This is a genomic window from Dorea sp. D27 (assembly GCF_001185345.1).
Taxonomy (GTDB): domain Bacteria; phylum Bacillota; class Clostridia; order Lachnospirales; family Lachnospiraceae; genus Extibacter.
Window position 1 is genome coordinate 80,646 of record NZ_KQ236743.1, and the last position, 55,478, is coordinate 136,123.

The 55,478-nt window shown below is 45.9% G+C and carries 58 protein-coding genes and 2 tRNA genes; 44 read left to right on the plus strand and 16 right to left on the minus strand.

All coding sequences use genetic code 11. The annotated features are described in order from the left end of the window. Positions 1–563 precede the first annotated feature (563 nt). The 3 genes from HMPREF0980_RS00360 (at position 564) to HMPREF0980_RS00370 (ending at position 4,362) form a co-directional block, all read left to right on the plus strand. Positions 564–1,835, plus strand: coding sequence for a [Fe-Fe] hydrogenase large subunit C-terminal domain-containing protein (locus tag HMPREF0980_RS00360; RefSeq protein WP_049727191.1), 1,272 nt, complete (start codon positions 564–566; stop codon positions 1,833–1,835). A 253-nt stretch (positions 1,836–2,088) separates the two neighbouring features. After that, positions 2,089–3,669, plus strand: a complete 1,581-nt coding sequence (locus tag HMPREF0980_RS00365) for a DEAD/DEAH box helicase (protein WP_049727192.1) — start codon at positions 2,089–2,091, stop codon at positions 3,667–3,669. Positions 3,670–3,762: 93 nt separating this feature from the next. After that, positions 3,763–4,362 carry a nucleotidyl transferase family protein gene (locus HMPREF0980_RS00370; protein ID WP_049727193.1) on the plus strand — a complete coding sequence of 200 codons (600 nt, stop codon included), beginning with the start codon at positions 3,763–3,765 and terminating at the stop codon, positions 4,360–4,362. 81 nt (positions 4,363–4,443) lie between these two features. Here HMPREF0980_RS00370 and HMPREF0980_RS00375 read toward each other — a convergent pair whose 3' ends face one another. Next, entirely contained in the window at positions 4,444–4,758 is a 315-nt protein-coding gene (locus HMPREF0980_RS00375; RefSeq protein WP_049727194.1) for a YbjQ family protein, read from the minus strand. Positions 4,759–4,851: 93 nt separating this feature from the next. Further along, complete coding sequence (gene dapB, locus HMPREF0980_RS00380) at positions 4,852–5,649, minus strand: 4-hydroxy-tetrahydrodipicolinate reductase (RefSeq protein ID WP_049727195.1); 798 nt, start codon at positions 5,647–5,649, stop codon at positions 4,852–4,854. A gap of 208 nt (positions 5,650–5,857) precedes the next feature. On the opposite strand from dapB, the gene HMPREF0980_RS00385 reads away from it, so the two are divergent. Next, positions 5,858–5,932: transfer RNA gene (locus HMPREF0980_RS00385), tRNA-Pro, on the plus strand. Positions 5,933–6,231: 299 nt separating this feature from the next. Next, a complete protein-coding gene (locus HMPREF0980_RS00390) occupies positions 6,232–6,594 on the plus strand; it encodes a nucleotidyltransferase domain-containing protein (RefSeq protein ID WP_049727196.1) in 363 nt (120 codons plus the stop codon). A 174-nt stretch (positions 6,595–6,768) separates the two neighbouring features. Here the strand turns inward: HMPREF0980_RS00390 and HMPREF0980_RS00395 are convergent, their stop codons facing one another. Further along, positions 6,769–7,008, minus strand: a complete 240-nt coding sequence (locus tag HMPREF0980_RS00395; protein ID WP_049727197.1) for a helix-turn-helix domain-containing protein — start codon at positions 7,006–7,008, stop codon at positions 6,769–6,771. 365 nt (positions 7,009–7,373) lie between these two features. On the opposite strand from HMPREF0980_RS00395, the gene HMPREF0980_RS19560 reads away from it, so the two are divergent. The 6 genes from HMPREF0980_RS19560 to HMPREF0980_RS18825 all read left to right on the plus strand — a co-directional run bounded on the left by HMPREF0980_RS19560 (position 7,374) and on the right by HMPREF0980_RS18825 (position 11,522). Continuing rightward, entirely contained in the window at positions 7,374–7,496 is a 123-nt protein-coding gene (locus HMPREF0980_RS19560) for a hypothetical protein (protein ID WP_255351341.1), read from the plus strand. A 53-nt stretch (positions 7,497–7,549) separates the two neighbouring features. Then, a complete protein-coding gene (locus tag HMPREF0980_RS00405; protein WP_049727199.1) occupies positions 7,550–8,113 on the plus strand; it encodes a hypothetical protein in 564 nt (187 codons plus the stop codon). A gap of 312 nt (positions 8,114–8,425) precedes the next feature. Beyond that, positions 8,426–9,439: an NAD-dependent epimerase/dehydratase family protein gene (locus tag HMPREF0980_RS00410; protein ID WP_049727200.1), complete on the plus strand. Its 1,014-nt coding sequence runs from the start codon at positions 8,426–8,428 to the stop codon at positions 9,437–9,439. 300 nt (positions 9,440–9,739) lie between these two features. Beyond that, on the plus strand, positions 9,740–10,219 hold the full coding sequence (locus HMPREF0980_RS00415; RefSeq protein ID WP_049727201.1) for a GNAT family N-acetyltransferase: 480 nt from the start codon (positions 9,740–9,742) through the stop codon (positions 10,217–10,219). Between the two features lie 100 nt (positions 10,220–10,319). Then, entirely contained in the window at positions 10,320–11,243 is a 924-nt protein-coding gene (locus HMPREF0980_RS19680) for a phage baseplate protein (protein WP_049727202.1), read from the plus strand. 120 nt (positions 11,244–11,363) lie between these two features. Continuing rightward, entirely contained in the window at positions 11,364–11,522 is a 159-nt protein-coding gene (locus HMPREF0980_RS18825; RefSeq protein ID WP_198146136.1) for a hypothetical protein, read from the plus strand. Positions 11,523–11,584: 62 nt separating this feature from the next. Here the strand turns inward: HMPREF0980_RS18825 and HMPREF0980_RS19855 are convergent, their stop codons facing one another. Next, positions 11,585–12,052, minus strand: coding sequence for a TspO/MBR family protein (locus HMPREF0980_RS19855; protein WP_049727203.1), 468 nt, complete (start codon positions 12,050–12,052; stop codon positions 11,585–11,587). Positions 12,053–12,194: 142 nt separating this feature from the next. Beyond that, complete coding sequence (locus HMPREF0980_RS00430; RefSeq protein WP_049727204.1) at positions 12,195–12,524, minus strand: sporulation initiation factor Spo0A C-terminal domain-containing protein; 330 nt, start codon at positions 12,522–12,524, stop codon at positions 12,195–12,197. A 621-nt stretch (positions 12,525–13,145) separates the two neighbouring features. Between HMPREF0980_RS00430 and HMPREF0980_RS00435 the strand changes: the two genes are divergently transcribed. The 3 genes from HMPREF0980_RS00435 to HMPREF0980_RS00445 all read left to right on the plus strand — a co-directional run bounded on the left by HMPREF0980_RS00435 (position 13,146) and on the right by HMPREF0980_RS00445 (position 16,741). Next, complete coding sequence (locus HMPREF0980_RS00435) at positions 13,146–14,054, plus strand: lactate/malate family dehydrogenase (RefSeq protein WP_049727205.1); 909 nt, start codon at positions 13,146–13,148, stop codon at positions 14,052–14,054. Positions 14,055–14,351: 297 nt separating this feature from the next. Next, a complete protein-coding gene (locus HMPREF0980_RS00440) occupies positions 14,352–15,401 on the plus strand; it encodes a BtrH N-terminal domain-containing protein (RefSeq protein WP_049727206.1) in 1,050 nt (349 codons plus the stop codon). Positions 15,402–15,433: 32 nt separating this feature from the next. Then, positions 15,434–16,741 carry a S41 family peptidase gene (locus HMPREF0980_RS00445; protein WP_049727207.1) on the plus strand — a complete coding sequence of 436 codons (1,308 nt, stop codon included), beginning with the start codon at positions 15,434–15,436 and terminating at the stop codon, positions 16,739–16,741. 116 nt (positions 16,742–16,857) lie between these two features. Here the strand turns inward: HMPREF0980_RS00445 and HMPREF0980_RS00450 are convergent, their stop codons facing one another. The 5 genes from HMPREF0980_RS00450 to HMPREF0980_RS00470 form a co-directional block, all read right to left on the minus strand. After that, positions 16,858–17,205 carry a sporulation initiation factor Spo0A C-terminal domain-containing protein gene (locus HMPREF0980_RS00450; RefSeq protein ID WP_049727208.1) on the minus strand — a complete coding sequence of 116 codons (348 nt, stop codon included), beginning with the start codon at positions 17,203–17,205 and terminating at the stop codon, positions 16,858–16,860. A gap of 138 nt (positions 17,206–17,343) precedes the next feature. Next, entirely contained in the window at positions 17,344–17,499 is a 156-nt protein-coding gene (locus HMPREF0980_RS19055) for a hypothetical protein (RefSeq protein ID WP_006442578.1), read from the minus strand. Positions 17,500–17,636: 137 nt separating this feature from the next. Beyond that, positions 17,637–17,707: transfer RNA gene (locus tag HMPREF0980_RS00460), tRNA-Gly, on the minus strand. Positions 17,708–17,774: 67 nt separating this feature from the next. Then, entirely contained in the window at positions 17,775–18,728 is a 954-nt protein-coding gene (locus tag HMPREF0980_RS00465; protein ID WP_049727209.1) for a hypothetical protein, read from the minus strand. 39 nt (positions 18,729–18,767) lie between these two features. Next, entirely contained in the window at positions 18,768–19,142 is a 375-nt protein-coding gene (locus tag HMPREF0980_RS00470; RefSeq protein ID WP_049727210.1) for a PH domain-containing protein, read from the minus strand. Positions 19,143–19,342: 200 nt separating this feature from the next. Here HMPREF0980_RS00470 and arcC point away from each other — a divergent pair, with 200 nt between their 5' ends. The 10 genes from arcC to HMPREF0980_RS00520 all read left to right on the plus strand — a co-directional run bounded on the left by arcC (position 19,343) and on the right by HMPREF0980_RS00520 (position 26,027). Beyond that, positions 19,343–20,272: a carbamate kinase gene (gene arcC / locus HMPREF0980_RS00475; protein ID WP_049727211.1), complete on the plus strand. Its 930-nt coding sequence runs from the start codon at positions 19,343–19,345 to the stop codon at positions 20,270–20,272. A gap of 61 nt (positions 20,273–20,333) precedes the next feature. Further along, positions 20,334–20,519, plus strand: coding sequence for a ferredoxin (locus HMPREF0980_RS00480; protein WP_049727212.1), 186 nt, complete (start codon positions 20,334–20,336; stop codon positions 20,517–20,519). A 159-nt stretch (positions 20,520–20,678) separates the two neighbouring features. After that, a complete protein-coding gene (locus HMPREF0980_RS00485; protein ID WP_049727213.1) occupies positions 20,679–20,885 on the plus strand; it encodes a helix-turn-helix transcriptional regulator in 207 nt (68 codons plus the stop codon). Positions 20,886–20,887: 2 nt separating this feature from the next. Continuing rightward, positions 20,888–21,337 (plus strand): hypothetical protein, encoded by a 450-nt coding sequence (locus HMPREF0980_RS00490; RefSeq protein WP_049727214.1) that lies wholly within the window; start codon positions 20,888–20,890, stop codon positions 21,335–21,337. 76 nt (positions 21,338–21,413) lie between these two features. Continuing rightward, positions 21,414–22,187 (plus strand): ABC transporter ATP-binding protein, encoded by a 774-nt coding sequence (locus tag HMPREF0980_RS00495; RefSeq protein WP_049727215.1) that lies wholly within the window; start codon positions 21,414–21,416, stop codon positions 22,185–22,187. A gap of 1 nt (position 22,188) precedes the next feature. Continuing rightward, on the plus strand, positions 22,189–23,403 hold the full coding sequence (locus HMPREF0980_RS00500; protein WP_049727216.1) for an ABC transporter permease: 1,215 nt from the start codon (positions 22,189–22,191) through the stop codon (positions 23,401–23,403). Positions 23,404–23,526: 123 nt separating this feature from the next. After that, positions 23,527–23,769, plus strand: coding sequence for a YlmC/YmxH family sporulation protein (locus tag HMPREF0980_RS00505; protein WP_049727217.1), 243 nt, complete (start codon positions 23,527–23,529; stop codon positions 23,767–23,769). 84 nt (positions 23,770–23,853) lie between these two features. Then, positions 23,854–24,306 (plus strand): transcriptional regulator NrdR, encoded by a 453-nt coding sequence (gene nrdR, locus HMPREF0980_RS00510; RefSeq protein ID WP_049728268.1) that lies wholly within the window; start codon positions 23,854–23,856, stop codon positions 24,304–24,306. A 195-nt stretch (positions 24,307–24,501) separates the two neighbouring features. Continuing rightward, a complete protein-coding gene (gene truA, locus HMPREF0980_RS00515) occupies positions 24,502–25,236 on the plus strand; it encodes a tRNA pseudouridine(38-40) synthase TruA (protein ID WP_049727218.1) in 735 nt (244 codons plus the stop codon). Between the two features lie 38 nt (positions 25,237–25,274). Continuing rightward, the gene (locus tag HMPREF0980_RS00520) at positions 25,275–26,027 is read left to right on the plus strand and encodes an exodeoxyribonuclease III (protein WP_049727219.1); all 753 of its coding nucleotides are present in this window, start codon (positions 25,275–25,277) and stop codon (positions 26,025–26,027) included. On the opposite strand, the gene fabG is transcribed toward HMPREF0980_RS00520, so the two are convergent. Then, positions 26,024–26,749 (minus strand): 3-oxoacyl-ACP reductase FabG, encoded by a 726-nt coding sequence (fabG, locus tag HMPREF0980_RS00525; protein WP_049727220.1) that lies wholly within the window; start codon positions 26,747–26,749, stop codon positions 26,024–26,026. The two genes, HMPREF0980_RS00520 and fabG, sit on opposite strands and share 4 nt — an antisense overlap. Positions 26,750–26,958: 209 nt before the next feature. Between fabG and HMPREF0980_RS00530 the strand changes: the two genes are divergently transcribed. Beyond that, positions 26,959–30,801 carry an efflux RND transporter permease subunit gene (locus HMPREF0980_RS00530; RefSeq protein ID WP_049727221.1) on the plus strand — a complete coding sequence of 1,281 codons (3,843 nt, stop codon included), beginning with the start codon at positions 26,959–26,961 and terminating at the stop codon, positions 30,799–30,801. A 21-nt stretch (positions 30,802–30,822) separates the two neighbouring features. Next, on the plus strand, positions 30,823–31,359 hold the full coding sequence (locus HMPREF0980_RS00535; RefSeq protein ID WP_049727222.1) for an HD domain-containing protein: 537 nt from the start codon (positions 30,823–30,825) through the stop codon (positions 31,357–31,359). 98 nt (positions 31,360–31,457) lie between these two features. Here HMPREF0980_RS00535 and HMPREF0980_RS00540 read toward each other — a convergent pair whose 3' ends face one another. Together HMPREF0980_RS00540 and HMPREF0980_RS00545 are read right to left on the minus strand one after the other, a co-directional pair. Continuing rightward, positions 31,458–31,847, minus strand: a complete 390-nt coding sequence (locus tag HMPREF0980_RS00540) for a DUF1284 domain-containing protein (RefSeq protein ID WP_049727223.1) — start codon at positions 31,845–31,847, stop codon at positions 31,458–31,460. Then, complete coding sequence (locus HMPREF0980_RS00545; protein ID WP_049727224.1) at positions 31,838–32,386, minus strand: biotin transporter BioY; 549 nt, start codon at positions 32,384–32,386, stop codon at positions 31,838–31,840. The genes HMPREF0980_RS00540 and HMPREF0980_RS00545 overlap by 10 nt, the downstream gene beginning before the upstream one ends. A 146-nt stretch (positions 32,387–32,532) precedes the next feature. Here HMPREF0980_RS00545 and HMPREF0980_RS00550 point away from each other — a divergent pair, with 146 nt between their 5' ends. The 9 genes from HMPREF0980_RS00550 (at position 32,533) to trxB (ending at position 42,990) form a co-directional block, all read left to right on the plus strand. After that, the gene (locus HMPREF0980_RS00550; RefSeq protein ID WP_049727225.1) at positions 32,533–33,156 is read left to right on the plus strand and encodes a MerR family transcriptional regulator; all 624 of its coding nucleotides are present in this window, start codon (positions 32,533–32,535) and stop codon (positions 33,154–33,156) included. Positions 33,157–33,248: 92 nt separating this feature from the next. Next, positions 33,249–34,205 (plus strand): DUF1848 domain-containing protein, encoded by a 957-nt coding sequence (locus HMPREF0980_RS00555; RefSeq protein ID WP_049727226.1) that lies wholly within the window; start codon positions 33,249–33,251, stop codon positions 34,203–34,205. Between the two features lie 156 nt (positions 34,206–34,361). Then, the gene (locus HMPREF0980_RS00560) at positions 34,362–35,270 is read left to right on the plus strand and encodes a trans-4-hydroxy-L-proline dehydratase activase (protein ID WP_049727227.1); all 909 of its coding nucleotides are present in this window, start codon (positions 34,362–34,364) and stop codon (positions 35,268–35,270) included. A 5-nt stretch (positions 35,271–35,275) separates the two neighbouring features. After that, positions 35,276–37,651 (plus strand): trans-4-hydroxy-L-proline dehydratase, encoded by a 2,376-nt coding sequence (gene hypD, locus HMPREF0980_RS00565; RefSeq protein ID WP_049728269.1) that lies wholly within the window; start codon positions 35,276–35,278, stop codon positions 37,649–37,651. A gap of 149 nt (positions 37,652–37,800) precedes the next feature. After that, complete coding sequence (locus HMPREF0980_RS00570; protein ID WP_049728270.1) at positions 37,801–38,070, plus strand: acylphosphatase; 270 nt, start codon at positions 37,801–37,803, stop codon at positions 38,068–38,070. Between the two features lie 108 nt (positions 38,071–38,178). Beyond that, the gene (locus HMPREF0980_RS00575) at positions 38,179–38,766 is read left to right on the plus strand and encodes a TetR/AcrR family transcriptional regulator (RefSeq protein ID WP_049727228.1); all 588 of its coding nucleotides are present in this window, start codon (positions 38,179–38,181) and stop codon (positions 38,764–38,766) included. A 47-nt stretch (positions 38,767–38,813) separates the two neighbouring features. Continuing rightward, the gene (locus HMPREF0980_RS00580; protein WP_049727229.1) at positions 38,814–39,506 is read left to right on the plus strand and encodes an anaerobic ribonucleoside-triphosphate reductase activating protein; all 693 of its coding nucleotides are present in this window, start codon (positions 38,814–38,816) and stop codon (positions 39,504–39,506) included. A 172-nt stretch (positions 39,507–39,678) separates the two neighbouring features. Then, positions 39,679–42,045 (plus strand): ribonucleoside triphosphate reductase, encoded by a 2,367-nt coding sequence (locus tag HMPREF0980_RS00585; RefSeq protein WP_049727230.1) that lies wholly within the window; start codon positions 39,679–39,681, stop codon positions 42,043–42,045. 30 nt (positions 42,046–42,075) lie between these two features. Then, a complete protein-coding gene (gene trxB / locus HMPREF0980_RS00590; RefSeq protein WP_049727231.1) occupies positions 42,076–42,990 on the plus strand; it encodes a thioredoxin-disulfide reductase in 915 nt (304 codons plus the stop codon). Positions 42,991–43,053: 63 nt separating this feature from the next. Here the strand turns inward: trxB and HMPREF0980_RS00595 are convergent, their stop codons facing one another. Next, positions 43,054–43,701: a GntR family transcriptional regulator gene (locus tag HMPREF0980_RS00595; RefSeq protein WP_049727232.1), complete on the minus strand. Its 648-nt coding sequence runs from the start codon at positions 43,699–43,701 to the stop codon at positions 43,054–43,056. Between the two features lie 228 nt (positions 43,702–43,929). Here HMPREF0980_RS00595 and proC point away from each other — a divergent pair, with 228 nt between their 5' ends. From proC to HMPREF0980_RS00635, 8 genes are all read left to right on the plus strand, one after another. Then, a complete protein-coding gene (gene proC, locus HMPREF0980_RS00600) occupies positions 43,930–44,724 on the plus strand; it encodes a pyrroline-5-carboxylate reductase (protein ID WP_049727233.1) in 795 nt (264 codons plus the stop codon). Positions 44,725–44,891: 167 nt separating this feature from the next. Continuing rightward, positions 44,892–45,560, plus strand: a complete 669-nt coding sequence (locus HMPREF0980_RS00605) for a TetR/AcrR family transcriptional regulator (RefSeq protein ID WP_049727234.1) — start codon at positions 44,892–44,894, stop codon at positions 45,558–45,560. A gap of 77 nt (positions 45,561–45,637) precedes the next feature. After that, positions 45,638–46,552 (plus strand): DUF4097 family beta strand repeat-containing protein, encoded by a 915-nt coding sequence (locus HMPREF0980_RS00610; protein WP_049727235.1) that lies wholly within the window; start codon positions 45,638–45,640, stop codon positions 46,550–46,552. 673 nt (positions 46,553–47,225) lie between these two features. Further along, positions 47,226–48,221, plus strand: a complete 996-nt coding sequence (locus HMPREF0980_RS00615) for a helix-turn-helix transcriptional regulator (protein ID WP_049727236.1) — start codon at positions 47,226–47,228, stop codon at positions 48,219–48,221. 49 nt (positions 48,222–48,270) lie between these two features. Then, a complete protein-coding gene (locus tag HMPREF0980_RS00620; RefSeq protein ID WP_049727237.1) occupies positions 48,271–48,996 on the plus strand; it encodes a hypothetical protein in 726 nt (241 codons plus the stop codon). Between the two features lie 59 nt (positions 48,997–49,055). Then, positions 49,056–49,244, plus strand: a complete 189-nt coding sequence (locus HMPREF0980_RS00625) for a hypothetical protein (protein WP_049727238.1) — start codon at positions 49,056–49,058, stop codon at positions 49,242–49,244. A gap of 82 nt (positions 49,245–49,326) precedes the next feature. Continuing rightward, positions 49,327–50,151 carry a PHP domain-containing protein gene (locus HMPREF0980_RS00630; RefSeq protein WP_049727239.1) on the plus strand — a complete coding sequence of 275 codons (825 nt, stop codon included), beginning with the start codon at positions 49,327–49,329 and terminating at the stop codon, positions 50,149–50,151. A gap of 105 nt (positions 50,152–50,256) precedes the next feature. Beyond that, a complete protein-coding gene (locus tag HMPREF0980_RS00635) occupies positions 50,257–51,624 on the plus strand; it encodes an aldehyde dehydrogenase (protein WP_049727240.1) in 1,368 nt (455 codons plus the stop codon). 52 nt (positions 51,625–51,676) lie between these two features. Here the strand turns inward: HMPREF0980_RS00635 and feoB are convergent, their stop codons facing one another. Then, positions 51,677–53,719: a ferrous iron transport protein B gene (gene feoB, locus HMPREF0980_RS00640; RefSeq protein WP_049727241.1), complete on the minus strand. Its 2,043-nt coding sequence runs from the start codon at positions 53,717–53,719 to the stop codon at positions 51,677–51,679. Next, the gene (locus HMPREF0980_RS00645) at positions 53,716–53,946 is read right to left on the minus strand and encodes a FeoA family protein (protein WP_049727242.1); all 231 of its coding nucleotides are present in this window, start codon (positions 53,944–53,946) and stop codon (positions 53,716–53,718) included. The genes feoB and HMPREF0980_RS00645 overlap by 4 nt, the downstream gene beginning before the upstream one ends. Before the next feature lie 132 nt (positions 53,947–54,078). On the opposite strand from HMPREF0980_RS00645, the gene HMPREF0980_RS00650 reads away from it, so the two are divergent. Beyond that, positions 54,079–54,888, plus strand: a complete 810-nt coding sequence (locus HMPREF0980_RS00650; RefSeq protein ID WP_049727243.1) for a putative ABC transporter permease — start codon at positions 54,079–54,081, stop codon at positions 54,886–54,888. Positions 54,889–55,478: the final 590 nt, after the last annotated feature.

Genomic DNA, 55,478 nt, shown 5'->3' on the forward strand with positions numbered 1-55,478 from the left:
ATCCCTTGCCTGACTCCGGCTCTTCTTCCAGCAACGGCGTGCACGCCTCGCTGCAAACGTTTAACTGCGATAATATACACCGTACTAATTTGTATGTGTTGTATACACTAAGCTTGCTACCATTTTCCATCTAGCTGACGCAGCCAGCGTTCATCCGCTGGCCAGTAACGTCACACGGCCGCTCACGCCCTTGTTAGTAAAGTAGATAGCGGACGGGGAGCCGGGTGGGAGATGCGCAGGTGTAAGCGGGAGAGGCGGAGAATCCTTTCCGTAGCCCTTATCCTGCGTGATGCAAGCCGCTATCGGCGCGCATTCCGGAGGGTTAGGGATACGTGAAATAGTCGGAGCCTCGTACGCATCGAAGCATCTGCCACCCGGCTCCCCGCCCGCCGCCTAATTTACTTAAACTTACATTTTGTCTTTAATGCACTGAATGGTAAGGCTATGCCGAAAATACCGGGAATGTTAGAAGCCTCTGATGGATGAAACGCCAGTTTTTCGTCAATAATGTCTGTAAAGGCAGTCTTGACAGCTGCCACAACGGATAAGGAAGAGGATAAGATATGAAAACATTTGAGGAACTTTACCAGGCGGTTCTTGAACGTAAGATAACACTTGAGGAACCTTTGCCGGCAGAATATGATCCACAGCATCTGGATTGTCTGCTCCATCCTGAGAAGTACGCACCTGTAATCCAAGATGTGGAGTGCAGAGAATGTGCTTATGACCGGGCATGCCTTCAGAGCTGTATATTTGACGCGATTGAGATTGGGGAAGATGGAAAGGCCAGAATCAATCCTTCCCTGTGCACCGGCTGTGGCGTGTGTATTGATGCATGTGAAGAGAAGCACCTGAGCGCAGGCAGGGATGTGCTCCCTGCCATGAAGGCGGTGAGGGAAGCAGAAGGTCCTGCTTATATGATGGTGGCCCCTGCATTTCTCGGACAGTTCGGCGAGGAGATATCCCCGGGACAGCTGCGGAAGGCCTTTAAGGCGCTGGGGTTCACCGGCATGGTAGAGGTTGCCCTCTTTGCGGACATTCTTACCTTGAAGGAAGCACTGGAATTTGACCGGCACGTGAAGAAGCAGGGGGATTATCAGCTGACGAGCTGCTGCTGCCCGGTGTGGATTGCTATGATACGTAAGATATACCATGAGCTGATGCCGCATGTACCTGGGGCGGTATCTCCGATGGTGGCCTGTGGACGTATGATAAAGAGAATCCACCCGGATGCAGTCACCGTATTCGCAGGACCGTGTCTTGCTAAAAAGAAAGAGGCAAGAGAACCGGATATCTGTGACGCGGTGGACCATGTGCTTACCTTCCAGGAAGTTATGGATATCTTCCGGGCGGCGGACATCCGTCCGGAAGAACTGGAAGACAGCAAAAAAGAACATGCCTCCAAGGCCGGACGCCTCTATGCACGGACCGGTGGTGTAAGCCGTGCGGTCTCTGAGATGGTAGAACAGCTGAGACCTGACAGAAGCATTGCGGTACAGAGTGAACAGGCCAACGGTACAAAGGAATGCATGGCTATGATTCAAAGGATTAAAAACAAAGAGACAGATGCGAACTTTTTTGAAGGGATGGGATGTATAGGAGGATGTGTCGGCGGCCCGAAAGCGGTCCTGGAAAAGGAAGAAGGGACAAGGCTTGTAGATGATTATGGCAAGAAATCCCCTTTTAAAACACCTCTTGAGAATCCTTACGTAAGAAAAGTGCTGGAAGAACTCGGTTTTGAAACGGTAGATGACTTGTTAAAAGACGATACACTGCTCACAAGGTACTTTGAAAAACCAGAAGGAGAAGCCGGTACCGTCGCTAATCAGATGTAATAGAAATGTAGGAACGCAACATAAAACGAAAGATCACTTGAAAAAAAGTGTAGACAGATAAAAGGCAAATGTGTTATGATAACACTCGGGACTTTGTGAATACTCTTTACTTGGTTAGCAAGTAAGGAGTATTTTTATGATAATAAGAGACCTTGTACCAGTAAATTATCAGAAAACTTAAAGAATTTCCAAAGGGGTCAGACCCCTATCGCAGCAGGGGTCTGACCCCTTTGGAAAATGAAAGGAATTGTAGATGGATACAGTAAGATTTGAAGAATTAAATTTATGCCCTGAGATTATGAAGGCAGTGAAGAAGATGGGGTTTGAGGAGGCTTCTCCGATTCAGGCTAAAGCTATCCCGCTTGTCAGGGAGGGCAGGGATATCATCGGCCAGGCACAGACAGGAACGGGTAAGACAGCGGCATTCGGTATTCCGCTGCTGGAAAAGATTGACCCGAAGAGCAAGAAGCTGCAGGCAGTTGTCCTCTGCCCGACGAGAGAGCTTGCCATACAGGTGGCGGATGAGATACGTACGTTGGCTGGCTATATGCATGGAATCAAGGTGCTTCCAATCTATGGCGGCCAGGAGATAGTGAAGCAGATACGTTCGCTGAAGAGTGGTGTACAGCTCATGATAGGGACGCCGGGTCGTGTCATGGATCATATGCGGAGGAAGACTGTGAAAATGGAGCATGTGCACACGATTGTCCTGGATGAGGCAGACGAGATGCTGAACATGGGATTCCGTGAGGACATTGAGACGATTCTGGAGGGTGTTCCGGAGGAACGTCAGACAGTACTGTTTTCTGCCACTATGCCGAAACCGATTCTGGAAATAACGAAGAAGTTTCAGAAGAATGCCGAAATTGTAAAGGTGACAAAAAAAGAACTGACGGTTCCTAACATTGAACAGTTTTATTATGAGGTGAAGCCAAAGAATAAAGAGGAAGTGCTTTCAAGACTTCTGGACATCTATAATCCAAAGCTTTCGGTCGTGTTCTGTAATACGAAGAGACAGGTCGATGTTCTCGTAAATGGTCTGCTTGGCAGAGGGTATTTTGCTGCTGGACTTCACGGTGACTTGAAACAGGCGCAGCGTGACCGTGTCATGCAGGGATTCAGAAGTGGAAAGACAGATATTCTTGTGGCTACGGATGTTGCAGCCAGAGGGATTGATGTTGAAGAAGTGGAGGCTGTGTTTAACTATGATCTTCCGCAGGACGATGAATACTACGTACACCGTATCGGAAGAACAGGCCGTGCCGGTCGTGTGGGGCGCTCCTTTTCCTTCGTGTCAGGCAAAGAAGTTTATAAGCTGAGAGAAATCCAGCGTTACTGCAAGACTAAGATATATGCACAGAAGGTTCCGTCTCTTGATGACGTGGCCAATACAAAGATGGAAAAGGTTATGGAAGAGGCTTCACGTATCATAGAACAGGAAGATTTAGGCACTTTTATCCAGCTCGTTCAGGAAGAAATCAATGATACGGACTACACGAGCATGGACATCGCAGCGGCACTTCTTAAGATGTGTACGGGGACAGCTGAAGAGAATGATGCAGAGAATTTTGAAGATACAGGAGCAGAGGAACCTGGAATGGTCCGCCTCTTTATAAATATTGGGAAAAAGCATAAGGCAAAACCAGGAGACATTCTGGGAGCTATAGCCGGAGAGAGTGGAATGCCGGGTAAGGTTGTGGGCACAATAGATATGTATGACAAGTACACTTTTGTGGAAGTTCCGAGAGAGTATGCAAAAGAGGTCCTAAGCTCGGTCAACCACACGAAGATTAAGGGCAAAGCAGTAGAAGTGGAGCCTGCAAACCGCAAATAGCAAACTTGTACAATACTTGCATTTTAAACGGATAACAGAGTATACTATGAGGGTAGAAGGCTGAACGTGTACAGATAAAAAGGGGAGAAGTATATGGTAGCAACAGGGGTTGTTAACGGAAGGTTCCAGGTATTTCATCTAAAACATATGGAATATCTGCTTGCGGCGAAAATGCGCTGCAATAAGCTATATATCGGGCTGACGAATCCCGATAATACTTATGTGAGGGAAACGGTCAACGATGAGAACCGTTCCGCAAAATCTGCAAACCCGCTGACCTATTACGAACGATGCCAGATGATACGCGGTGCGCTCCGCGAGTTTAACGTACCCGATGTAGAATATGAATTTATTCCGTTTCCTATCAACCGGCCCGAGTATATACTGCAGTATGCGCCACAAGACGCTGTATACTATATGGGAATCTGTGACGATTGGGATGAAGAGAAGTACAAGATATTGAGAAGTCTTGGTCTTGAGATAGAGATACTGTGGCGCAGAGAGCCGGAAGAGAAGGGCATAACAGCATCATGGATAAGGAGTTGTATTGCTACAGATGAGGAATGGGCCCATCTCGTACCGAAAAGTGTCTATGAATATTTGACGGGAAATGATCTGGACTTAAGAATCAGACGGTTGGAATTGATACGCATGGCAGAAAAAGATATGAGCCTTGTAAAAGATAGGATTTAGAAATGCAGTTGGGGACGGAGTATTTTTCAAATACCTCCGTCCCCAACTGCATTTAACGTGTCCCTTTTAACCAGAAGAGCCCTAGTCGATAAATTTAACGGCTGTTCCATATGCCATAATTTCTGCTGCTCCCTGCATTACCTGGCTGGAAGCGTATCGGATATTGACTATTGCATCCGCGCCCATGGCCTCTGCGTCATCAGCCATCCTCTTCGTAGCGATAGCCCTTGCCGCGTTCATCATCTCGGTGTAGGAAGTAAGCTCTCCTCCTACAAGCGTTTTGAAACTGTTCATGATATCCTTGCCCATATGTACCGACTGTATGGTAGTCCCGCGGACGAGTCCAATCATCTCAAATTTTTTTCCCGTTATATAATCTGTGTTAACTAAAATCATTGTTTTACCCCCTTGAAAAATTGATTGTATTATTGAATTAATACAATTGTACTACTTGAATCTCATTATTGCAAGCAGTTTGAGTTATTTTATTTAAAGATTCAAGACATCCTTGATAGTATAGAAACCGGGCTTTTTATCAGCCAGATAAACAGCACAGTCGCATGCTCCCCGGGCAAAACATTCCCAGTTATAGGAATGATGAGTAATTTCGAGACGCTCCCCCATAAAACCGAAAAAAACAGTATGGCTGCTCGGTATATTGCCTGCCCGAAGGGAATGATAGCCGATAGTCCCATTTTCACGAGGGGAGACGCCATGGCGGCCATATACTGCTATATCCTCCAGTTCCTTGCCCAGTGTACGTGCCATAATCTCACCCATCTCTTTGGACGTTCCACTTGGAGCATCTTTCTTCCACTGGTCATGCATTTCTAAAATTTCGATATCAGCCTCTTCTCCTATGGCAGCAGCAGCCACTTCCAGAAGCTTGTTCATTACATTTACAAGCTTTGAAGTGTTGGCCGCATAAAGCATTGGAATGGAGCCAGAAGCATCTTTAAAACGCTGCATTTCTTCCACGCTGAAACCTGTTGTACCGCACACGAGTGCTTTTTTATGTGTGATTGCAAGATTCAATACTTCCATTGCCATTTCTTTTGTGGAGAAATCTATGATGACATCACAGAAATCAATAACAGATGCCAGATCGTCTACGACGGATACCCCTAAATCATAGCCTGTCATGGCCACTTGTCCAAGGTCGCGCCCTATATACTCTCTGCCCTTAGGCGCGACACCTGCAACGAGTTCCATATCTTCCCGGCCGGCGGCAATCTGCGTGATTAATTTTCCCATTTTTCCTCTTGGGCCTACAACAATAACTTTCATATTGCATACTCCTTTCGCATACCTTATTGAACATCAATAAATATAATTTTGTGCATGCTGTAATGAATATATTTTAACACATATATGTGAAATATGTTGCGATTTTGGTTTTGATTTTTCAGAATATGAGCATAATGAAAAAAGAAGTACAAAAATGGACGAAAGGGTTGCAAAATACGACAAGATTCGAGTATAATGATAAAAGTGACGGGGTATGGCTCAGTTTGGTTAGAGCGCACGGCTGGGGGCCGTGAGGTCGCAGGTTCGAATCCTGTTACCCCGATTATCGGCACAACATCTGCTTGAGGCAGGAGTTGTGCCTTTTTCTATGTTCTGAGGATATCTCAACTCCGATAAAAGCATTGGTACAGATAAGGATAAGAAAATCTTTATAAGAAGATGCGGCTACACCTGGGTGGCTCCTCTGCGGCGACTGGAATGAAAGAGTTAGTAGACACTTTATATCTCCTGGATAAAATGGAGTATTCCTAACTGGTATACTATAATAGGGATATAAAAAGCAGGAAGATTGAATAAAAGTAATCAGCTCATGGTAAGAATCACAGGTAAGGAGTGATGGCAATGAAAAACATACATGACATATTATTGGAATTTTCGCAGGAGGTCAGGCAGTTGTTTGGGGATAAACTGACAAAGATAATTTTGTATGGTTCCTATGCACGTGGGGAGCAGAGGGAAAACTCGGATGTAGATATTATGATATTAGCAGACATAGAGCCGGAAGAGGTCAGCTATTATGCAGATAAGGCTTTTGACATTGCCTACAAGTTTGAACTAAGATTTCAAATAGAAATTAATCCTAATATACAAAGCATAAAAGTATACGAGAAATGGAAGACAGCATATCCATTTTTTATGAATTTGAAAAGGATGGGATTGCGGTATGAACCAAGATATTTACGGAAAAGAACTTGCCAGGTATAAGCTTGAAAGGGGAAAGTTTCCCAAAGAAATGGGCAGAGCACTCTCATAAGCCGCTAAAATTCGTCATGCCAGCGATTAGGATGAGTCATGACCTGATGCAAAGGGGGTAAAAGCGACTAATAATTGCTAAAAACTAGAAGCCATTGTCATCATTATGCATGTTGACAATGGCTTTTAGTCTTTAAACATAAGAAGTTTATAAACAGGGATATCCAGTACATTAGCAATTTGAAACAGGGTATCTAAAGAAACAGAGGTGGGCATATTCGGGGCTTCAATATTGCTAAGATGGGTGCGGCTTATATTGACTGCTTCCGCCAGTTCCAATTGGGTAAGTCCACCGAGTTTCCTGTAATACGCAATATTTAAACCTAATTTGATATAGTCGTCTGCATGGTTAAGATTATTCTTCATATGCGCTCCTTTCTTTTACTATAATTTTAACCAATCAAACACATTGCATAAACAAATTAATGAATTGCTATAGCAATGTAATATATTGCATAATTGTGTAATGGCTGATATAATGGATTGTAAGTTGAAAATACAGAAAAATACTTGCAAAGAGAGTTCTAAAGATAATAGAAACAAGAAAGAAAATGAAAAGGAGAAAAAAAGAAAACAACATCAGAAGCAACCGATAATCCATATAATTTTTCGCCGGAAAGACTTGGTTTTTCAGCATAATAATTCAGCCATCTATTGACGGTATAGCAGAAAATACAATTGGGGAAATGCAAGGTTTTATTGATGCAATGGGGTATGAAGAGACGGATAAATTGGAAAATACACAGCCAATATCAAATAGACGTGAAAAAGAGCAATATCCTAAATATATAAAATATATACCAACAGATAAGGTAAATACACTTCCCGCGGAAGAGGATGAAATTACAGCTTAGACATAGATGTTGAATATAAAACTAAGTAACCCAAACAAAAGGAGGAAAACAAAATGGCATTATTTGACAAAGCACTTAAGACGGCCAAAAACATTGGCAATTCGGTAGCAAATTCAGCAGTTAACGCAGGTTCTAACGCAGGAGTTGCCGTCCAGGAACAGTCAGAACTTGCAGGATTAAAAATGCAGGTGAACGTAATCGAGGAAGAGCTGAACTCAGCATACGCTCAAATTGGGAGAAAGTATGTAGAATACGTCATTGAAACGCAGGAAATGCCTCAAGTTGACGTATCAGATACTTTGCGGATGGCAGAATCTAAACTGGAAAAGCGTAAGGAACTGGAAAAACAAATTATAGAGTTGGAAAAGCGGATTAAGCAGAAGAATCTTCTCCGGGAAAAAGAGCAGGCAGAAGAAGAATTCCGTAATGAGAAACAAAAACTTGACAGGGCTTTATCTATGGAGGTACTTACACAGGATGATTACAACAAAAAACTCGCAACTGCTCAGAAGAAAGTGGACAACTTTGAGGAAATCAGAAGAACTGAACAGCAATTCGATATGGGGCTTATTACAAGGGAAGAAAAGGAAGCCAAAATCAAGACATTAACAGAGTAGTCAGTAGATTTATTAGTAACATGATACTTTATCAGACATCTAATTTTTAATACATTTAATGATAAGACCAGTATATGCAGAACATGTATACTGGTCTTATTATTTTGAAAGGGGGATTTTATGAAGAATGGTAAACCATATTACTATTCTTCTATTTTTCTGATGGAAAAGCTGAATTGTTGGTTGATAATGGAGGATTGTTTAACTGCAAGTGTACATTTTTTGCTAATAAACTAACAATATAGATATATTTATTGTCAATTACATTTCTGAGATGTTATCCTTGAATCATTAATGAAAGAAGGCATGTATATGAAGATATTTATGATTGGCGGAACTGGATTGTTGGGGAGTGAGGCAGCAAAAGAATTGATTGCAAGAGGTCATGAAGTAACAACGATTGCACGCGCCATCCCTCCATCCGATGGAGGACTGCCTCAGGAAATGAAGGTTGAGCAAGGGAATTATTTGGAAATGACAGAGGAAGAACTAAGAAAGAAATTTCAGGGGTATGACGGATTTATCTTTGCCGCAGGAATAGACGAACGTGTGATAAGCACTCCTCCAGTTTACGAATTGTATAAAAAGCACAATGTGTACCCGATACGTAAGCTGCTTAAGATTGCAAAGGGATGCGGTGTGAAGCACTCTGTCATCTGTGGCTCCTATCTTGCTTACTTAGCTAAGAAATGGCCGGAAAAAGAATTGACACGTTGGCATCCTTATATCCAAAGCCGGATTGATCAGGAGAATGCAGCTATGGAATATGCAGATGAGAATTTTGATGTGTCGGTGTTGGAGCTGCCGTATATTTTCGGAACACAGCCTGGCAGAAAACCAGTGTGGGTATTTCTGATAGAAACGATATCAAAGATGAAAAATGTAACGCTTTATATAGATGGCGGTACGGCTGTGGTGACGGTGCGTCAGGTAGGGCAGGCCGTGGCCGGAGCCATGGAACGCAACAGAGGCGGACACTGCTACCCGGTTGGATATTATAATATGTCATGGAAGGATATGGTTGAGATAATGCAGAGATGCATGGGTCATACCAGCCAGAAATTGATTTACGTTCCTAGGCATAGGTGTGTTGTGGAAAGCGAAAAGCTGATGGCAAAACAGAAAAGTAAAAATTTAGAAAGTGGAATGGATGCAGTAAAATTAGCTGACGTGCAATACGATAAAGCATATATTGACAAAGCCGAGGGAAGTGATTTCCTTGGAGTGACAGAAGATGATATCGACAAGGCAATTGCTGAATCTGTAAAATCATGTATGGACTTTATAAACAATAAGGTTGAAATGAAAGAAATGAAGGCGGACTAATCATAGGAGAGCGCTTCTATGAGGCATAATATAAGGATGATTATCTTGATATAAAGCAGCTAATACAAGGTTTGGTTGGTACAGGAGAAGCGGAATGAATGTGGTGAACTTTATCATCAGTCCAGAATTGCTTGAAACACATATGCAGAAAGGAATAAAAGGGTATGCAGAGTTGTGGAAGTCTCTCATGCCTTTTTGCTTGTACATGTTATAAAATCGAATTATACTGTGAGTAGCGGTAGTTAAACAAATTATCAATGGCTGTAATAATGGAATTAGTGGAAAAGGTGACAAAGCATTATGGAATATGTAAAAGCGACTGAAAAAGACATAGATCAAATCTCAATGATAGTGCAAGATACAATACGGGACGTTTACCCGAAATACTATCCAAAAGAAGTTGTTGACTTTTTTTGTGAACTTCATTGCAAAAAAAATATATCTAAGGATATAAAAAATGGTTTAGTTGGCATGTTGCGAAACGATAATATGATTGTGGGAACAGGCTGTTATAAGGATAACCATATTACAAGGGTATATGTAAAACCAGAATTCCAAGGTAAAGGCTACGGAAGTTTCATTATGCAATGTTTAGAGAATCAAATCAGTTTACAATACGATACGGTTTATTTAGATGCCTCATTGCCAGCAAGTCATTTATATGAAAAAAGAGGGTATCGAACTATAAAGCATGAGAGATTGAACGTAGAAAAAGGAAGAATACTTGTATATGAAGTTATGATGAAATTGTTGCGGAATATTTCAATGGTTAATATGTGATATACGTACTTTACTTATTATATAATTATCTGCATTGTCCCGCCATGTCCCAGCCACATTTGATAGAATACAGTTATCAAATAAAAGGAGGGAACAATAAATGAGTAATAGTAAATTTGTTTTTGAAGTCTATGTAGGTGCAAATGGTAACTGGTATATTAACGATACTGATACCGGTGCAAAAGCGCAGGGGGAGGATGGCATTACTCCACACATTGGTACTAATGGCAACTGGTTTATCGGTAACGTGGATACCCAAGTGCTGGCGCAGGGCCCACAGGGCTTGACGGGGCCTCAGGGCCCAACGGGTGTAACTGGTCCACAGGGAGCAATGGGGCCGAAAGGTGATACCGGGGCGGCTGGTCCACAGGGACAGACCGGTGCAACAGGCCCGAAGGGCGATACGGGTGCGGCTGGATTACAAGGCCCACAGGGAATCCAGGGGCCAAAAGGTGACAAAGGAGACCCGGGCCCGGCAGGCCCGGTGAATATCGCAAACAACCTTGAAACGATAGAAGAAGGAAGTGCCCTTGATGCTAGGCAGGGGAAACTGCTCGATGAAAAGATTAGTCAGGTAGTATCAGATTTTTCTACCATTTCACCTAATGTTCAAAAGCTATTCCTTTTAATGCATCCAGTTGGAAGCATAGTAATACAAACAGCCCAAAAAAATCCAGGTGATTTGTTCGGTGGTACATGGTCTGCATGGGGAAAGGGAAGAGTACCAGTAGGATTGGATGAAAAGCAGATAGAGTTTAACGCTATAGAAAAAGCCGGAGGAGAGAAATCACACGTACTGGCTACTAATGAGCTCCCTTATCATAATCACCCTATTGTTAATAAACGATACGCGACTACTTTTTCTACCGGCGGTACCGGTTATGGTCCGAGTCAAACATCAGGGGATAGAAGCTGGACAAATATATCAGACGAAGATATATCGACAGCATTTGTAGGAAACAATGTGCCACACAACAATTTACAACCTTATATTACTTGTTATATGTGGAAGAGGATAGCATAACAATAACAAAGGATAACTGAATTAGAAAAGCAGATTAAGCAAAAGAATCTTCTTCGGGACAAGGCACTGGCAGAAGAAGAATTCCGTAACCAAAAGCAGAAAATGGACCAGGCACTTTCTATGGAGGTTCTGACCCAGGAAGAATACACGTCTAAATTAGCAATGCTACAAATGAGATTGGATAATTTTGAAGAAATCAGGAGAGCCGAACAGCAATTTTACATGGGACTCATCACAAGAGAAGAAAATGAGGGAAAAATCAAAGCATTGACTGAATAAGGATATAGTAAAAAGCTGACCTGCAATAGTTAAAGCATGTCAGCTTTTCTGTTGTCTTATAATCAAGAATTCATTTTAAATATAAAAAAATTAAGCAGGGCGGCGAATATGCACCATAATAGATAGGGGATTTGCAGATATGCTGCCCAAGGGCTTATCTTGTAGAATTCCCGAATCATCATATATATAAGTACAATTAATACTACAAGCCATATCAGTGCGAATAAGTAAAGATTAAATCTGAAGAAAATAATACTCCAGCAAAAGTTGAAGAATAATTGAAGTATATATATTTTCAGAGCCTTGCCACTAGCAGGGTTATTTGAATTATATATTATGTACGATGAGATTCCCATTAAGACGTATAGAATCGTCCAAACTATCGGGAATACATACGCCGGAGGGCTGAAGTCGGGTTTGGTGATAGAAGAATACGTTGTCATGCTTCTGCTTAATAAAGCAGATAAAGACCCTGCTGCAAGAGGAATAAGAATAGAAATGATCAATGGGCTTCTACTTTTTTCATTCATATTGTCACATTTTCCTTGCTTTACTAAAATTTTATGCAGCCTTTATAGAGAGTATGTTTAAATACAACAAAAGATGCTGCTGGTATGAGACGACCTTCAAATGTATATAGCCGCAGAAAGGAAAAAGGCCCGCATAAGCGGGCTACCCTTCCTGATACAAGTAATTGTAGAGAATGTCTATGAACTCTCCGTTTGCCGGTTTCTGCTTTAGCTCGTAGCCGGTAATGCTGATCAGAAGTTCCCGGTTACCTTTATACCAGCAGTTTGAAATAGCAGTTCGGATACAATGCTCTACGTTGTCCCTTGAGGTACTGAAATGTGTCGCGATATCGATATACAGCGTCTTGTAGACGGACAGCAGATACTCGGTATTTGACATACACAGCTGCAGCGCGTACAGCAGAAAATGAAACCCTTTCAGTGTAGAACGTATCCCGAGCTTTAGCAATAAAGCCCTTTGTTGTTTGACCATGGTGGCGCCCCCTCCTCACGACCTTACGGCTATATTGTAAGCATTTAGCCGCTGAAAAGAGAATCGTGGAAATAAACGGATTATAATAGACTAAAATAATGTAAAATAGTCTAAAAATGACGATAACAGAAATGTTACTACATATTAGATTCGGTTGATACGCGATAACAAAATAGATCTGGGACCGGTAAACATAGCCGACAATCTTGATATCACAGTGGAGTGCTTCTTGTCAGTACATATGCAGGAATCCATATGTCAGCTTTTACATATTACTAAAAAAGTATAGATTTAACAGATGTAAGCGAAGAGGGTCTGGAAACAGATCCTCTTTTATATTGTTTTAACAGTTATGTGAATTATTATTGATAAATAATAGTGCATGTATTATTCTGGATACAAACTTGTTTTGATGGTACGATTGAAATAGCAGGAACAAGAGGTGAAATGATGAAGCTAAAACAGATTGTGTATAAGTAGTCGCTGACAGAACTTATCTGGAACAGAACCAGAAAGAGGAAGTCCGTACGTTGATGAATAAGCATATACAAAACGGCTAACCGGCTTATCTCGTAAATAAGAAGGATAACTATTTATAAAAACAGAAAGGAAGGTTTAAATATGAAAGGAAAAGTAGTTGTAGTCGGACTGGGGCATTTAGGGGCGCATGTAATGCAGATGCTGGCGCTCAGAGGAATTGCAGATGAAGTTGTTGGGATTGATTACAATAAAGAGAAGGAGTATGGAGAAACCAGAGACCTGGCCGATATGGCGGCCTATCTTCCCAGACAGTGTAAGATTCGAAGTGGAAGCTACAGCGATTTAGAAGATGCAGAGGTATTGGTTATCACGGCCAGCGGCAGGATATGTGATGAAGACCGTCTGAAAGAACTGGATGGTTCCATAGCAGTCCTAGATAGGATTATCCCGGAAATACAGAAGAATCAGTTCTCCGGTATCGCGGTAGTGCTCACAAACCCGTGTGATCTCGTTGCTTACTATCTCGACAGTAAGATTGATGCGGCAGTGATAGGTACAGGGACAGCACTTGATTCTGCACGTCTGCGGAGCAGGGTAGGGGAAGCTCTCGATATTGCCCCCTCCAGCATCGAAGGTTACTGTATCGGTGAGCACGGGGACAGCCAGACCGTAGTGTGGTCCCAGGTGAAAGCAGGTGGCAGAAACGTGGTTGGATTGCTGACGAGGGAGCAGATGGAAGAAATAGAACGGGATACGATAGAGGCGGGATGCAAGATTGCAGTCAGTAAGGGAAGTACGGAATTCGGTATTGGAATGGCGGCGACCGAGCTGATTAAGGCCATATGCGGGGATGAAAACAGGGTCCTCCCTTGTTCTGTCAATCCAGAAGGGTATTATGGTCAGGACGGCTGCTTCGCCAGCATACCGTGTATCGTGTCCAAGAATGGCGCCAGACCGCTGCCGGAGATGGACATGACAGAACAGGAAAAAGAACGGTTCCAGGCTAGCTGTGATATAATGAGAAAGATTATCCGGGAAAAGTTCGTCTAGAATACCCGTCTGATTCGGACGAATACATGCTTGACTTTCCTGCGAGGAGGAGCTGGCATGTATACTTCAGGAGAAGGCTAAGCTTATTGAAAGCAATATTGCCAGGGAGAAGGAGCTCATACGAAAAATCAGCAAGAACATCATTCCCCAGAAGGACAGACAGGAGTATAATGAATATAGGATTGATACGGTAGTAATCGGTGAGCCATAACAGGAATGGTAATCACTTTAACTGCTATTATGGCGAGGCCTGCATGGAGATTGCTGATATCGAAGTATTTGATAAGGAGCAAGAAAATGGAACAGATTGTAAAGAACTTTAAACCACAGGGAGGAAAACACTGCATCACGAATTCACTGAAGCAGATTTTCGCCTATTATGGATTCCCGATGTCAGAGGAGATGATGTTTGGGCTGGCGTCCGGCCTTTCATTTTTGTACATCAACCAGTCCGCATCTCCTATGATAAATGGAAGGACGAAAGTATTTGAGTTTGAGAAAAAGCTGGCGGGACGTCTGAACGTTAAGATTGGATGTCGGTCCGGCAAAAAATATGACCGTATCTGTTCTGCGGCAAAGCGCATGATAGATACCGATAATCCGGTCTTAATCTATGTAGATATGCCTTATATGGGATATCTTGGCATGGACCAGGACAGCCATTTTGGAGGACATGCGGTTGTCTTGTTCGGCTACGATGATGTGAGGAGGAAGTTCTGGATAAGCGACAGGGATAATCATGATCATCCGATAAGGGTTCCGGCGGGACAGATAGCAGAAGATTATCATCTCGTTGATTACCTTGAGCTTGAAAAGGCGCGCAGCAGTTCATACAGGCCGTTTCCAGCCAACAACAAATACTTGACATTTGATTTCGGCGGTTATAAAAGACCAGGGAAAGAGGTATTGCGGGAAGCGATTGAAGAGACATGCCAGACGATGCTGAATCCTCCGGCACAGCTTCTTGGAATAAACGGAATCATGAAGTTCTCAAAAGAAATATTAAAATGGGAGAAGTTCGATTCCGCAAAACTACGGCAGGCGGGAATCGTAAACTATTTCCAGATTGACGAGGCGGGCGGGACAGGGGGAGGCATCTTCCGCAACATGTATGGCCGTTTTCTGACAGAGGCCGCGCATATGTTAGAAAATGATGCGATTGCCCTTCTGGGCCAGGAGTTTATCCGTGTCTCTGAATTGTGGGATGATATTGCAGATGATTTGTGGCAGCTATCTCTCAAGGGAGACACAGGACTGCTAGAGAAAATGTCACATTCAATCAAGCATATATATGATATTGAAAAAACTCTATATCAATCGCTTGATAAGGCCATCGGCAGTATATGACTGCTCCATAACTGAAAGGCAGGGAGAGGAATATGGATAATAAAAGAAAAACGATGGGGAAGCTGCTTCTGGTTGTCGTCGCAGTGCTGTTCCTCGTTTATACCGCCTATCGGCTATGGGCAGATCCGCACCGTGGAGAGGTAGAAAAAGCAGAGGAGTCACTGCCTGTAGACGCGATGCTGACAAAGCAACAGGCGGTATCAGATATTGACTATGTGCTGGATCATATAGAATCACGGCATCCTGCGTGTATGGACGGACTGCCGGATGCGGTGAAGAAGCAGGGGGATAAGGAGAAGGAGGCGATGGGCGGCAGCGTCAGCGTACTGAGCCTGTGGCAGTCCATAGCCAGGATTATGGCTCTTATGGATGACGGACATACTGCTGTAAGGCCTAATTATTCCAGCGGGGTTCCCCGGCTGCCGTTCCGATGCAAAAAAGACGGAGACATCCTTACATGTGATGGCGGTGAGTTTGACGGAAACCGTATACGATCGATAGGAGGAGTCAGTGAAGAAGAATTGTACAGAACCTTTCTCCGGCAGTCTTCCTATGAACTTGAGGAGTTTGCCTCTGTCTTGTATGCCAATCACATTGACAGAAAGGACTACCTGAATTTTTTGGGCGTCGATGCGGATACGGATGTAGCTATCGTAATGGACACGCCGGACGGACAAGTGGAAGAAACGCTTCGCTTCGAGGAGAGAGACCTCTCGGCTCTCGACAAAGATCCTTTCATCAGCTTTGCGCTCGATGAGGAGAAAGGTGTGGCGGTACTAACCTTGAAGGAATGCAACTATAATGACGAATACATAGATACCTTGAAAGAGTTTTTCAAGGCTGTAAAGGAAAAACAGATTGGCACCATTGCAGTCGATCTGAGATACAATGGAGGTGGAAATTCTTATGTAATTAACGAATTCCTGCGTTACATAGATATAGATGAATATTATATTTTCGGGGATGTAGATGTCAGATACGGACCGTTTCTTCTTACAGATGAAAAAGAGAAGATTATTAACGAGCAGGAAGATGGACTTGTTTTTGACGGAAACGTATATGCACTTACCTCTTCCGGTACCTTTAGCGCGGCTACTGATTTTGCCGTGGCAGTTGCAGACAATAAGCTGGGATATGTGGTAGGGAGCATGTCAGGAGGAATGCCGTCTACATATGGAGACCTGGTACAGTTCCAGACACCAAATGCAAAGCTTTTGTTCGCGGTATCATACAAATATTTTCACAGGCCTGATTCTTTAAAAGACGCAGAGCCTTTGAAACCGGACTATCCGGTGGATGCCGACAGGGCTTTGGAGGAAGTGTACAGGCTGGTGGAATAGAAGATGATGTACTAAAAAAGCGGCGCTTACCGCCGCTTTTTTGTGCCTGACAATTTAATGGTTTCCTGGAGCTTCATGCATTGGGCAGATATCGCTGAATTTACTTCTAAATACAGTCAATTGTCCTGTGCCTTCAAATAATGAAACAGGATGTCGATAAATTCTCCATTGGTAGGTTTTTGGGTAATCGGATATCCGGCTATCTTTATTAGAAAAGCCTGATTACCCTTATACCAGCAGTTTGACACTACGGTACGGATGCAATGCTCGACGTTATCTCTGCTCGTGTTATACTTTCTTGCTACATCTACGTATAAGGATTTATATACGGAAAGCAGATAACGTTCGTCAAGCATACACAGATGAAGAGCATATTGCAGATAATAGAACCCCTGGTATGTTGAGCGTATCCCAAGCTTAAATATGAGGTTGTTGATTTCTTCCACACTTCTTCCTCCTTCCATTGAAATTGAGGGCAATAAGTAATTGTATCTAATTTAACAATAAAATAGTGATAAAGGGAATGGAAAAGATGAAAATAGAAATAAACAGATAAGAATAGTCCTAAATCGACGAGAACATATACAAAAAGAGGAAACAGATTACTCTGCTTCCCCATCTTTTACTATATCCTCAAGTACATGAATCAGGTCATGGATATTCTCCAGCCGTACGTCACGCTCGAGGATACAGTTTTTCAAGTTGATAGACAATGATTCAAACTTATCCCTGATTGCAGGGGCAACATAAGATGCCATGGAATCACCTCCGCTGTTAGTGTGCGGAGAATTGGGATAAATATACGGATGGGGCAGTTTATGGCCAGATGATAAAAAGCAATCAGACTCTCATAAAAAATCTGATTGCTTTTTTGTTGAAATTCATTCCCACGAAAAGCAGATGACGGGAATCGAACCCGCCTCTCCAGCTTGGGAAGCTGGCATTCTACCGATGAACTACATCTGCACATATATCTGCACAAGAAATATTATAGTCCATAGGCCAGAAAAAATCAAGGAATGAATTTTATTTTTTATCTGACAGGTACAAGCTGAATAGATGTACTTGAAACGGTCAGTGTCGTACCTTCCGGAAGGCTCACGTTTTTGAATTCATGTATACCAAAGCCGTCACCTCCGGGTCCCATAATTTCATTGATACCGCCATCATACAGATTGGAAGAAGAGACATTGCCATTTCCTCCTGTTCCGATTACATTATATACGCCGGCCGGGAAATCGGTACCTGCGACAAAATTGCCGCTTCCAAGATCCACGGTCTCTTCCGGTACCGCAGAGCGCGGCTTCAAGGCAGAAACGTCAGCTTCCGGGCTGCTCAGACGAATAATTGCCGTACCGCCGATGGAGAGCTCGACACCTTGTTTCAAAACAGCATTATTGAACGAATCAATGGAATACTCATCTTTCGGATTGGACATGACTTCGTTCAGGCCACCGGAGAACATGTTGCTGGATGATACATTTCCACTTCCGCTTACTGCCGTCAGCGTATAAGTTCCGGCTGGAAAGTCGATGCCTGCCGTATAGATGCCTGCACTGTATTCACTTTCATATGGCTCAGCCACAAGAGCCTCCTTTTGAACTTCCTTTTTTGCCTCCTGCTTTGCAGGCGCAGCCGGCTGGACATTTGCCGGGGAAGCGTCCTCTTTAGGCGCATCCGGTGAAAAAAATCCCCAGATTGCCATAAGGGCAATGATGACGGTGATTACTATCTTTGTAACTTTCCCCCACTCTTTATATCTCCACATAAGGAAAAGTCCTACAGGGAAGAAAAAGATAAGGAATAGGATGATTACCCAGGTTTTCGTATACCATTTCTCCACGGTGTACTGATAGGATGAATCTGTGTAGTTAAATGGCTTGTACGCCCTGGAATCTTCATTCTTCTTTTCAGACGGCTCTACTTGTGTATCACAATAGGGGCATGTATATCCCTCCATATTGCCGCCGCAGTTTGGACATTTCATAAAAAACCTCTCAATCCTGATAACATTGTCATAATATTATTACAGTGCATAATGGCCGATGATTCTGCCAATCTCAACAATATTGCTTCTGCCTGTAAATTCGAACTTCACTTTTCCTAATCCGCTGAAATACATTTCCAGCTCACTGTCCATATCGAGTACGCCGGCCGTTTCTACTGAAAATACGCTTATTTTTGAGTACGGCATGGATGTAAAATCTTTTTTCTTTCCGGTCATCCCCTGGACATTGACAGAGATAACCCGCTTATCCGTAAATAGGCAGTAGTCACGGATGCCTTTATACACTCCGATTACCTGTTCCCCATCAATCAGTAGTGGAGCAATGTCTTTCATCACGACAGAAGGATCTGTCTCCTTGAGCTTGACGTACTCGCTGTTTTTGAAATCAATCATAATTTCGACCTCTCTTTCCTATTCTATATTTGATATGTAATAACAGCGTTATTATAACACGCTGAGAGAGAAAGTGAAAGTCATTTCTGCTGTGATATTATGGAAATAAAAACGTTGCATTTTATATTGAATGATACTATAATTTTCTTATGTTTTATGCAGGAGAAAGCGGAATTTAAAATCAAGAAGAGGGATAGATTATGAAGAAAAGAGTAGTAGTAGCATTGGGGCACAGAGCACTTGGAACAACGCTGCCGGAACAGAAAGAGGCGGTAAAGCATTCGGCAAGGACGATAGCCGGGCTGATAGAAGCAGGTTACCAGGTGGCAATTACACACAGCAATGCGCCCCAGGTCGGCATGATCCACACGGCTATGAATGAATTCGGCAGGGCGCATCAGGATTACACGGCGGCGCCCATGTCGGTGTGTTCCGCCATGAGTCAGGGATATATCGGTTATGATCTGCAGAACGGCATCCGGGAAGAGCTGCTGAACCGTGGCATATACAGGACGGTCAGCACGATACTGACACAGGTTGTCGTAGACCCATATGACGAGGCATTCTATACGCCGACCAAGGTGCTCGGCCGCTATATGACGGCAGAGGAAGCCAATGTGGAGAGGAAAAAAGGAAACTACGTTGTGGAAGAGCCGGGAAAAGGCTATCGGCGTGTCGTGTCGGCTCCGAATCCGGTCAGTATCGTAGAGATAGACGCAATAAAAGCCCTGATGGATGCTGACCAGATTGTCATCGCCTGCGGAGGCGGCGGCATCCCTGTACTGCAGCAGGACAACCACCTCAAAGGAGCCAGTGCGGTTATCGAAAAGGATCTTGCGGCTGGCAGGATGGCTGAGGAAATAGATGCCGATGAGCTTATTATCCTCACAAGCGTTGAGAAGGTTAAGATTAATATCGGCAGGCCAGAGGAGGAAGAACTCGGCGAGATTACGGTAGAACAGGCTAAGCGATATATGGATGAGGGACATTTCGGAAAATACAACATGCTGCCCAAGTTCAGCGCTTCGGTGGCCTTTATCGAAAAGAGAGAAGGTCGTGGCGCGCTTATAACTTCATTTGACAAACTGGATGCAGCGCTGAAAGGAAAGACTGGGACTGTCATAAAATAATTATTGAATAACATGGAGCTTCTCGGGTCATACTAAGGAAAAATGCGAGGAGGAGTGACCGATGAAAGCCAGAGTAAATGAAGGATGTATTTCCTGCGGCGCCTGCGTAGCCGTCTGCCCGGAGGTGTTCCGTTTTGATGATGACGGTATCGCGGAGGCATATGCCGATGTGGAGCCGGAATATGAAAGCACGGCAAAAGATGCAAGGGACGGATGTCCGGTGTCTGTTATAGATATTGAAGAATAGAAGGTACGTACATGACACATTTAACGGGAAGGCGCAGCGCCTTCCCGTTTTAGCGCTTCCGAATAATTAAAATGTAAAATCAACTTGACATATGATGTAAAGCATACTATACTATAAATGTAAAGTGTGCTATACAATAAGAAGGAAGGGACAGATGTTATGAAAACCCGGATACAGGAACTGAGAAAAATGCATAAGCTGTCCCAGGAAGAGCTGGCGATAGCGGTCGGGGTCACACGGCAGACTATCATCTCGCTGGAAAGGGAGAAGTATACAGCTTCGCTCGTGCTGGCGTATAAGATAGCACGGTTCTTTGGAGTGAAGATAGAAGAGGTGTTTGACTTTTCTGATGTGGAGGAGATATAGGTATGGAAGATTACAGGAACAAATTAAAGCGCGGTATTATATTCGAAAGCATATTTGCGGCAGTGTCAGTAGCAGTAATTGTCTTAAGCTATATGAGGGCAAGCACCATGGATGCGTCAGAACATGCGGGGAGTTTTTTTCAAGGATTTCAAGCGGGGATGTTTACCGTGTGGGCGGGAGTGATGCTCTATGGAATATTCGTGTCGGCCAAAGCGCTCAGGAACAGGGAATATCTGCGGAAGCTGTACATCAAAGAGCATGATGAACGGACGCTTGAGATATACACGAAAGGCCAGGCCAAGGCATACAGGCTGTGCCTTATAGCATTCATGACTGCATCGATCATAGCCGGATATTATAATACGACGGTATTTTGTACGCTCATGATTGTCACGGCTTTTTCGGCAGTGTGCGGCGGTATGATGAAAATTATTATGTCCCGTTCATTATAATTTGGTTGACAAATGGAGAAAAAAGAAATATTATTGTATTAGCATAGTAGTACAAAATAATATGAGGAGCGCAGTTATGATTGAGATTAAGAATTTGACAAAAATCTATAAACTGAATAAGAAGCAGATGTTGGAATCCAAGACGAAGAACCCAATGAAGACTGCTGTAGACAATCTGAGCCTGAACGCGCATGAAGGTGAGATATACGGCCTTCTGGGACCTAACGGTGCAGGAAAGACGACGACGCTCAGATGCATTGCAACGTTGATCAAGCCTTCCGAAGGAGAAATCTACGTCAGCGGGCATGAGGTCCAGAAGGAACCTGAAGCGGTAAGGGAAAGTATCGGATTTCTTACAAGTGACATTAAGCTGGATGAACAGTTTGATGTAGATTATATGTTCGGCTTTTTCGGACGCCTGCATAATGTTCCGCAGGATGTGCTGGCAGAACGGAAAGAGGAGCTGTTTACATACTTTGGTATCAAAGATTTTGCCCACAAGCAGATTAAAGAACTTTCTACAGGTATGAAACAAAAGGCGGCGATAGCGGTGAGTCTCGTCCATAACCCGGACATCGTAATCTTCGATGAGCCGACCAACGGGCTTGATATCATTACTGCCAGAAGCGTGACCGACTATCTCAGGAAGCTGAGAGATGACGGGAAGCTAGTCATCGTGTCCACACATATCATGTCAGAGGCGGAGAAGCTGTGTGACCGTATCGGCGTGATAATAGAAGGAAATAAAGTGGCAGAGGGCACGCTCACGGAACTGCTTCAGATGACCGGCACCGATGATCTGGAAGATGCGTTCTTCGAGCTGTATAAGGAAAGAAAGGGGGAACTGTAAGATGAACGGAATCAAGCAGATATTTGGGAAAGAGATGGCCAGAATCTTCAAAGACAAGAAGATGGTGTTTTCCGTATTCTTTCTCCCCGTACTTATCATGATATTGATTATGACCATCGTCAGCGGCCTTGTATCCAACATGGAAGATGATATAGAGTCCCACGAATCCGTGGTATATGTCGCAAACGAGCCTGCCAGCTTTAAAGCCTTCCTCGGTGACAGCAAGCAGGCATTCAAATCCAGGCTCATTGACGGCAGCGGGATGGATAAGGCGAAAAAGGATATCCTCGACGGCAAGGCCGATCTGATTATAGAATTTCCAGATGGATTTGAAGACGCGGTCAGCGATTATGAGGCCGGCAGGCAGATTCCTCAGGTAAAGACATACTATAACCCTTCCGAGGACTACTCTCAGGCGGCATATGATAATATCTCAGGGGGTGTTCTGGAAGCTTACCGGCAGACGCTGCTTGCAGGGCGTGTAGGAGATTTGGCACAGCTCACTGTGTTTACGGTGAATTCAGATAATGAAGATATGATTATACAGGACGATGAGAAAGCCAGCGGCAAGGCGATAGGAATGATGCTTCCGTACTTTATCACAATCCTTCTGTTTGCAGGAGCCATGGGTATCGGAACCGACATGATTGCAGGAGAGAAGGAGAGAGGAACGATGGCGAGCCTGCTCGTTTCCCCGGTCAAGAGAAGTTCTATCGTTCTTGGCAAAGTGTTCTCTCTTATGGCGATCTCCGGGATATCCTCTCTTATATATGTGATTGCGATGGTCGTGTGTGCACCTCTGATGATGAAGTCGATGGTTGGTTCAGGGGCGGACAGCCTGAACATCAACCTGAGTGTACAACAGGTAGTGATGCTCGGCGCGCTGCTTGTGGCGATTGCATTCCTGTATTCCAGCATCATAGCGCTTATCTCGGTATTTGCCAAGTCTACGAAAGAGGCAAGTACATATGTGATGCCAGTGTATATGCTCGTGCTTATTGTAGGGCTCGTTACGATGTTCACGACAGGTGACCCGACACAGACAGACTACTATATACCGCTGTATAACAGTGCGCTTGTGATGAAGGGAATTCTGGGTCAGAACGTGACGATGCTGCAGTATGGCATAACCCTTATCGAGACGCTTGCAATCGGCGGCGTGCTCCTGGGTGTCATCGTCAGGGCCTTCCGGAGTGAAAAGGTAATGAACGTCTGACACTTTACATCTGTCTGCATATACTGTCAATAAGAAGCAGATGCAGACGGAGGGGCCAGGTCCCTTTCGAAAGGGGCCTGGCCCCTTTGTGCATTCTGCACGATTCGGGAGGAAGAACGCTGTATGAGACTGAGTGAGCTTCAGAATAAAGAAGTAATCAATACTTGTGACTGTAAAAGGCTTGGATACGTGGCAGACCTGATAATGGATGACTGCGGATGCCGCGTAGAAGCTATCATTATTCCAAAATCCGGCAAATTCTGTGGATTTTTCGGCGATGGGAGCGAGTACATCATTCCGTGCAAATGCATTAAAAAAATAGGTCCGGATGTCATACTGGTAGAAATTCACGAAGAGACAAAATAAAGGGAAAAACTGGTAATGTTGTTTGACTTCTGCCGAAACAGCAGATATACTATATGTATTACAGAAGAAAGGATTTGGGTCAAGATGAAGTGTCCATACTGCAACCACCTAGATACAAGAGTCATAGATTCCAGGCCGGCGGAGGACGGAAGCTCCATCCGCAGAAGACGCTCCTGCGATGTGTGCGGCAAGCGGTTTACCACATATGAGAAGGTAGAGACTATTCCGCTCATCATCATTAAAAAAGACAACAACAGAGAACAGTATAACCGTAAGAAGATTGAGAACGGTGTCCTTCGCGCGTGTTATAAGCGTCCGGTATCCGCAGATGCGATACAGCAGACTGTGGACTCTATCGAGACGAAAATTTTCAGCCTGGAGGCAAAGGAGATTCCGAGCAGTACGATTGGAGAGATTGTCATGGAAGAGCTCAAAGGGCTGGACGAGGTGGCTTACGTCAGATTTGCTTCCGTGTACAGGGAGTTCAAAGACGTCAATACCTTTATGGATGAGCTGAAAAAAATCCTGGATAATTAGGAATACGTGCAAGAAGGTATTTACGAAATATGTCGTATAGTGTTAGAATAAGGAAGAAGCAAAGGAACATGTTTGCTTCTTCCTTTTTACTGTTTTCCGGGCAGCAACAGTTCAATTAGTATACATAATTATCTCGGAAACAGATGATGATAAGTAGCAGAGAACAGACGTAGATTCAGATTGGGTGAGATGCAGATGAGAACGTATAAATTAACCGTATCATACGACGGGAGCAGATATCAGGGGTGGCAGAGACAGGCCACGACAGATAATACGATACAGTTCGTACTGGAGTGGAGCATAGGAAAACTGGTTGGCTACAGGGTTCATGTAGACGGCTCGGGAAGGACAGATGCCGGTGTACATGCCAGGGGGCAAGTGGTGAGTGTCAAACTGTCCAAACTATATGACCCACAGGAGTTTAAAGATTCTCTGAACAGGTATCTGCCCGAAGATATCAGAATTGTCAAAGCAGAGCTGGTCAAAAACGGGTTCCATGCCCGAAAGAGCGCAAAGGGCAAAAAGTATGAATATTATATTGACTGCCGGGAAAAGCCGGATGTGTTCTCACGCAGATATTGCTACCACTATCCGGAGAAGCTGGACATTGAGGCGATGCGGAGTGCGGTCGAGTATCTCGTCGGCGTGAAGAATTTTACGAGTTTTACGGACGACAAAGACTGCGGGGATCCTATCCGCAGGATTACGAATATCAAGATCGTAAGCACGGGCGATAAGGTCCGCATCACATACTATGGAACGGGATTCCTCTACCATATGGTGAGGATACTGACCGGCACGCTGCTGGAAATCGGAACCGGAAAAAGGGACGCTTCCATGCTTCCCGTCGTGATTGCGGCGGAGGACCGGAGCCTGGCAGGATTTCTTGCCCCGGCAAGAGGCCTGTTCCTGAGAAAAGTATATTATTAAGCTAAGCAAAGACGATTGACATAATTGGAGGATGATAAATGAAGCTAATTTCATGGAATGTAAATGGAATCCGTGCCTGTGTACAGAAAGGGTTCATGGATTTCTTTCAGGAAGCGGATGCAGATATCTTCTGTATCCAGGAAACAAAGATGCAGGAAGGGCAGCTTGAGCTCGATACGCCCGGTTACCACCAGTACTGGAATTACGCAGAGCGGAAGGGATATTCAGGGACTGCCATATTCACGAAAGAGGAGCCGCTGTCTTATTCCTGCGGCATGGGGATAGAAGAACATGATAAGGAAGGCCGGGTCATCACGCTGGAGTATGGGGATTTCTACTTTGTGACGGTGTATACGCCGAATGCCCAGAGCGAACTGGCAAGGCTGCCATACCGTATGCAGTGGGAGGATGCGTTCCTGTCCTATCTCAAGAAGCTGGAAGAGGATAAGCCTGTCATCTTCTGCGGTGACCTGAATGTAGCGGCAGAAGAGATTGACCTTAAGAATCCAAAGACGAACAGGAAGAATGCCGGGTTTACAGATGAAGAGAGGGACAAGTTCCGTAAGATAAAAGAAGCCGGCTTCATCGATACGTTCCGACATTTTTACCCGGATACAGAAGGAATCTACTCATGGTGGTCATATCGCTTCCGGGCGAGAGAGAAAAATGCAGGCTGGCGTATCGACTACTTCTGTGCGTCGGAAAGCCTGGAAGACAGGCTGGAGGACGCGAAGATCCACACGAGTGTCATGGGTTCGGACCATTGCCCGGTAGAGCTGGATCTGCACTAAAAGCCCCCGTCGATGCCTATGATCTGCCCCGTCATATATGACGGGGCAGTTGCTATGTTCCAGAGCATTTCCGCAGCTTCTTCAGGAGTACCGAACCTGCCTGCCGGAATCTCGTCAGCCAGTTCTGCACGTTCTTCGACGCTTAACTGGCTATTCATCTCAGTATCGATGACACCGCACGCCAGAGCATTCACCTGTACGTTGCTTGGCGCCAGTTCCTTTGCCAGAGCCTTTGTGAGTCCATTCACCCCGCTTTTGGATGCCGAATAAGCAGCCTCGCAGGAGGCGCCGTACGTACCCCACATGGATGAGACATTGACGATTGTCCCGCTCTTCCTGCGGACCATGGGAGGGATGGCAGCCCTTGAACAATAGAAGACGGACGACAGGTTCGTCTGTATGACACGGTTCCATTCCTCATCGGTCATATCGCTCAACAGGCCGATGTGAGCACACCCGGCATTGTTGATCAGTACGTCCAGACTGCTGCATCTGCTGTATATAAAGGAGAAGATATTATCGACATCCGCAGAATCCCCCACGTCGCCTGTAACCGTATCGCAGGCTCCGCCTGTTGATATTATTTCTCTTTTTACTTCTTCAAGCGCGTCCGCGGAACACCTGCAGGTGAGAAATACATGATAGTCTCTGGCGGCAAAAAGAAGGGCGGCAGCCTTTCCAATACCTCTGGAAGCACCTGTAATGAGGGCATATTTTGACATTTGGCATATCCTCCTTGTCTCTGCTTACAACAATTCTAAAAAAAATCTTAAATCGTATTTTTCCTGCAATTATTATATACCGGAATCGTTGCTATTTAAACCCTCAAGTGCTATTATTTACGTATCAGCGGTTAGCCCCGTCCTATACGGGGCTCTTGGCAGGGTGCACTTGCCCCTGGCAAGGTGAATACTCAGAAAGAGGGACATCAATGTTATCAAAATTCAGTGTAAAAAGGCCTTATACAGTGGTGGTAGGAGTTGTGTTGATTATCATTCTCGGGATTGTATCATTCGGGAATATGACGGTAGATCTGCTTCCGAGCATGAACCTGCCTTATGCCATCGTAATGACGACATATCCGGGGGCAAGCCCGGAGGAAGTGGAGACGGTTGTTACGAAGCCTGTGGAACAGACGATGGCAACTGTAAGCAACATAAAGAACGTACAATCTGTATCAAATGAAAATGCTTCAACAGTGATTCTCGAATTCGATCAGACAGCCAATATGGACTCTGTCACAATAGAGATGCGGGAAGGACTGGATCAGATCAGCGGCTTCTGGCCGGATGAAGTAACCAATCCCATTATAATGAAACTGAATCCAAGTATGATGCCTGTACTGATTGCGGCAGTCAGTGCCGATGGGGAAGACGCGGCCGAAACGACCCGGATCATCGAAGAGCAGATTCTTCCGGAAGTGGAAAGCGTAGAAGGCGTGGCATCGGTCTCTACTGCAGGCAGCATCGAAGAGACCGTACAGGTTACGGTAAATGAACAGAAGATAGAAGACTTGAATGAAGAAGTCAAGGCGGAATTAGAAAAGAAGATGGATGAGGCGGCCTCGGCCCTCCAGGCGGCCAAGGACCAGGTGGAGACCGGCAAGGCGGCGCTGGCGGCCGGCAAAGCCCAGGCATCTTCCGGTATGGGAGCGGCCGAATCACAGATATCGCAGAAAGCGGAGGAAGTTAAGCAGGCGCAGCTCGAGATTACGGAAAAGATGGCAGAGCTTAACGTGACGGACACTCAGCTGAAGCAGTCACTTGCCACGATACAGTCATCCAAAGCAGCGGCAGAAGCACAGCTGACACAGCTTAAGACGCTGAAGGCAAGCTACGACCAGATGAAAAAGCGTTATGATGAGCTGGACGCGCTGGGTAACGGAGGAAGAACGCAGGCTGAAGAGGCAGAGTTTGCGCAGTTGGGGAATCAGCTGCAGCAAATACAGCCTCAGATTACGAATTATGATACAGCTAAAGCAGCTCTGGAGGCTACGATAACGCAGCTTTCCGAACAGGAGGCGTCACTTCAGGAAGGCCAGGGGCAGGTGACTGCGGGGAAACAGCAGCTGGAAGCAATGCAGAAGCAGGTCAACGACGGCGCTATGTCGCTGGCACAGGCAAGGGGCCAGCTGGCATCCGCCCAGGTGGAGGCGGCGGCAGGCCTTGGAGAAGGAGCTGCTCAGCTTGCGGCAGGAGAAGTGATGATCCAGTCCCAGGAAGCCCAGATGGAGGCGGCCAAAGGGGAAGCATCCGCGAGCGCAGATATTAGCGGCATGCTGAATGCCGATATGGTGAAGACACTGCTGGCGGCAGAAAACTTCAGCATGCCGGCCGGATACGTGACAGAGGAAGGCCTTGACTATCTCATCCGTGTGGGGGATAAGTTCAAAACTATAGAAGATATAAAGAATCTCGTGCTTATCGATATGGAGGGTATAGATCCGGTAAAGCTTACCGATGTGGCCAATGTAGAGCTTGTCAACAACTCAGATGAAACATATGCCAAGATTAACGGGAAGCCTGGCATGATGCTGAGCATCCAGAAACAGACCGGTTATTCTACTGGAGATGTGAGCGACCGTGTGCTTGAGAAGCTGGAAAGCCTTCAGAAAGAGCACAAGGAAATCAAAGCAGTGACTTTGATGGACCAGGGCGTCTATATCGATCTGATTGTCAATTCTGTACTTGAGAACCTGATTTATGGGGCGATACTGGCGATTATCATATTGCTCGTATTTTTGAAGAGCTTCCGTCCTACGTTTGTGATTGCCTGCTCCATACCAATCAGTATCATGACCGCTCTTGTGGCCATGTATTTTTCGGGAGTTACGCTCAATATCATATCTCTGTCGGGACTGGCACTCGGTGTCGGCATGCTTGTAGATAACTCTATCGTGGTTATCGAGAATATCTACAGGATGCGGAACGAAGAGGGGGCTTCGGCCAAGACGGCGGCTATCGAGGGGGCAAGACAGGTGGGAGGGGCTATTACAGCTTCCACGCTTACGACGATATGTGTATTCCTCCCGATTGTATTTACGAGCGGAATTACGAGGCAGCTGTTCGTGGATATGGGACTTACGATTGCATATTCACTGCTTGCCAGCCTCATAGTGGCATTGACTCTCGTGCCGATGATATCTGCCGGGCTGTTAAAGAAGACGGAAGAGAAAGAGTCACGCATGTTCATAAAGATTAAGGACTGGTACGGCAAACTGCTCGCCAGGGCGCTTCACAAGAAGCCGCTTGTGCTCATAGGAGCGCTTGTCCTGTTCGTGGCAAGCGGTGCGCTGGCTATATCGAGAGGGACAGAATTCATGCCTCAGATGGAGAGTACAGAGATCAGCATGACGCTTGAGACGGAGAAGGGGACGAGTCTTGAGGATACGGCGAAAGCAGCGGATAAGGTGATGGACCGAGTCGGAAAACTGAAGGACGTCAAAGATATCGGAGCGATGGTATCTTCCTCTGATATGATGGGGACATCGACAGCCACGAATGTGGTGGAATTTTACGCTATCACGAAGGATAAGCCTTCCCTCTCCAACAATGAGCTGAAAAAGGAGATAGAGAAAGTAACCAAAGGTCTTGGTGGTGAGCTGACAGTCAACATGTCCAATATGGACATGAGCGCGCTTGGCAGCTCAGGAATCAATGTCCAGATTAAAGGCAAGGATCTGGATAAGCTGCAGAAGATTGCAGGTGATATCAAGAGCATGCTGACCGATATCAAAGGGACACAGAATGTAACCGACGGTACGGAAGATAACAAGGAGGAACTCCGTGTTATCGTCGATAAGACAAAGGCGACGGAACACGGACTCACGGTTGCCCAGGTATACCAGAGCCTGAACAAGCGGCTTTCAGAAGCGCAGAGCGCGACATCCCTGTCTGCGGATGCGCAGGATTTTGACATCTATGTGGTAGACGATGCTGATGAAAGCCTGACACGGAAAGATATCAGGGAGCTTACCGTCATGGCTGAAAAGCAGGATGGGACGACAGAAGAAGTGAAGCTTTCCGATATCGCCTCATTTGAGTATGCCTCCGGCCTGCAGGCAATCAGCAGGAAGGACCAGAGCAGGTATATGTCTGTTACCTCAGAAGTAAAAGACGGGGATAATATCGGCCTTGTGAGCAACCGTGTGAACAAGGCGCTCAAATCATACGATGTGCCTGAGGGCTATGAGGTGAAGATGGTCGGAGAAGACGAGACAATCAACGAGTCCATGACAGAACTCTTTAAGATGCTCGGCCTGGCACTTGTATTCATGTACCTCATTATGGTTGCGCAGTTCCAGTCGCTGCGATCTCCGTTCATCGTCATGTTCACCGTGCCGCTTGCTTTTACGGGAGGCCTGCTCGGATTGTGGATTGCAGGAAAAGCAGTGAGCGTTATCGCTATGGTAGGGTTTGTCATGCTGTCTGGAATTATTGTGAATAATGGCATTGTGTTTATAGATTATACGAACCAGCTGATTGCCGGAGGACTTACAAGGCATGAGGCGCTGGTGGAAGCTGGAAGGACGAGGCTCCGTCCGATCGTCATGACGGCGCTGACGACCATTCTAGGCCTGTCTACGCTTGCTGTCGGAGTCGGAATGGGAGCGGATATGGTACAGCCGATGGCAATCGTGACCATCGGAGGGCTGATATACGGAACCATATTAACATTAGTCGTAGTTCCATGTATCTTTGACTTGTTCCACAAAAGGGAAAAGGCAAGGCTTCGCGAGGAAATTGAAGAAGATGCAGAAACTGCAGAACCTTAAGGATGAGAGAGGTACGGTAGTATGATCGACAAAGCGGTTGAATTTGCAACGAGAGCACATGAAGGACAGTTCAGGAAGGGAACGAAACGGCCATATATCGTTCATCCGGTCGAAGTGGGGGATATCGTATCCTCCATGACCGAGGACGAAGAGATTATAAGCGCGGCGGTGCTTCACGATACGATTGAAGACTGTGCCGGCGTCACGGAGGAAGTGCTTGCCAGGGAATTTGGCGCCAGGGTTGCCGTTATGGTTGCCCAGGAAAGCGAGGATAAGACGAAGACATGGGTAGAGCGGAAAGGGGCCACCATCCGGCACATCGGGAGGTCTCCGGTGGAGGTCCAGATGATAGGGCTTGCCGATAAGCTGTCGAATATGAGGGATATAGACAGAGATTATCCAGTAGAGGGTGAAAATCTGTGGAACAGGTTCCGCATGAAGGATAAAGAGATGATAGGATGGTACTATAAAGGAATCCGGGATGCATTGGAAGAAAGTTTCCGAGGCGTGGAGGCATATGAAGAATACTGCAGGCTCGTAGAAAAGAATTTTGGATAACAGGCTGCCCGGCTAAAGGGATAGAGGAAAGAAGCAGGCCGGAACTTACACGTAAGAGGTAAGTTCCGGCCTGTTTTTACAGCGGTGTCTTTTGAACGTTATTTTATTCCGGTTATCTTTTCCCGGCAGGCGCTTACCGGATACCAGCTGCAGCCACAGCATATATCCGCCAGCATGTCCGGCGTGGTATGCCGACGTATGTATGAAGCCAGTTCCTGATAGATGTATGTCTTTTCTTCCAGACCGTAATATTCGGCCGCCTTCCTGTCAAAACGCTTTACTTTTTCATTATCCCGGCACAGGTCGGTATCCAGCATGTCCGGGCAGCAGGAACATAAGTCATCCGTGGAAAAGACGAGTTCGATGGGAGTCTTGTCCTCTGTGCGCAGCCGACGAACAATGGCATCCATGTTCTTTACAAACGCTTCGCTGTAGCCTCTGCCCGAGTATCCCTGCGTACAGAGCAGATGGTGTGGTCTCAGACGCATGCGGCGCTCACCAGCCTTCTGTGGATTCTAAATCCTATGATGGTAGCCAGAGCTGCTTTTATAACCGCTGTCGGTATAAACGGAAGCACGCAGGCAGTGAATGCAGCCCATATGCTGCTGCCGGTTACGAGGCAGAACATCACGATACCGCCGATATAATTGATGACCGTGCCGAGGATAAGGCAGGATATAAAGCCCATGTTGACACGCCGGAACTTTTCTGCTCCATAGCCTATGATATATGCCATAATAGGAAATGACAGAAGAAATCCTCCGGTCGGCCCAATAAGATATTGATATCCGCCTGCGAAGCCGGCCAGGACAGGTACTCCGGCGGCGCCAAGCAGTACATAGACAAGGGCGGCAGCAGCTCCCTTTTTGGAACCTAGTATGACAGCCGCTAGCGTAATCGCAAATGTCTGCATCGTCATCGGGACGCCTGCAGGCATCGGTATGGATATCTGCGCCATAATCGCAATTACTGCAGTGCACAGCCCGATGGTGCAGATGGCTTGTACAGATAATTTTGAATGATTCATGACAGCCTCCTGTGGAATTCGTATGTATGCAGTATATCCGAAACCGTATAAAATGTCAACCAAATAAATAATATAGTTAACATTGCGCGGAAATGTTGACATTCAAGTTACTTTAAGGTGTTTAATAACAGTAAGGAGGAATGGAATTGACCATCAAAGAAGTTGAACAACTGGTAGATATGAAAAAAGCGAATATCCGTTATTATGAAGAGGAAGGCCTTCTCGCTCCGGGAAGAAATAAAGAAAATAATTATCGGGAATACAGCATGCATGACGTGGAAGATCTGAAGAAGATAAAGTTCCTGCGGGTGCTCGGCGTTCCGGTAAAAGATATCAGAAAGGTAAAGGAAGGCAAAGTGACGGTATCCGAGGTTATCGGAGCAAGGAAATCAGCGCTTCAGCAAGAGATGGCTGAGCTGTCTGAGGCAAGGGACCTGTGTGACGAGCTGATACAGCGGAATGACACCTTTGATAATCTGGATGTGACTCTAATGGATATGCAGAATGAATTCTTTAAAATGAGAGGAGTGAAAATTATGAGACTGGATAAAGTCTATCGTTTGGAAAAGTATCGGAACATGTGCAACAGAACCTGGCAGATGATCTTCCTGATTTATTACCCTGCCATGCTGTCTTTAAAGTTCGTGTTACATTATGAGCTGCCGTTCTGGATAACCCTGCCGATGACGGTTTGTGCACTTGCCGCCGCAGCCGCGGTCGGAGCGTTCGATTATAAGATTGCACATTATAAAGCAGAGATTACAAAATAGAATCTGCATGCTGAGAAGAATGGAAACGTTCTCCCTTTGACAACTTTATTTTTTCAGTATATTATTGAATCAAGGGAGTCAGGAGAGCAGAGATGATTATCAGCGCGAGCAGAAGAACCGATATCCCCGCATGCTATCCAGAGTGGTTTGTCAACCGACTGAAGGCCGGGGAGATATTAGTGCCAAACCCATATAACAGGAAGAAGATCAGCCGTATCGCCATATCACCGGATACGGTTGATTGTATTGTGTTCTGGACGAAGAATCCGGAGCCGCTCCTGCCGAAGCTCAAAGAGATCGACCAGCTCGGATACCGGTATTATTTTCAGATGACCGTTACGGATTACGGAAAGGATATGGAGGAGAACTTACCTTCGACGGAAGAATCGATGGCAACCTTCGTGCTGCTGAGCGAGCGCCTTGGGAGACAACGGGTTGACTGGAGGTTCGATCCGATTATATTGAACGGGGCATATACGCTCGGCTATCATCTGGAAAAGTTTGAGATGATGTGTGAATGGCTGCACAAGTATACGGACCGGTGTATCATCAGTTTCGTGGATGCTTACAGAGGTAATCCCTACCCGGAATTAGAGGAAGATGAGATGATTTCTGTAGCGGAAGGGCTTGCTGGGATTGCCGGGAAGTATAAGCTCCCTCTCTATACATGTGCAGAGAAAGTGAATCTGGAGCGTTACGGCATACGGCACGGCGCCTGCATCGACAAAGAGAAGATCAGGGACATTATCGGCTATAAGCTGGATCTGAAAAAGGACAAGGGACAGAGGAGAGAATGTGGCTGTGCAGAAAGCATTGATATCGGGATGTATGATACCTGCGTCAACGGATGCGCATATTGCTACGCGACGGGAGGAACCCAGAGCGCCAGAAAGAAGAAGGAACAACATGATTCTGCATCGCCCCTTCTGATTGGACGGCTTCGGGGAGATGAGACAATCGTGGAACGTAAGGTGCAGTCTGGCAGAGACATGCAGATATCGCTGTTTGACTATGCGCTCGGAATCGGTTCGGCAGATGGGCTATTGTAAGAAGTGCACAAAAATGCAATATATAATATATTGATTTTCATGAAATGGATAGCAGTTCCTTGATAAATTCTTGACAAGGAACTGTTTTTTTGCTATGTTTAGACTAAAGTACAAACGTTAGTCTAAAAGCAAAAGAACAACGTGTGAGGTGAAGAGATGAGTTTGATAACAAGCATCCAGAAGTATTCTATTCATGACGGTGACGGGATACGGACGACAGTTTTTTTTAAAGGGTGTCTGCTGAAATGTCTGTGGTGCCATAATCCGGAGACGCAGTGCTTTAAGCCTGAGCTTCTCTGCGACAGGGAAAGGTGTGCAGGCTGCGGCAGCTGTGCTTCGGTCTGTCCCCAGAAGGCGGTGAAAGCAGAGGGTGGCAAGATGGTTACTGACCAGAAGCTCTGCACGGGCTGTGGTACATGTGTAGATTACTGTAACCTGAATCTGCGGGAAGTGGCCGGAAAAGAGTACACCATCAGCGAGCTGATCAAGGAGCTTAAGAAAGATGAGATGTTCTACGAAGAATCCGGCGGGGGAGTTACGCTGTCTGGCGGCGAGGTTATGATGGCCGACATGGATTATGTGGAAGAACTTGCGATGCGGCTTAATAAGATGGGGATTTCGGTAACGATTGATACGTGCGGACAGGCGCCGTGTGAGAATTTCGAGAGGCTGCTGCCGTATGTAGATACATTTTTGTATGATATCAAGACGATGGATAATGACGTACATAAAAAGTACATGGGTATGGGGAACGAGCAGATTCTAGAGAATCTGGAATACATAAGCGGCAAGGGTGCCCGCATATATATCCGCATTCCGGTAGTCAGGGAAGTAAACGGCTCAAAAGAGGATATGGACGCGATTATAGGCTATCTCAAGGAAAAGCAGATCAGGGTGGCCAACGTGAACCTTCTCCCGTATCACAACACCGGTTCGGGAAAGTATGAAAAGCTTGGACTGACGTATAAGGGGACGGACCTTCATGCACCGTCAAACGAAGAGATGGAACAGTTTGTAACGCTGTTTAAAGAATCAGGTTTCCACAACGTAAAAATAGGAGGTTAATGAAGATGGAAGAAAGAGGAATGAACGAACGTATCAAGAAACTCAGAAAGCTCAGCCTGGACACTCCGGCACATATTGACATGGAGCGTGCCGAGAGCATGACTAAGACGTATGAGGCTTATGAAGGCGCTCTGTCTGTCCCGGAACTCCGCGCGCAGGTGCTGAAAGACTACTTTGCGTCTAAGACGCTATACATAGGCGAGGGCGAGCTGATCGTCGGCGAGAAGGGCGACTCCCCGCAGGCATCCCCTACATTTCCGGAGCTGTGCTGCCACACGATGGAAGATATGCATGTCATGAATGACCGTGAACTCATAAGCTTCAAGGTAAAGGAAGAAGATTTTGAGAAGCAGGAAAAGGTGATGATTCCGTTCTGGGATAAGAGATGCATCCGGAACAAGATTCTAAGACAGATGACGCCAGAGTGGAAGAAGGCGTATGAGGCGGGACTGTTTACAGAATTTATGGAACAGCGGGGACCAGGACATACGGTCGGCTCTGTGAAGATATATGAAAAAGGATTCCTTGACTATAAAGAAGATATCCAGGCGGCAATCGACAAGCTGGACTTCTTCAATGACCCGGAGGCGTTAGATAAGAAGAACGAGCTGGAGGGCATGAAGATTGCCTGCGATGCTATCATGATTCTCGGGGAGAGATATGCCGCCTATGCGAGAGAGCTGGCAGAAAAAGAGGAGGATCCAAAGCGAAAAGAAGAGCTGCATCAGATTGCGGCCAACTGTGATGTCGTACCGGCACATAAGCCGGAGACATACTGGCAGGCAATCCAGATGTACTGGTTCGTACATCTGGGCGTAACGAGCGAGCTGAACCCGTGGGACGCATACAGCCCGGGCCGCCTTGACCAGCACCTGAATCCTTTCTATGAAAAAGATGTAGAAGCAGGAACGCTGGATGATGAGAAGGCGCTGGAGCTGCTGGAGTGCCTGTGGGTCAAATTCAACAACCAGCCCGCGCCGCCGAAGGTAGGCATCACGCTTAAGGAGAGCAGCACATATACGGACTTTGCAAACCTTAACACGGGCGGTATCGCTCCGAACGGAGAGAACGGCGTAAATAATGTAAGCTATCTCATACTCGACTGTATGGATGAGATGAAGCTTTTGCAGCCAAGCTCTAACGTACAGATCAGCAGGAAGACGCCACAGAAGTTCTTGAAGCGTGCCTGTGAGATATCACGTAAGGGATGGGGACAGCCGGCGTTCTACAATACGGAAGCTATCGTCCAGGAACTGCTCAATGCCGGCAAGTCGCTGGAAGATGCAAGACGCGGAGGAACGAGCGGATGTGTAGAGACAGGGGCATTCGGAAATGAAGCCTATATCCTCACCGGATACTTCAACATTCCGAAGATATTCGAGCTGACGCTGAACAACGGCTATGACAAAGTAAGCGGACAGCAGCTCGGGCTTGAGCTTGGATATGCTGCGGATTTCAAGACATACGAAGAGTTATATGATGCATTTAAAAAGCAGATGAAATATTTTATTGATATCAAAGTGCAGGGAAGCAATGTCATTGAGAAGATATATGCAGAAAACATGCCTGTTCCATTCCTATCCATCATCACCAACGACTGTATCTCAAAAGGCAAGGATTATAACGGCGGCGGTGCAAGGTACAACACAAAATATCTGCAGGGCGTAGGAATCGGTACGATTACGGACTGCCTGGCATCTGTGAAGTACAACGTATATGAAAAGAAGACATTTACGATGGATGAGCTGATGCAGGCGCTGGAAGACAACTTCGAGGGGCACGACAGGATCTGGAATATCGTATGCAACAAGACGCCGAAATACGGCAATGACGACGACTATGCGGACAGCATCATGAAGGATGTATTCGAATACTACAGAAGCCAGGTGACAGGACGGCCGAATATGCTTGGAGGCATGTACCGCATCAACATGCTTCCTACCACATGCCACGTATACTTTGGAGATGTCATGATGGCAAGCCCGAACGGACGTCTGGCCCACAAGCCGGTATCCGAAGGGATTTCCCCGGAGAAAGGTGCTGATACGAACGGGCCGACATCCGTTGTAAAATCATGTGCCAAGATGGATCATCTGCAGACAGGCGGAACACTTCTGAACCAGAAATTCACGCCGAGCGTAGTTGCAGGCGAGGAAGGCCTGGACCAGATGGCTAATCTCGTGCGTACGTACTTCAATATGGACGGCCACCATATCCAGTTCAACGTTATAGACAAAGAGACGCTGATACAGGCTCAGAAGCATCCGGAAGACTACAAAGACCTGATAGTGCGTGTGGCAGGTTACAGTGACCACTTCAGAAACCTGAGCAAGGCGCTGCAGGACGAGATAATCGAGAGGACCGAACAGAGCTTCAACTAAATGGTTGGGGACAGGGTGAAATGCGGCTGGGGACGGAGGTTTTTAAAAAAACCTCCGTCCCCAGCCGCGTTTCACCCTGTCCCTAATTGATTTTATCTTCAAAAGAGTCTACAATAGTGTGGAAAACGAATGTGGAAAGTGGGGATAAGATGGCAGAAATCCGAAAGCGGTATGTGTTCCGCGGCAGAGTCCAGGGCGTGGGGTTCCGCTACACCGCCAAATATCTTGCAAGGTCTCTTCAGCTGACAGGATGGGTGCAGAATGAGTGGGACGGGACCGTTACGATGGAAGTGCAGGGACGAGAGACGCTGATCAACAAGTTGCTGACAGGCATTAACAATAACAGCTTTATCGAGATAGAATGGATAGAATCAGAAGACATCCCGCTGGAACGGGAGTCTGCCTTCGAGTCGAGATGAGCACTTGTACCAATCTGGCAAAAAGTAGTTATCCAAACATACGCTTTTATGATAGAATGTACTATATGATAGACGTATTACCGACACGAAGAGAGAAAGAGGGACGACATGGGGAAAAGCGAAGACAAGAAAGGCGTAAAGAACAGAATCGTATCGGCAGCGTGGCAGCTGTTCCACGACAAAGGATACAATGGGACTACCGTAGATGATATCATAGAACTTTCAGGCACATCGAAAGGTTCTTTCTATTATTATTTCAACACGAAGGATGAACTGCTCAATACATTGGCGTTTATCCTGGATGATTACTATGAGGAGCTGGAGCAGAGCATGGACGCCGGCATGAACAGCTATAGGAAGCTTTTGTATCTGAATGCTGAGATGCATGCCATGATGGAGGAGAAGATAAGCCTTGACCTGCTTGCGTCACTTTACTCCACGCAGCTGGTGGCAGAAGGGCAGGTGCATCTGCTGGACAGCAACCGCAAATACTATAAGCTCATAACGAAGCTGGTAGAAGAAGGGCAGAAGCGGGGGCAGATACGTACCGATAAGACAGTGAGAGAGATTGTAAAATACTATGCCATGTGCGAGCGGGCACTCGTATCCGACTGGTGCCTTAACAAAGGCAGCTATTCTCTTACGCAGTACAGCAAAGAATGCATGCCGGTCATGATGGAGCACTTTAAAGCATAAAATGTCAGAGACAGTATGGAAATACGTTCAGGAAAAGAGGAAGAGATATGGTGATTCAGGGTTTACAGAAACTTACACTTTTGGATTATCCGGGAAAAGTGGCCTGTACGATATTTACGGCAGGATGTAATTTCCGGTGCCCTTTCTGCCACAACGCTTCACTTGTAGTGGACACTTATAAGAACGCGGAAATCAAGCTGGAAGATATAACTGCATTCCTGAAAAAGCGTATGGGAGTTCTGGACGGGGTATGCGTGTCTGGAGGAGAACCGCTGATTCAGTCTGATATAGAGACATTCCTGCGTCGGATAAAGGAGATGGGCTATGCAGTAAAGCTCGATACGAACGGAAGCTTTCCGGATAAGCTCAAGAAGCTTGTGGACGAAAAGCTTGTGGATTATGTAGCTATGGATATTAAAAATTCCCAGGAGAGCTACGGGAAGACAATAGGCATCCAGGACTATGACATACGGAACATACACCGGAGCGTCCAATATCTGCTGAGTGATGCCGTACCATATGAATTCCGCACGACTGTCGTTCTTGAGTTTCATCAGCGTTCAGACTTTGAGTCCATAGGCAGATGGATCAAAGGGGCACAGCGGTATTACCTTCAGCAGTTCGAGGATTCTGGTGATTTGATTCGGGAAGGGCTGCATGGATACAACAAGGAGATTATGGAACAGGCGCTCGAAGTGGTGAGCAAGTACGTACAAACCGCGGAAATACGTGGGTTATAGCAAAACTATACAATAACAACATGTTGTGAAAGAACGAAATTTGTGCACAATATGTTGTTATTTTTATTGACTGCCACACAAGAAGAGTGGTAAGATAAAAGAACCGAACAAATGAAGATGGAAGTTCATATAAAGGACAGAAGAAAAAAAGAATAAGTGGGGAGGCTCTATCATGTATCAAGTAACAAAAAGAGACGGTCAGATAGCTAAATTTGACATCACAAAGATCAGCGAGGCAATCAGAAGGGCATTTACAGCCCAGGAAAAAGAGTATAACCAGGATATCATCGATCTGCTGGCGCTGAAAGTTACCGCTGATTTTGAACCGAAGATAAAGAATTCGCTCGTTCAGGTGGAGGATATCCAGGACAGCGTCGAGGCAGTCCTTATCAAAGCGGGATATGCAGATGTGGCAAAAGGCTATATCCTGTACAGGAAACAGAGAGAGAAGATACGTAATCTGAATTCTACGATGCTCGATTACAGAGAGATTGTAGACAGCTACGTTAAGGTTACAGACTGGCGGGTAAAGGAGAATTCCACAGTCACATATTCGGTCGGAGGGCTTATCTTAAGCAATTCAGGGGCCATTACCGCCAATTACTGGCTGTCTGAGATCTACGATGATGAGATTGGACAGGCACACAGGGACGCCGATATCCACATCCATGATTTGTCTATGCTTACGGGCTACTGTGCAGGCTGGTCGCTGAAGCAGCTCATCCAGGAGGGGCTTGGCGGAATACCGGGAAAGATATCCTCATCGCCGGCAAAGCATCTGAGCGTGCTCTGTAACCAGATGGTCAATTTTCTCGGCATCATGCAGAACGAGTGGGCAGGGGCACAGGCATTCTCCTCGTTTGACACATATCTGGCGCCGTTTGTGAAAGTAGATAACCTGCAGTATGAAGACGTGAAGAAATGTATCGAGTCGTTTATCTACGGTGTAAACACACCGTCCCGGTGGGGGACACAGGCGCCGTTTTCCAATATCACGCTCGACTGGACCGTGCCGAATGACCTGGTCAACATGCCGGCTATCGTCGGCGGCAAAGAGATGGAGTTCACATACGGCGAGTGTAAGAAAGAGATGGACATGGTCAACAAGGCGTTTATCCAGATTATGATCGAGGGAGATGCCCACGGACGCGGATTCCAGTATCCGATTCCGACCTATTCCATCACAAGCGATTTCGACTGGTCTGAGACAGAGAACAATAAGCTGCTCTTTGAGATGACGGCCAAATATGGGACGCCTTATTTCTCTAACTATATCAACAGTGATATGGAGCCGAGCGATGTTCGGAGCATGTGCTGCAGGCTGCGTCTGGATCTGAGAGAGCTTAGGAAGAAATCAGGGGGCTTCTTTGGCAGCGGTGAAAGCACCGGTTCTGTCGGTGTCGTAACGATTAACATGCCGAGAATCGCTTACCAGTCTGCGAACGAAGAAGAATTTTTCACACGGCTTGATAAGATGATGGATATCGCTGCGCGCTCTCTTCATGTAAAGCGTACCGTTATTACGAAGCTTCTCGATGAAGGGCTGTATCCGTATACAAAGAGATACCTTGGCACATTTGACAACCATTTTTCAACTATCGGTCTGATAGGCATGAATGAAGCGGGCGTGAACGCAAAGTGGATTGGAAAGGATATGACGCATGTGGAGACGCAGGAGTTCTCCAAGAAAGTGCTGAATCACATGAGGGAGAGGCTGTCAGGTTATCAGGAGGAGTACGGTGAGCTTTATAACCTGGAAGCGACGCCGGCAGAATCCACGACTTATAGATTTGCCAAGCATGATGTGGCACAGTTCCAGGACATCATCACGGCGGCAGAAGGAGATGGAACGCCCTATTATACGAACAGTTCCAACCTGCCTGTTGGATATACGGAGGATATATTTGAAGCGCTTGATATCCAGGATGAGCTTCAGACATTATATACGTCCGGAACAGTGTTCCACGCATTTCTCGGGGAAAAGCTTCCTGGCTGGAAGTCTGCGGCTTCGCTCGTTAAGAAGATAGCAGAGAATTACAAGCTTCCTTATTATACGATGTCTCCAACCTATTCTATCTGTAAGAACCATGGATATATCAACGGAGAAGAATACAGATGTCCGGAATGCGGCGAGACGACGGAAGTATACAGCAGAATCACCGGATATTACCGTCCGGTGCAGAACTGGAATGACGGGAAGTCGCAGGAGTTCAAAGACAGGAAGGTTTATGACTTGAATCGTTCTAACCTGCATATTACGTCAAAATCAGGGGAAGATATTGTTGAAGTGCCAGAGCACGCGGCGGAAGAACCGCAGAAGATTCTCTTCACTACAAAGACTTGCCCGAACTGTACAATGGCGAAGTCAATGCTGGAAAAGGCGCATATAGACTATGTGCTTGTAGATGCAGAAGAACATGCGGACCTTGTTCAAAAATATGGTGTTAAGCAGGCGCCTACACTTATTGTCATAGACGAGAATGGTGTAGAGAAGCTGGCAAATGCATCAAACATTAAAAAGTATACAGAGGGGCATTGATTCGAAGTACCCTCATGAGGAGGTAGTCCTATGTATGATATTGTAATTGTCGGAGGCGGAACCGCCGGGATGACAGCTGCGATTTATGGACTGCGTGCGGGGAAAAAAGTATTGCTCATCGAAGGAACAACCTTCGGTGGGCAAATTACGTTATCTCCTCACGTAGAGAATTATCCTGGAATAGCAGAAGTGAGCGGCAGCGAATTTGCAACAGCAATGGCGGAACAAGTGTCTGCACTTGGAGCAGAGCTGGAATATACGAAGGTAAAAGCGGTAAGAAAAGACGGCGGGAACAAGATTGTCGTGACTGAGGGGAGTGAGATACCGTGCAGGACAGTAATCCTGGCAACCGGGGTATCACACCGACACCTTGGGGTACCACGGGAAGAGGACCTGGTAGGGGCCGGCGTATCCTATTGTGCAGTTTGTGATGGTGCATTCTTCAGAGGAAGTGATGTGGCTGTCGTGGGCGGCGGAAGCACGGCTCTACAGGATGCCGTATTTCTAAGCGAATACTGCAGCCATGTATACGTCATCCACCGGAGAGATGAATTCCGTGGGGAGAAACATCTCGTTGAGGCGCTGGGTGCCAGAGATAATGTAACATTTGTACTCGACAGCGTCGTATCAGAAATCAAAGGTGCGGATGTGGTTGAGAGCATCAGCGTCCTGAATAAGAAGACCGGTGGGATATCAGAACTTGAAGTGGAGGGAATCTTTATCGCAGTAGGACAGAAGCCGAACAATGACCCGTTTGAGGACATAGTAAAGCTGAATGAAGAGGGCTATATCCTGGCGTCGGAGGACTGTATGACTTCCTGCCCCGGCATATTCGCGGCCGGAGACTGCCGCACGAAAGAGGTACGCCAGCTTACGACAGCAGCGGCGGACGGCTCTGTCGCCGCACTTGCGGCCTGCAGATATATAGAAGAGATGAACGTATAGAGCAGAATCAGGCCCGGAGATGTCACGTAAGGCGCCTCTCCGGGCCTGATTCTGCTTTTATATTTATTGCTGGTTTTTTTTCAGTGCGCTGTTCTTCCCGATTCCAAAATGGTCGGCTTTCAATATTTCAAAAGATTTTTCATAATCGCCTTTTCTCATATAACGTACCATCTTTTTCAAGTTTTCATTCGTTTTCGGAATATGCATCCCGTTTTTTATTGAATACTGGCCCATTCGTATGAGCTCCGACAGATTCATTTCATATATCTTATTGATGCGGTCATTTTCAAATATGCCTATAATCTCCATATGCATGGCGGTGTCCGCCACTTCCCATTCATAGACATCACCCGCTGCGGCACACATGCGTACGACTTTCTCTTCGATCCGGTAAGAGAACTCTTCATAGCGTTCCGAAATAAAGATCATCTTAAAAGCAGCGCCTTCGAGCAGCTCTCTCAGCTGATAGATTTCATGGATGTCCTTATCTGATATTTCCTTTACGGTCATGGACTTATAATAGTCGGTGACAATAAGACCCTCCGCCTGGAGCATTCTTATTGCAGTCCTGACAGGGCTCCGGCTCATGCCGAGCTCTTTCGTCAGCATTACTTCGGTAAGGGACATTCCGGGAGGATAGCTAAGATTCAGTATATTTGATTTTATTTTCTCGTAGGCCTGGTCGGCCAGAGAGGTGGTCTTTTCAGCCATTGGATACCTCTTTTCTATTTGATATACCTGGGCAGTCGAGCCCGCAAAGTATACATTGATTTATATTGTATACAAATTATAACGTGATTTCAAGGTAAATACAATATTATTTTTAAACATATTGACTTTCGAGATATGTAGTGCTATATTGGATATAGAAAATTGTATACAAATTATTTTAATGTATACAAAATATTTACAATATGTCCAGAGAGGAAGGTATGGAAGATGAAGTTAGGATTTATCGGTACAGGCAATATGGCATCTGCAATCATGGGGGGCATCATCAATAAACAGATTATTCCGGCAGAGGAAATCATCGGAGCAGACTTGTTCGCCCCGGGAAGAGAGAAAGCCCACAAGCAGTTTGGCATTCATGTGACGGACAGCAACAAAGAAGTGGTAACTCAGGCAGAGGTGATTGTCCTCTCCGTAAAGCCACAGTTTTATGAGGACGTTATCAACGAGATTAAAGATGATATAAAAGACGATCAGATTGTTATCACGATTGCACCCGGCAAGACGCTCTCCTGGCTTGAAGAAAAGTTCGGAAAACCGGTTAAGATTGTACGCACCATGCCGAATACGCCGGCAATGGTGGGCGAGGGAATGACAGCTGCCTGCCCGAACGGCCATATGGATGAAGAAGGGATAACTTATGTGAAGATGCTCCTGGAAAGCTTCAGCCAGGTCGAAATCGTTCCGGAACGTCTGATGGATGCGGTCGTTTCAGTCAGTGGCAGTTCCCCGGCATACGTATTCGTACTTATTGAAGCGATGGCGGATGCGGCCGTGTCAGGAGGGATGCCAAGGCCACAGGCATATAAATTTGCTGCACAAGCCGTGCTCGGAAGCGCTAAGATGGTACTGGAGACGGGGAAACATCCGGGTGAGCTGAAAGATATGGTATGCTCACCGGCAGGAACCACGATTGAAGCAGTGCGCGTGCTGGAGGAAAGAGGATTCAGGAGTGCTGTAATCGAGGCTATGAAGGTATGTGAAGAGATTTCCAGGAGCTTATAATACGGTATTGGAAATGTATACTTATTGAGCTGCTAATGTTCAGCATGGTATACAGGAACGGCACAGCTTAAAGGCTATGCCGTTTTTCATTTTGGGCATTGACATATGGAACACAAACGAGTATCATATAAATGAATAATTCATTCATATGAGAGGGGGGAGGAAGCGTGAATGACCGGATTAAGTCTATAGCCGAAGCAGCGACATATCTGTTTTTACAACAAGGCTATTCTAAAACACAAATCAGTCATATTGCAAAGGCTGCCGGTGTTTCCGTCGGTACAATCTATCTTGACTTTACAGGAAAGAAAGAGATTATGCATTTTGTTTTGAAGTGTACGATTGCTCCGGATTTTATCAATAGAAAATTTGACAGGCCTATCACGGACGACATATTTGCGGGTTTAGAAAGCGATATTGTGGAAATGTTTGAAACGACCGGGAATGACTTTGCCAAGCACCTATCCGATAATGCGGAGGACTATAATCTTGAGGCGCTTGTATCAGATGCATTTGATATGCTGTCAAAATACGCGGCGGGCTGCCTGTTCATCGAGAAGAATCAATTTGACTTCAGGTTTCTGGCGGAGCATTATAGACGGTATCGACAGAGATTTCTTAAAACGATGACACAATATATGGCGGCATTCATTGAACACGGAACAGTACGTCCCCTCGAACATCTTGAATTGACCACGACCTTGATTATTGAGATTTTATCATGGTGGGCGATGGATATACGTTATACATCTTTTGAAACACAGGACATTCCGGTCAGCATTTCAAAGAAGCTATGTATGGATAATATAATTACTGCATACCAATGCAAAAATTAGCGGGCATAAAAGCCCTCTAATTTTAATATGTATTATGAATGAATAATTCATTTAGTAAAATAAAGTGAGGTAATTCCATGAAAATCAAAAATCAATTTATCTGCAGTTTTATGACTGCTCTTATGTTATGCTCCGTTACAGGCTGTTCCACTTCACACAGTTCAGAAATATCAAACGAGCTTCATTTTCCTTTAGCGGGAATATCAGATGTCACCCTCTCTTATGATGAAGAGCCTATAACCTTTTATAAAGCAGACGGAGACGAATTGATCGTCAAAGAATATATGACAGAGAATCAGACTAGATACCACGCTGACGTAGATCAGGATGGGGAGAGTATTCATATCAGCGAAGGCGGCAAGCCGCTTTTTAAAAGCGGCTTCACACGTTATATCGAGATTTTTCTTCCTGCTTCTTATGCGGGAGCTCTCACGATTACTACGACCGACGGAACCATCGATTTGACAGACATAGGTCTGCACATATCCAGGCTCCGTATTGACAGTACAGATGGAACCATAAAACTAGCCGAAGCCGCAGCCTCTGATATTTACTTGTCTACCACAAGCGGAACATTAAAATTAGGCAGCATTGCCGCTGATACTATCAGAATAGAAACTACAAGCGGCGACGTTACCTGCGACAAGATGGCAGGAAGGGTGTCTTATACTTCAACGAGTGGTAATGCCCATATAAAATCAGCAATTGGATCTGGCAGCTATAAGGCGGATAATTCTGGCACATTAAGCGTTATTTATACCAAGGTCACAGGAGATTTATCTTTCTATAATAAGAACGACGATATCAGTCTTGTGCTTCCTGAAGACCTGGAATTTGAGTTTGAAGCTAACACAAAAAATGGCATGGTAGATACTACATTTAAAGAAAGTATTACTACTGACGGGCGGACGACACACGGCACTGTCGGCGGAAATCCTTCTGTCAATATTGAGGCAGAAACAAAGAACGGAAATATAGAGGTATCACAATGAAACGTTCCCTTTTTTCATTGCTTACCTTCTGTATGGCTGATTTGATTTTAGTTACCAGGGCTGAAACATTTGATTGTTTTGCGACAAAGTATCCGTTTATTATAGGGATAAGAGTTAATTAACAGAAAATATATTATTTTTTATAAAAAGATATTGACAAATATATTCATGTGGTGTATTATAATATCATAAATAATAAACAAGATAAGAAAACAGATAAAACATTTGTTGGAAGTGAGTTTATTATTAAATTTGAAAGATGCATTCATGCGGAGATAATTTTTTAATACTATTGATTGGTAATGTAATTCGGAAGAAGAAAAGTATTGATTGGATGTAAGAAGTTCAGTAAGTATAGCATATCGAGCAAAATAAATTATTAAAAAATATTATCGAAGAGTGAAGCAGATTTCAAAGAAATAGTTTAAGAAAGGAAGGTACGGACCACCAAAAAATTAAACTATGTATCTGATTCAGAGTAATCAGAAAAATTTTACCAACAGAAAGGGTAAAAGAATGATTGAAGAATCAAAGTAAGGATGGGTGTCGTTATATAATATAATTGATGCCCATCTTTACTGTCCTTTTATGTCCTGTTATAATAGGTTACGTAATTATACAGACTATTGAACTCATATTATACAATGGGGTGTGGACAGACGGAGACGATGATATGCCGAAAGCTTATAACCAGAAAATCAAACTGCTGTATCTTATGGATCTGCTGGACAGGCAGACGGATATGGAACACACGATAACGATGAAAGAAATCTTGTCCGCACTGGAGGCCAATGGAATCCAGGCGGCCAGAAAAAGCATATACAGCGACATTGAGACGCTCAGGCAGTATGGAATGGACATTGAATACAGGAAAGAACAGCCGGAAGGATACTATCTTGCAAGCCATAATTTTGAGCTGGCAGAGCTTAAGCTGCTTGTCGACGCGGTGCAGTCCTCCCGTTTTATAACGGAGAAGAAGTCCAGAAGCCTGATTAAGAAAATCGAGGGGCTGGCAAGCAGATATGAGGCTTCCTGCCTGCAGCGGCAGGTGTTTGTATCCGACCGAATCAAGACGATGAATGAGAGCATTTATTATAATGTTGATAAGATTCATGCCGCCATATCAGAAAATTCTAAAATCAAGTTCCAGTATACACAGTGGACGATAGACAAGACGACGGCGCTGCGCAATGAAGGAAAGTACTATTATATCAGTCCGTGGGCGCTCAATTGGACAGAGGAGAACTATTATCTGATAGGCTTTGATGCAGGAAAATGCGCGCTGAGGCATTTCAGGGTAGACAAGATGCTGAAAATAGAAGTTATGAAGGACAAGAGGGAGGGTGAAGAGACGTTCCGGGACTTTGATCCTGCGAGATATTCCAGAAAGACATTTGGGATGTTCGCGGGAAAGGAAGAGACGGTGACTATCCGCTTCCCAAACCGCCTTATCGGAGTTGTGCTTGACCGGTTTGGAAAGTCTGTTCCGGTTAAGAGAGATGGAGAGGACTTTTTTACAGCCAGGGTTCAGGTGGCTGTGAGCGAACAGTTTTTTGGGTGGTTAACAGGATTAGGAAAAGATGTTATAATAATTTCACCTGAGGAGGTTGCGGGGGAGCACAGGAGACTTCTTTCGGGGATTATAGATGCTTACACCTGTGGCACATAACATGTTCTGCCGGTGTAGATAATTAATAAGGAACAAAGGAGAAGAAGATATGGATATGGTAAACTTAAATGACATGATTGGCAATGCGTTAGACGGGACATCAAAGCTCACGGCCTCAGGTGTCGCACAGGGAACGACGGCGCTTATCGTAGCTGCCGTGATAGGCGCATTGATATGCCTGTTCGGACTGAAGCTTGTGAAACTGCTGACAGCGGTAGCAGGAGCTGTCGTCGGGGCAGGAATAGGAGTATCCGCAGCGATTGGACTTGGGCTGACGAAGATCACCTTTCTGGCTGTGGTGATTGCAGGTGCCGTCATACTAGGAGCGCTGGCATTTTTCTTGTATAAATTTGGTGTGTTTCTTATGGTGCTGGCCTATGTGTTCGGCGTATGTGCAATGCTGCTGGATCCGGACTCTCTTATCCCGCTCATCATCAGCATCGTGACAGCGGTTGTATTTGCGGTGCTTGCAGTAATTTATATTGAGCCGATTGTCATCATCGTCACGGGCCTGTCAGGCGGCATCTCAGCAGGGATGGCGGTAGCCGGACTTATAGGGGTTACGGCAAATGCATGGATTGGGCTGGCAATCGGAGCCGTGACTGCGGTCATCGGTATCAGTGTCCAGTTTATGATGCATTCCAGAAAGATAGGGAAGACGGAGAAGGTGCATGCAAGAAAGTTCAAAGAACAAGTATCCAGAGAGTCAGAAGTAGAGAAGGCGAGAATGATACTTGACGATGACGCAGAAGAAAATGAGGATGAAGAAATTTAAGTCCTGTTTATGATACACCTCCCCTGCTATAGTATGAGCTATAGCAGGGGAGGTGCTTTATGATGTACAAAATTATTAAAATCATACTGCTTATCGCCGGGTTCACGATGCAGGCTGCGGCAGTAGTCATGTTTGGCTTTACAGAAATCAATATTTCAGGATATTTGTACATGGCTGTCTGGGTAATATGCGGCGTCCTCATCAAGTATTCGCTGCAGTCGCTGTCCTCAGACAGTAAGGCAAATTAACCCATATGGACGGTGTTTAGTTGTAATTTACGGCGGATGTGATATAATATAAACATAAAAAACGAATAAAGGGGGCTTACTGATGAAGATAGATATGCACTGTCATGTAAGAGAAGGTTCGGTGGACAGCAGAGTAAGCTTGGATGAATATATCACAAAGTTAAAGGAAGAAGGCTTTGATGGAATGCTCGTCACTGACCATGACACCTATAAAGGCTACCGCCACTGGAAATACAACATGAAGGGCAAGGTGCATGAGGATTTTGTCGTGCTCAAGGGGATAGAGTACGATACATGTGATGCAGGGCACATCATCTGCATTATGCCGGAAGGTGTAAAGATGAGGCTGCTGGAGCTGCGTGGACTGCCTGTGGCCGTATTGATAGATTTTGTGCACCGGCACGGAGGAATACTCGGACCGGCACATCCTTGCGGGGAGAAGTATCTTAGTTTTACGAACACGAAGAAGTTCTATAAATCGCCGGAAATTATCAAACGATTCGATTTTATAGAAGCCTTTAATTCATGCGAGCCGGAAGAGTCTAATGAGGGAGCCGCAAAGCTTGCGCGAAAGTACAGGAAGCCCGGAATCGGGGGAAGTGATTCCCACAAGCTGGACTGTGTGGGCAGAGGATATACTGTGCTGCCTGAGCATGTGACCTGCGAGACGGAGCTCATATCCCTAATCCGCCAGAAAGTGCCTGTGGAAGCAGGAGGAACCCTGTATAACAAGACGACTAAGGATAAGATAGGGAAGGTGAACAAGCTGCTTGTATATTCTTTCTGGTTCTATAACAAGGGAGGAGAGCTGCTCAAACGCCACAGAAGAAGGCGGAAGGGCCAGGTGGAGAACCCGGTAGATCCGATTGATCCAATAGAAATTCCATATCTGGAACGGATGAAATAATAAGACAAGTCCTTTACAGCACATGTAGAGGACTTCTCTTATGTCTGACAAGTGTCGTGAAATTAAAAGAAATCTATTATGAGATTCGTGCATAGGAGGCATAATATGGCAGATTATAAGGAAATGATTAAAAGGCAGAGAGCATATTTCAGAGAAGGAGCGTGCAAAAGCATAGGATTCAGGATTGCTCAGCTTACGAGGCTGAATGCCTGGATAAGTGAAAACGAAGGGGCCATAATGGAGGCATTACAGAAGGATCTGCACAAATCGCCTTTTGAAGCTTATGCTACAGAAATCGGTATTGTGAAAGAGGAGATAAAGTATACGCTGAAGCATCTGCGCAAGTGGGCCCGGCCGAAACGGGTTCCGACGCCGGTCACACAGTTCCCGTCCCGTTCCTTTATCTATCCGGAGCCTTACGGAGTCGTGCTGATCATGTCCCCGTGGAACTACCCGTTCCAGCTGACGATAGCACCTCTTGTCGGTGCCATATGTGCGGGCAACTGTGCTGTCGTGAAGCCCTCTGCCTATTCCCCGCACACTTCTGATATCGTGGCGAGGATGATTCGGGAACTTTTCCCAAAAAAGTATGTGGATGTAATTACTGGTGGAAGAAAGGAGAACGAAGCACTCCTGAGCGAGCACTTTGATTATATATTCTTTACCGGCAGCGTGAATGTCGGCAGATACGTGATGGAGAAGGCGTCAAAGCACCTCACGCCCGTGAGCCTTGAGCTGGGCGGAAAAAGTCCTTGTATCGTGGACGAGACGGCAGATATCAAGATGGCGGCAAGGCGTATCGTATGGGGCAAGTTCCTGAATTCGGGCCAGACATGCGTTGCTCCGGATTACATATTAGTACAAAAGGGTGTAAAGGAAAAGCTGCTGAAGCAGCTGGAAAAGAACATATACAAAATGTACGGCAAAGACGCGTGCCATAATGCCGAATATCCGAAGATGATCAATGACAGGCATTTTGACAGGGTGCTCGGACTGATGAGAGGAACGCATATCGTATGCGGCGGAGGAAGCAGAAGCGATACGAGGCAGATTGAACCGACGGTAGTAGACCAGGTCGACTGGGACAGCCCGGTCATGCAGGAAGAAATCTTCGGCCCCGTGCTGCCAGTGCTCACCTTCTACGATATCAAAGAGGCAGCCGCCATGGTCAATGCCAGACCCCGCCCGCTGGCGTTATACCTGTTCACGAAAGAAAAGAGAAGGGAAGCCTACATCTTAAGGCACGTATCCTACGGCGGCGGATGCATCAATGACACAGTCGTACATCTGGCAACATCCCATATGCCGTTCGGGGGAGTTGGAAACAGCGGCATGGGCGGCTACCATGGCAAGGCGAGCTTCGATACATTCACCCACCAGAAAAGCATCATGAAGAAGTCGCTGCTCATAGACATACCTGTACGTTATGCACCATTTAAGAATAAACTGAATATACTGAAAAAGCTACAATAATCGAAAGGGGTCAGACCCCTGCATGTGCAGGGGTCTGACCCCTTTCAAAATTCTAAAACAATTGGCCGATTTGAAAGACAATTGTACTTATTGTCCACGCTGTAAGAAGTTGGAAGAAGACGATTCCGAGCGTGGCCTTCCAGCTTTTTAGTTCCCGATGCATAGTCGCGATGGTGGCGGTGCATGGAACGTATAACAGGCAGAATACCATGAGCGCGTAGGCATTCAATGCGCCGAATCCCATAGAGCCAAGCGTCGTGACCATCGTACCCATGCCGTGGGCGGTGGTGATGTTCTGAATGCCGAACAGTACGCTGCAGCTTGACACGACGACTTCCTTGGCGGCGATTCCGGCGATGAGGGCTACGATGATCTGCCACTGGCCGAGGCCTGCCGGCCTGAAGATTGGCACGACTGCTTTCCCGATTATGGAACCGAAGCTATCGGTAATGTCGGTTACGTATCCGCCTGGTCCAAAGTTCAAGATGCCCCACATGATGACCGAAGCGATAAAGATAACGGTTCCGGCCTTGGTCAGATAATCTTTTATCTTTTCCCATACATAGATGGCAATGGTGCGAGCATTCGGTGCCTTATACTCTGGCAGTTCAATAAGAAGTGCATGTTCTGCCTTGCTTCCGTCCATCTTAGACAGGATAAAAGCAGTGGTGATGGCCACGACGATGCCGAGCACATACATGGAATAGCAGACAATCATGGCATGCTTTCCGAAAAACATGGAGGAAAACAGGACATATATAGGAAGCCTGGCACTGCAGGACATAAAAGGGGTGACAAGAATTGTCTTGAAACGATCCCTCTTATGTTCCAGTGCGCGGGATGCCATGATAGCAGGAACCGAACACCCGAAGCCAAGGAGCAGTGGAAGGAAAGCGCGTCCCGACAGACCGAGCCGGCTCATGATATCGTCCATGACAAAGGCGACGCGTGCCATATATCCACTGTCCTCGAGAAATGCCAGTGCGAGGAACAGGATAAATATGTTGGGAAGGAAGGTGAGTATCCCTCCTACACCGGAAATGATTCCGTCCACTACGAGAGAAGTCATCATTTCACCGGTATTGGCAGATGCAAGCCCGGCCGAAACGGCTGCAGACAGTGCCTCCAGCGCAATCTCAAAGTATCCTTTCAGCCAGTCGCCGATTGTAAAGGTAAAGAAAAATACTAGTGCCATAATGCCCAGAAATATGGGAAGCCCGAGCCATCGGCTTGTCAGATACCGGTCTATCTTGTCGGTAGAAGCCTCTTTCCTTGATTTGTTCACGAGCACTTCGCCGATAATCTCTTCTATGAAATTATATTTCTGATTAATGATATCCTTCTCATAGCTTCGGTCCACCGTGTTGCCTAAATCAAGAGGATAGGCGTTTGTGATGCCCTTGTCCTGTTCCAGTATCTTGATAGCATGCCAGCGTTTATTATCCAGATGAGGATAACTCTGGCTGAGCGCAGAGATGATGAGATCTATCTTGTCTTCTATGTAATCCTCATATACCATGGCATATTCTTCGTGGTGGTTGTGCCGATGTGAAGACTGGAGCCCGGGATGATGGTGAATCAAAGGACCCTGCCTGTCGTACTCTTTGTGGTGGGAGACGGCATGCATAAGGATGGAAAGGCCGGTCTTCTTTCTGGCAGATACCGGTATTGCCGGAACACCGAGCATCTCAGGAAGCCTGTGGAGATCAATCTCCATACCACGTTCTTCCACGATATCCATCATATTCAGCGCCAGAACCACTGGTTTTCCAAGCTCTATGAGCTGAAGCGTCAGATACAGGTTGCGTTCCAGACTGGATGCATCTATCACGTCTATTATGACATCTACCTCATCACTCATAATGCATTCCCTTGATACGGTTTCTTCCATCGTATATGATGAAAGGCTGTATATGCCCGGAAGGTCGATAAGCTTGAATTCCAGCCCCTTGTATGTTGCACGCCCTTCTTTCTTTTCCACGGTGACACCCGGCCAGTTGGCCACTTTGAGGTTGGCACCTGTAAAGGCATTGAACAAGGTCGTCTTCCCGCAGTTCGGATTACCTATAAAACCTACGTTGATGGTTTTTCTCATAGCTCTTCCACCTCCCGTACTACTATATGGTCGGCAATCCTTCTGCCCATGGCAAAGCGGGTGCCCCGGAACTTTGCCGTCAGAGATCCTTTTTTGTCATTATTCAATACTGTAATCTGTGTACCTTCTGTCAGACCGAGCGCCTCAAGACGGCGTTCCAGGCCAAGCTCCATATCAATCGATTTGACCTCGTAAGTCTGGTTGTTTTTTCCTTGCTTCAGCGTCATGTCGGAATAGCTCCTATATTGTTATTGATAATTATTATCTATTACATTGCATATCATACCACTATTTGACGTAAATGGCAATGTGAAGTATACTATAAACACTATAAAAAGGAGCAGGAATGGAGCGGATTTATGCAGGTATATTTTTTTATATTATATTTTTTCACTTATGGGTTTCTCGGGTGGTGTACTGAGGTGGCATTTGCGACGACAAAGCAGCATAAGTTCGTAAACCGGGGATTTTTAAATGGGCCTATATGCCCAATCTATGGCGTAGGTGTCGGTGTGGTCGTACAGTTTCTTGCCCCGGTCAAGGAAAATCTGGTTCTGCTTTATGTTACATCTACTATACTTGTCACGTTGATTGAATGGATAACGGGTTTTCTGATGGACAAGATATTTCATCACAAGTGGTGGGATTATTCCAGCCAGCCGTTGAACATAGGAGGATATGTCTGCCTTGTATTTTCACTCGTCTGGGGCGTGGCCTGCGTCTTTATCGTAAAGGTAATCCATCCGCTTATACATAAGGGGCTCTCCCTGCTTCCGGCAGTGGCAGGTATCGTACTTATAGCAGTGCTTGGGGCAGTGCTCATTTCAGACATCTATGTTACGGCATCCGGCATCCTGAAGCTGAACCGCCGTCTGGAGATGATGGAACGGATTGCCGTGGAACTGCGGGAGCTTTCGGAGAAAGTGGGCGAGAATATCCATGAAAATGTTATGGAGACGATGGAAGTTACCGAAGAGATAAGAGAAAAGCTGGAGATAGCCACAGAAGATCAGAAGAGCCGCATCACGGATCTGAAAGAAAAATACAGAGAACTGGCGGAGCACGGGACAAAAGTGAGCAACCGTCTGCTGAAAGCCTTCCCGAAAATGGAATCGAGAAAGCATAAGGATATATTGAAAGAACTCCAGATGAAGATATTAAAGAAATAAATGGAGGGTTACGTAAATTAGGACGCCGCTGGGGAGGCAGGGGGCATCTGCTGCGATGCGTCCGGGACTGCGACTATCACACAGATTCCTAAGCCTGTGGAATGTTCGCCGATAGCGGCTCACACCCCACGGGCCAAGGAATCTGGTGAGGATTCTCCGTCCCTTCCGCCTGTACCTTCGCATCTGTCCCCTGCCTCCCCAGCGGCTATCTACTTTACTGGCACGGGCGGGGGTGGCTGTGTGACAATACTGGAGGCCGGAAAGAATTTGGCTTGTGTGGCTATATGAATAAAAGATGCGTCAAGTTGAAATCCTTGGCGAAATGGAATTATAATGAGGAAGAGCCGGTATCAGGTACAGGGCTGTTATATGAGATAACATCCCTTGCCTGACTCCGGCTCTTCTTCCAGCAACGGCGTGCACGCCTCGCTGCAAACGTTTAACTGCGATAATATACACCGTACTAATTTGTATGTGTTGTATACACTAAGCTTGCTACCATTTTCCATCTAGCTGACGCAGCCAGCGTTCATCCGCTGGCCAGTAACGTCACACGGCCGCTCACGCCCTTGTTAGTAAAGTAGATAGCG

Excerpts from the sequence above, each read along its gene's own strand:
- HMPREF0980_RS00560 (WP_049727227.1), top strand. The coding sequence starts at position 34,362 with ATGAGTTTGATAACAAGCATCCAGAAGTATTCTATTCATGACGGTGAC.
- HMPREF0980_RS00435 (WP_049727205.1), top strand. The coding sequence starts at position 13,146 with ATGAAAGGAAAAGTAGTTGTAGTCGGACTGGGGCATTTAGGGGCGCAT.
- HMPREF0980_RS00465 (WP_049727209.1), bottom strand. The coding sequence starts at position 18,728 with ATGAAATGTCCAAACTGCGGCGGCAATATGGAGGGATATACATGCCCC.
- HMPREF0980_RS00505 (WP_049727217.1), top strand. The coding sequence starts at position 23,527 with ATGAGACTGAGTGAGCTTCAGAATAAAGAAGTAATCAATACTTGTGAC.
- HMPREF0980_RS00360 (WP_049727191.1), top strand. The coding sequence starts at position 564 with ATGAAAACATTTGAGGAACTTTACCAGGCGGTTCTTGAACGTAAGATA.
- HMPREF0980_RS00620 (WP_049727237.1), top strand. The coding sequence starts at position 48,271 with ATGGATATGGTAAACTTAAATGACATGATTGGCAATGCGTTAGACGGG.
- proC (WP_049727233.1), top strand. The coding sequence starts at position 43,930 with ATGAAGTTAGGATTTATCGGTACAGGCAATATGGCATCTGCAATCATG.
- fabG (WP_049727220.1), bottom strand. The coding sequence starts at position 26,749 with ATGTCAAAATATGCCCTCATTACAGGTGCTTCCAGAGGTATTGGAAAG.
- HMPREF0980_RS00575 (WP_049727228.1), top strand. The coding sequence starts at position 38,179 with ATGGGGAAAAGCGAAGACAAGAAAGGCGTAAAGAACAGAATCGTATCG.
- arcC (WP_049727211.1), top strand. The coding sequence starts at position 19,343 with ATGAAGAAAAGAGTAGTAGTAGCATTGGGGCACAGAGCACTTGGAACA.
- HMPREF0980_RS18825 (WP_198146136.1), top strand. The coding sequence starts at position 11,364 with ATGGAGGTTCTGACCCAGGAAGAATACACGTCTAAATTAGCAATGCTA.
- HMPREF0980_RS00365 (WP_049727192.1), top strand. The coding sequence starts at position 2,089 with ATGGATACAGTAAGATTTGAAGAATTAAATTTATGCCCTGAGATTATG.
- HMPREF0980_RS00450 (WP_049727208.1), bottom strand. The coding sequence starts at position 17,205 with ATGGAAGGAGGAAGAAGTGTGGAAGAAATCAACAACCTCATATTTAAG.
- HMPREF0980_RS00480 (WP_049727212.1), top strand. The coding sequence starts at position 20,334 with ATGAAAGCCAGAGTAAATGAAGGATGTATTTCCTGCGGCGCCTGCGTA.
- HMPREF0980_RS00430 (WP_049727204.1), bottom strand. The coding sequence starts at position 12,524 with ATGGTCAAACAACAAAGGGCTTTATTGCTAAAGCTCGGGATACGTTCT.
- HMPREF0980_RS00610 (WP_049727235.1), top strand. The coding sequence starts at position 45,638 with ATGAAAATCAAAAATCAATTTATCTGCAGTTTTATGACTGCTCTTATG.
- HMPREF0980_RS00390 (WP_049727196.1), top strand. The coding sequence starts at position 6,232 with ATGAAAAACATACATGACATATTATTGGAATTTTCGCAGGAGGTCAGG.
- HMPREF0980_RS19055 (WP_006442578.1), bottom strand. The coding sequence starts at position 17,499 with ATGGCATCTTATGTTGCCCCTGCAATCAGGGATAAGTTTGAATCATTG.
- HMPREF0980_RS00490 (WP_049727214.1), top strand. The coding sequence starts at position 20,888 with ATGGAAGATTACAGGAACAAATTAAAGCGCGGTATTATATTCGAAAGC.
- HMPREF0980_RS00545 (WP_049727224.1), bottom strand. The coding sequence starts at position 32,386 with ATGAATCATTCAAAATTATCTGTACAAGCCATCTGCACCATCGGGCTG.
- HMPREF0980_RS00535 (WP_049727222.1), top strand. The coding sequence starts at position 30,823 with ATGATCGACAAAGCGGTTGAATTTGCAACGAGAGCACATGAAGGACAG.
- HMPREF0980_RS00500 (WP_049727216.1), top strand. The coding sequence starts at position 22,189 with ATGAACGGAATCAAGCAGATATTTGGGAAAGAGATGGCCAGAATCTTC.
- HMPREF0980_RS00555 (WP_049727226.1), top strand. The coding sequence starts at position 33,249 with ATGATTATCAGCGCGAGCAGAAGAACCGATATCCCCGCATGCTATCCA.
- HMPREF0980_RS00615 (WP_049727236.1), top strand. The coding sequence starts at position 47,226 with ATGCCGAAAGCTTATAACCAGAAAATCAAACTGCTGTATCTTATGGAT.
- HMPREF0980_RS00530 (WP_049727221.1), top strand. The coding sequence starts at position 26,959 with ATGTTATCAAAATTCAGTGTAAAAAGGCCTTATACAGTGGTGGTAGGA.
- HMPREF0980_RS00630 (WP_049727239.1), top strand. The coding sequence starts at position 49,327 with ATGAAGATAGATATGCACTGTCATGTAAGAGAAGGTTCGGTGGACAGC.
- HMPREF0980_RS00625 (WP_049727238.1), top strand. The coding sequence starts at position 49,056 with ATGATGTACAAAATTATTAAAATCATACTGCTTATCGCCGGGTTCACG.
- truA (WP_049727218.1), top strand. The coding sequence starts at position 24,502 with ATGAGAACGTATAAATTAACCGTATCATACGACGGGAGCAGATATCAG.
- HMPREF0980_RS00405 (WP_049727199.1), top strand. The coding sequence starts at position 7,550 with ATGGCATTATTTGACAAAGCACTTAAGACGGCCAAAAACATTGGCAAT.
- HMPREF0980_RS00570 (WP_049728270.1), top strand. The coding sequence starts at position 37,801 with ATGGCAGAAATCCGAAAGCGGTATGTGTTCCGCGGCAGAGTCCAGGGC.
- HMPREF0980_RS00520 (WP_049727219.1), top strand. The coding sequence starts at position 25,275 with ATGAAGCTAATTTCATGGAATGTAAATGGAATCCGTGCCTGTGTACAG.
- HMPREF0980_RS00650 (WP_049727243.1), top strand. The coding sequence starts at position 54,079 with ATGCAGGTATATTTTTTTATATTATATTTTTTCACTTATGGGTTTCTC.
- dapB (WP_049727195.1), bottom strand. The coding sequence starts at position 5,649 with ATGAAAGTTATTGTTGTAGGCCCAAGAGGAAAAATGGGAAAATTAATC.
- HMPREF0980_RS00410 (WP_049727200.1), top strand. The coding sequence starts at position 8,426 with ATGAAGATATTTATGATTGGCGGAACTGGATTGTTGGGGAGTGAGGCA.
- HMPREF0980_RS00375 (WP_049727194.1), bottom strand. The coding sequence starts at position 4,758 with ATGATTTTAGTTAACACAGATTATATAACGGGAAAAAAATTTGAGATG.
- HMPREF0980_RS19680 (WP_049727202.1), top strand. The coding sequence starts at position 10,320 with ATGAGTAATAGTAAATTTGTTTTTGAAGTCTATGTAGGTGCAAATGGT.
- HMPREF0980_RS00470 (WP_049727210.1), bottom strand. The coding sequence starts at position 19,142 with ATGATTGATTTCAAAAACAGCGAGTACGTCAAGCTCAAGGAGACAGAT.
- HMPREF0980_RS00635 (WP_049727240.1), top strand. The coding sequence starts at position 50,257 with ATGGCAGATTATAAGGAAATGATTAAAAGGCAGAGAGCATATTTCAGA.
- HMPREF0980_RS19855 (WP_049727203.1), bottom strand. The coding sequence starts at position 12,052 with ATGAATGAAAAAAGTAGAAGCCCATTGATCATTTCTATTCTTATTCCT.
- nrdR (WP_049728268.1), top strand. The coding sequence starts at position 23,854 with ATGAAGTGTCCATACTGCAACCACCTAGATACAAGAGTCATAGATTCC.
- trxB (WP_049727231.1), top strand. The coding sequence starts at position 42,076 with ATGTATGATATTGTAATTGTCGGAGGCGGAACCGCCGGGATGACAGCT.
- HMPREF0980_RS00585 (WP_049727230.1), top strand. The coding sequence starts at position 39,679 with ATGTATCAAGTAACAAAAAGAGACGGTCAGATAGCTAAATTTGACATC.
- HMPREF0980_RS00395 (WP_049727197.1), bottom strand. The coding sequence starts at position 7,008 with ATGAAGAATAATCTTAACCATGCAGACGACTATATCAAATTAGGTTTA.
- HMPREF0980_RS00485 (WP_049727213.1), top strand. The coding sequence starts at position 20,679 with ATGAAAACCCGGATACAGGAACTGAGAAAAATGCATAAGCTGTCCCAG.
- HMPREF0980_RS00540 (WP_049727223.1), bottom strand. The coding sequence starts at position 31,847 with ATGCGTCTGAGACCACACCATCTGCTCTGTACGCAGGGATACTCGGGC.
- HMPREF0980_RS00580 (WP_049727229.1), top strand. The coding sequence starts at position 38,814 with ATGGTGATTCAGGGTTTACAGAAACTTACACTTTTGGATTATCCGGGA.
- HMPREF0980_RS00495 (WP_049727215.1), top strand. The coding sequence starts at position 21,414 with ATGATTGAGATTAAGAATTTGACAAAAATCTATAAACTGAATAAGAAG.
- HMPREF0980_RS00445 (WP_049727207.1), top strand. The coding sequence starts at position 15,434 with ATGGATAATAAAAGAAAAACGATGGGGAAGCTGCTTCTGGTTGTCGTC.
- feoB (WP_049727241.1), bottom strand. The coding sequence starts at position 53,719 with ATGAGAAAAACCATCAACGTAGGTTTTATAGGTAATCCGAACTGCGGG.
- hypD (WP_049728269.1), top strand. The coding sequence starts at position 35,276 with ATGGAAGAAAGAGGAATGAACGAACGTATCAAGAAACTCAGAAAGCTC.
- HMPREF0980_RS00440 (WP_049727206.1), top strand. The coding sequence starts at position 14,352 with ATGGAACAGATTGTAAAGAACTTTAAACCACAGGGAGGAAAACACTGC.
- HMPREF0980_RS00415 (WP_049727201.1), top strand. The coding sequence starts at position 9,740 with ATGGAATATGTAAAAGCGACTGAAAAAGACATAGATCAAATCTCAATG.
- HMPREF0980_RS00645 (WP_049727242.1), bottom strand. The coding sequence starts at position 53,946 with ATGACGCTGAAGCAAGGAAAAAACAACCAGACTTACGAGGTCAAATCG.
- HMPREF0980_RS00595 (WP_049727232.1), bottom strand. The coding sequence starts at position 43,701 with ATGGCTGAAAAGACCACCTCTCTGGCCGACCAGGCCTACGAGAAAATA.
- HMPREF0980_RS00370 (WP_049727193.1), top strand. The coding sequence starts at position 3,763 with ATGGTAGCAACAGGGGTTGTTAACGGAAGGTTCCAGGTATTTCATCTA.